52 protein-coding genes are annotated in these 54,001 nt (G+C 36.2%); 17 read left to right on the forward strand and 35 right to left on the reverse strand.

The window, feature by feature from the left end:
* Positions 1-206 precede the first annotated feature (206 nt).
* Together ACFFHF_RS16460 and ACFFHF_RS16465 are read right to left on the reverse strand one after the other, a co-directional pair.
* On the reverse strand, positions 207-719 hold the full coding sequence (locus ACFFHF_RS16460; protein ID WP_160548473.1) for a VanZ family protein: 513 nt from the start codon (positions 717-719) through the stop codon (positions 207-209).
* Between the two features lie 231 nt (positions 720-950).
* Complete coding sequence (locus ACFFHF_RS16465; protein ID WP_160548472.1) at positions 951-2,417, reverse strand: UDP-N-acetylmuramoyl-L-alanyl-D-glutamate--2,6-diaminopimelate ligase; 1,467 nt, start codon at positions 2,415-2,417, stop codon at positions 951-953.
* Positions 2,418-3,315: 898 nt separating this feature from the next.
* On the opposite strand from ACFFHF_RS16465, the gene ACFFHF_RS16470 reads away from it, so the two are divergent.
* Positions 3,316-3,981: a hypothetical protein gene (locus ACFFHF_RS16470; protein WP_160548471.1), complete on the forward strand. Its 666-nt coding sequence runs from the start codon at positions 3,316-3,318 to the stop codon at positions 3,979-3,981.
* Between the two features lie 78 nt (positions 3,982-4,059).
* On the opposite strand, the gene ACFFHF_RS16475 is transcribed toward ACFFHF_RS16470, so the two are convergent.
* From ACFFHF_RS16475 to ACFFHF_RS16485, 3 genes are all read right to left on the reverse strand, one after another.
* A complete protein-coding gene (locus tag ACFFHF_RS16475; RefSeq protein ID WP_160548470.1) occupies positions 4,060-4,392 on the reverse strand; it encodes a hypothetical protein in 333 nt (110 codons plus the stop codon).
* A gap of 616 nt (positions 4,393-5,008) precedes the next feature.
* Positions 5,009-5,119: a putative holin-like toxin gene (locus ACFFHF_RS16480; RefSeq protein WP_377058617.1), complete on the reverse strand. Its 111-nt coding sequence runs from the start codon at positions 5,117-5,119 to the stop codon at positions 5,009-5,011.
* Between the two features lie 460 nt (positions 5,120-5,579).
* Complete coding sequence (locus tag ACFFHF_RS16485; RefSeq protein WP_160548469.1) at positions 5,580-6,119, reverse strand: hypothetical protein; 540 nt, start codon at positions 6,117-6,119, stop codon at positions 5,580-5,582.
* Between the two features lie 499 nt (positions 6,120-6,618).
* On the opposite strand from ACFFHF_RS16485, the gene ACFFHF_RS16490 reads away from it, so the two are divergent.
* Complete coding sequence (locus ACFFHF_RS16490) at positions 6,619-6,951, forward strand: YolD-like family protein (RefSeq protein ID WP_160548468.1); 333 nt, start codon at positions 6,619-6,621, stop codon at positions 6,949-6,951.
* A 201-nt stretch (positions 6,952-7,152) separates the two neighbouring features.
* Here ACFFHF_RS16490 and ACFFHF_RS16495 read toward each other — a convergent pair whose 3' ends face one another.
* The 4 genes from ACFFHF_RS16495 to ACFFHF_RS16510 form a co-directional block, all read right to left on the reverse strand.
* Complete coding sequence (locus tag ACFFHF_RS16495) at positions 7,153-7,782, reverse strand: hypothetical protein (RefSeq protein ID WP_160548467.1); 630 nt, start codon at positions 7,780-7,782, stop codon at positions 7,153-7,155.
* A complete protein-coding gene (locus ACFFHF_RS16500; protein WP_160548466.1) occupies positions 7,763-8,239 on the reverse strand; it encodes a hypothetical protein in 477 nt (158 codons plus the stop codon). Before ACFFHF_RS16500 ends, ACFFHF_RS16495 begins: the two co-directional genes overlap by 20 nt.
* A 316-nt stretch (positions 8,240-8,555) precedes the next feature.
* Entirely contained in the window at positions 8,556-8,795 is a 240-nt protein-coding gene (locus tag ACFFHF_RS16505; protein WP_160548465.1) for a hypothetical protein, read from the reverse strand.
* Positions 8,796-9,363: 568 nt separating this feature from the next.
* The gene (locus ACFFHF_RS16510) at positions 9,364-10,506 is read right to left on the reverse strand and encodes a hypothetical protein (protein ID WP_160548464.1); all 1,143 of its coding nucleotides are present in this window, start codon (positions 10,504-10,506) and stop codon (positions 9,364-9,366) included.
* An 826-nt stretch (positions 10,507-11,332) separates the two neighbouring features.
* Between ACFFHF_RS16510 and ACFFHF_RS16515 the strand changes: the two genes are divergently transcribed.
* Positions 11,333-12,736, forward strand: coding sequence for a hypothetical protein (locus ACFFHF_RS16515; RefSeq protein ID WP_160548463.1), 1,404 nt, complete (start codon positions 11,333-11,335; stop codon positions 12,734-12,736).
* Between the two features lie 322 nt (positions 12,737-13,058).
* On the opposite strand, the gene ACFFHF_RS16520 is transcribed toward ACFFHF_RS16515, so the two are convergent.
* The 3 genes from ACFFHF_RS16520 to ACFFHF_RS16530 form a co-directional block, all read right to left on the reverse strand.
* Positions 13,059-14,159: a PDDEXK-like family protein gene (locus ACFFHF_RS16520; protein ID WP_377058618.1), complete on the reverse strand. Its 1,101-nt coding sequence runs from the start codon at positions 14,157-14,159 to the stop codon at positions 13,059-13,061.
* Positions 14,159-14,548 (reverse strand): YhjD family protein, encoded by a 390-nt coding sequence (locus ACFFHF_RS16525; RefSeq protein ID WP_160548462.1) that lies wholly within the window; start codon positions 14,546-14,548, stop codon positions 14,159-14,161. Before ACFFHF_RS16525 ends, ACFFHF_RS16520 begins: the two co-directional genes overlap by 1 nt.
* A gap of 258 nt (positions 14,549-14,806) precedes the next feature.
* Positions 14,807-15,559 carry an ATP-dependent DNA ligase gene (locus ACFFHF_RS16530; RefSeq protein ID WP_377058619.1) on the reverse strand — a complete coding sequence of 251 codons (753 nt, stop codon included), beginning with the start codon at positions 15,557-15,559 and terminating at the stop codon, positions 14,807-14,809.
* A 201-nt stretch (positions 15,560-15,760) separates the two neighbouring features.
* Between ACFFHF_RS16530 and ACFFHF_RS16535 the strand changes: the two genes are divergently transcribed.
* From ACFFHF_RS16535 to ACFFHF_RS16550, 4 genes are read left to right on the forward strand one after another with little or no spacing between them, the layout of a single operon-like run.
* The gene (locus ACFFHF_RS16535) at positions 15,761-17,014 is read left to right on the forward strand and encodes a site-specific integrase (protein WP_009336155.1); all 1,254 of its coding nucleotides are present in this window, start codon (positions 15,761-15,763) and stop codon (positions 17,012-17,014) included.
* 4 nt (positions 17,015-17,018) lie between these two features.
* Complete coding sequence (locus tag ACFFHF_RS16540) at positions 17,019-19,811, forward strand: helix-turn-helix domain-containing protein (RefSeq protein WP_377058620.1); 2,793 nt, start codon at positions 17,019-17,021, stop codon at positions 19,809-19,811.
* A 1-nt stretch (position 19,812) separates the two neighbouring features.
* Positions 19,813-21,438, forward strand: a complete 1,626-nt coding sequence (locus ACFFHF_RS16545; protein ID WP_377058641.1) for a site-specific integrase — start codon at positions 19,813-19,815, stop codon at positions 21,436-21,438.
* The gene (locus ACFFHF_RS16550; protein ID WP_009336149.1) at positions 21,431-22,126 is read left to right on the forward strand and encodes a hypothetical protein; all 696 of its coding nucleotides are present in this window, start codon (positions 21,431-21,433) and stop codon (positions 22,124-22,126) included. Before ACFFHF_RS16545 ends, ACFFHF_RS16550 begins: the two co-directional genes overlap by 8 nt.
* A gap of 87 nt (positions 22,127-22,213) precedes the next feature.
* On the opposite strand, the gene ACFFHF_RS16555 is transcribed toward ACFFHF_RS16550, so the two are convergent.
* On the reverse strand, positions 22,214-24,346 hold the full coding sequence (locus ACFFHF_RS16555) for a heavy metal translocating P-type ATPase (RefSeq protein ID WP_083805750.1): 2,133 nt from the start codon (positions 24,344-24,346) through the stop codon (positions 22,214-22,216).
* The gene (locus tag ACFFHF_RS16560) at positions 24,339-24,704 is read right to left on the reverse strand and encodes an ArsR/SmtB family transcription factor (RefSeq protein ID WP_009336146.1); all 366 of its coding nucleotides are present in this window, start codon (positions 24,702-24,704) and stop codon (positions 24,339-24,341) included. Before ACFFHF_RS16560 ends, ACFFHF_RS16555 begins: the two co-directional genes overlap by 8 nt.
* 163 nt (positions 24,705-24,867) lie before the next feature.
* On the opposite strand from ACFFHF_RS16560, the gene ACFFHF_RS16565 reads away from it, so the two are divergent.
* Positions 24,868-26,304, forward strand: coding sequence for a DDE-type integrase/transposase/recombinase (locus ACFFHF_RS16565; protein ID WP_061794429.1), 1,437 nt, complete (start codon positions 24,868-24,870; stop codon positions 26,302-26,304).
* A 362-nt stretch (positions 26,305-26,666) separates the two neighbouring features.
* Here ACFFHF_RS16565 and ACFFHF_RS16570 read toward each other — a convergent pair whose 3' ends face one another.
* Positions 26,667-27,284 (reverse strand): CadD family cadmium resistance transporter, encoded by a 618-nt coding sequence (locus tag ACFFHF_RS16570; RefSeq protein ID WP_009336144.1) that lies wholly within the window; start codon positions 27,282-27,284, stop codon positions 26,667-26,669.
* Positions 27,285-28,150: 866 nt separating this feature from the next.
* Here ACFFHF_RS16570 and ACFFHF_RS16575 point away from each other — a divergent pair.
* The 4 genes from ACFFHF_RS16575 to ACFFHF_RS16590 all read left to right on the forward strand — a co-directional run bounded on the left by ACFFHF_RS16575 (position 28,151) and on the right by ACFFHF_RS16590 (position 30,770).
* Positions 28,151-28,546, forward strand: a complete 396-nt coding sequence (locus ACFFHF_RS16575; protein ID WP_377058621.1) for a hypothetical protein — start codon at positions 28,151-28,153, stop codon at positions 28,544-28,546.
* A complete protein-coding gene (locus ACFFHF_RS16580; RefSeq protein ID WP_377058622.1) occupies positions 28,525-29,199 on the forward strand; it encodes a hypothetical protein in 675 nt (224 codons plus the stop codon). The genes ACFFHF_RS16575 and ACFFHF_RS16580 overlap by 22 nt, the downstream gene beginning before the upstream one ends.
* A gap of 13 nt (positions 29,200-29,212) precedes the next feature.
* Complete coding sequence (locus ACFFHF_RS16585; RefSeq protein ID WP_377058624.1) at positions 29,213-29,983, forward strand: hypothetical protein; 771 nt, start codon at positions 29,213-29,215, stop codon at positions 29,981-29,983.
* A gap of 193 nt (positions 29,984-30,176) precedes the next feature.
* Entirely contained in the window at positions 30,177-30,770 is a 594-nt protein-coding gene (locus tag ACFFHF_RS16590) for a restriction endonuclease (protein WP_160549139.1), read from the forward strand.
* Between the two features lie 801 nt (positions 30,771-31,571).
* On the opposite strand, the gene ACFFHF_RS24830 is transcribed toward ACFFHF_RS16590, so the two are convergent.
* The 20 genes from ACFFHF_RS24830 to ACFFHF_RS16690 all read right to left on the reverse strand — a co-directional run bounded on the left by ACFFHF_RS24830 (position 31,572) and on the right by ACFFHF_RS16690 (position 49,081).
* Entirely contained in the window at positions 31,572-31,682 is a 111-nt protein-coding gene (locus tag ACFFHF_RS24830) for a hypothetical protein (RefSeq protein ID WP_512700635.1), read from the reverse strand.
* Complete coding sequence (locus ACFFHF_RS16600; RefSeq protein ID WP_377058625.1) at positions 31,660-32,199, reverse strand: hypothetical protein; 540 nt, start codon at positions 32,197-32,199, stop codon at positions 31,660-31,662. Before ACFFHF_RS16600 ends, ACFFHF_RS24830 begins: the two co-directional genes overlap by 23 nt.
* A gap of 50 nt (positions 32,200-32,249) precedes the next feature.
* Complete coding sequence (locus ACFFHF_RS16605) at positions 32,250-34,277, reverse strand: peptidoglycan DD-metalloendopeptidase family protein (RefSeq protein ID WP_377058626.1); 2,028 nt, start codon at positions 34,275-34,277, stop codon at positions 32,250-32,252.
* A 4-nt stretch (positions 34,278-34,281) separates the two neighbouring features.
* Complete coding sequence (locus ACFFHF_RS16610) at positions 34,282-37,806, reverse strand: hypothetical protein (protein ID WP_377058627.1); 3,525 nt, start codon at positions 37,804-37,806, stop codon at positions 34,282-34,284.
* A gap of 29 nt (positions 37,807-37,835) precedes the next feature.
* A complete protein-coding gene (locus ACFFHF_RS16615) occupies positions 37,836-39,923 on the reverse strand; it encodes a VirB4 family type IV secretion system protein (RefSeq protein WP_377058628.1) in 2,088 nt (695 codons plus the stop codon).
* Positions 39,877-40,782 (reverse strand): hypothetical protein, encoded by a 906-nt coding sequence (locus tag ACFFHF_RS16620; RefSeq protein ID WP_377058629.1) that lies wholly within the window; start codon positions 40,780-40,782, stop codon positions 39,877-39,879. The genes ACFFHF_RS16615 and ACFFHF_RS16620 overlap by 47 nt, the downstream gene beginning before the upstream one ends.
* A gap of 4 nt (positions 40,783-40,786) precedes the next feature.
* Positions 40,787-41,125 carry a PrgI family mobile element protein gene (locus ACFFHF_RS16625; RefSeq protein WP_377058630.1) on the reverse strand — a complete coding sequence of 113 codons (339 nt, stop codon included), beginning with the start codon at positions 41,123-41,125 and terminating at the stop codon, positions 40,787-40,789.
* A 94-nt stretch (positions 41,126-41,219) separates the two neighbouring features.
* Positions 41,220-41,591: a hypothetical protein gene (locus ACFFHF_RS16630; RefSeq protein WP_377058631.1), complete on the reverse strand. Its 372-nt coding sequence runs from the start codon at positions 41,589-41,591 to the stop codon at positions 41,220-41,222.
* A gap of 217 nt (positions 41,592-41,808) precedes the next feature.
* A complete protein-coding gene (locus tag ACFFHF_RS16635; RefSeq protein ID WP_377058632.1) occupies positions 41,809-42,039 on the reverse strand; it encodes a hypothetical protein in 231 nt (76 codons plus the stop codon).
* Between the two features lie 53 nt (positions 42,040-42,092).
* Positions 42,093-42,326 (reverse strand): hypothetical protein, encoded by a 234-nt coding sequence (locus tag ACFFHF_RS16640; protein ID WP_377058633.1) that lies wholly within the window; start codon positions 42,324-42,326, stop codon positions 42,093-42,095.
* 112 nt (positions 42,327-42,438) lie between these two features.
* A complete protein-coding gene (locus ACFFHF_RS16645; protein WP_377058634.1) occupies positions 42,439-42,924 on the reverse strand; it encodes a hypothetical protein in 486 nt (161 codons plus the stop codon).
* A 168-nt stretch (positions 42,925-43,092) separates the two neighbouring features.
* On the reverse strand, positions 43,093-43,578 hold the full coding sequence (locus ACFFHF_RS16650) for a hypothetical protein (RefSeq protein ID WP_377058635.1): 486 nt from the start codon (positions 43,576-43,578) through the stop codon (positions 43,093-43,095).
* Between the two features lie 17 nt (positions 43,579-43,595).
* On the reverse strand, positions 43,596-44,153 hold the full coding sequence (locus ACFFHF_RS16655) for a DUF6036 family nucleotidyltransferase (RefSeq protein ID WP_377058636.1): 558 nt from the start codon (positions 44,151-44,153) through the stop codon (positions 43,596-43,598).
* Positions 44,154-44,219: 66 nt separating this feature from the next.
* Positions 44,220-44,423, reverse strand: coding sequence for a hypothetical protein (locus tag ACFFHF_RS16660; protein WP_377058637.1), 204 nt, complete (start codon positions 44,421-44,423; stop codon positions 44,220-44,222).
* A 67-nt stretch (positions 44,424-44,490) separates the two neighbouring features.
* Positions 44,491-44,826: a hypothetical protein gene (locus ACFFHF_RS16665; protein WP_377058638.1), complete on the reverse strand. Its 336-nt coding sequence runs from the start codon at positions 44,824-44,826 to the stop codon at positions 44,491-44,493.
* A 142-nt stretch (positions 44,827-44,968) separates the two neighbouring features.
* Positions 44,969-46,231, reverse strand: coding sequence for a DUF3854 domain-containing protein (locus tag ACFFHF_RS16670; protein WP_377058639.1), 1,263 nt, complete (start codon positions 46,229-46,231; stop codon positions 44,969-44,971).
* A 32-nt stretch (positions 46,232-46,263) separates the two neighbouring features.
* Positions 46,264-46,557 carry a DUF4258 domain-containing protein gene (locus tag ACFFHF_RS16675; RefSeq protein ID WP_340902116.1) on the reverse strand — a complete coding sequence of 98 codons (294 nt, stop codon included), beginning with the start codon at positions 46,555-46,557 and terminating at the stop codon, positions 46,264-46,266.
* 196 nt (positions 46,558-46,753) lie between these two features.
* Positions 46,754-48,286 (reverse strand): hypothetical protein, encoded by a 1,533-nt coding sequence (locus ACFFHF_RS16680; RefSeq protein ID WP_160549282.1) that lies wholly within the window; start codon positions 48,284-48,286, stop codon positions 46,754-46,756.
* Positions 48,258-48,503, reverse strand: a complete 246-nt coding sequence (locus tag ACFFHF_RS16685; RefSeq protein WP_160549281.1) for a helix-turn-helix domain-containing protein — start codon at positions 48,501-48,503, stop codon at positions 48,258-48,260. Before ACFFHF_RS16685 ends, ACFFHF_RS16680 begins: the two co-directional genes overlap by 29 nt.
* 164 nt (positions 48,504-48,667) lie before the next feature.
* The gene (locus tag ACFFHF_RS16690) at positions 48,668-49,081 is read right to left on the reverse strand and encodes a hypothetical protein (RefSeq protein WP_160549280.1); all 414 of its coding nucleotides are present in this window, start codon (positions 49,079-49,081) and stop codon (positions 48,668-48,670) included.
* 828 nt (positions 49,082-49,909) lie between these two features.
* Between ACFFHF_RS16690 and ACFFHF_RS16695 the strand changes: the two genes are divergently transcribed.
* From ACFFHF_RS16695 to ACFFHF_RS16715, 5 genes are all read left to right on the forward strand, one after another.
* Positions 49,910-50,953 carry a Rad52/Rad22 family DNA repair protein gene (locus tag ACFFHF_RS16695; protein ID WP_377058640.1) on the forward strand — a complete coding sequence of 348 codons (1,044 nt, stop codon included), beginning with the start codon at positions 49,910-49,912 and terminating at the stop codon, positions 50,951-50,953.
* Positions 50,954-51,046: 93 nt separating this feature from the next.
* Positions 51,047-52,174 (forward strand): DNA polymerase III subunit beta, encoded by a 1,128-nt coding sequence (dnaN, locus tag ACFFHF_RS16700; protein ID WP_160549278.1) that lies wholly within the window; start codon positions 51,047-51,049, stop codon positions 52,172-52,174.
* A 73-nt stretch (positions 52,175-52,247) separates the two neighbouring features.
* Positions 52,248-52,577 (forward strand): hypothetical protein, encoded by a 330-nt coding sequence (locus ACFFHF_RS16705; RefSeq protein ID WP_160549277.1) that lies wholly within the window; start codon positions 52,248-52,250, stop codon positions 52,575-52,577.
* Positions 52,578-52,584: 7 nt separating this feature from the next.
* Positions 52,585-53,112: a hypothetical protein gene (locus ACFFHF_RS16710; RefSeq protein WP_160549276.1), complete on the forward strand. Its 528-nt coding sequence runs from the start codon at positions 52,585-52,587 to the stop codon at positions 53,110-53,112.
* Positions 53,096-53,803: a hypothetical protein gene (locus ACFFHF_RS16715; RefSeq protein ID WP_160549275.1), complete on the forward strand. Its 708-nt coding sequence runs from the start codon at positions 53,096-53,098 to the stop codon at positions 53,801-53,803. Before ACFFHF_RS16710 ends, ACFFHF_RS16715 begins: the two co-directional genes overlap by 17 nt.
* Positions 53,804-54,001 lie beyond the last annotated feature (198 nt).

The following is a 54,001-nucleotide window of genomic DNA, read 5'->3' on the forward strand; positions in this document are numbered from 1 at the left end:
CAATGTGGAGTCCTCCTTGGTTACCTAAGTTAGGGGTCAATTCGTGCAGATTTGACACCCCGTATCATACCAAGAGGGCTCTTTTTTGTTCAAGTCCCCAAAAATCCTTCTAACAGGAATGCTCCTTATAACTTATTTCGCAATAAAAATAACCAAGCCGAGTTACACTAGTAAACTAATAAATTCAACCTCTTAAACCAATATTTCTACTTTATTTGAACCACTCGTTTAAAAACAGGGTAAATTAAAAAACCAATTAATACTCCTGTAAAGTTTAGAATCAAATCGTCAATGTCAAGGTTTCCACGGTGGGAGAAATATTGAAGGACTTCAATTATAGAGATAAAAATAAGAGGACTAAATATAATATTCAAAACGGAAAAATTATGCTTTTCTCTCCTAATCATTAAAAATAAACCAAAGGGAATGGTCAAACATACATTAGCTGCTAAATTATAAAATGAAATAAATGGGTTTACCTTGCCTGAAAAATAAAATTGAATGGTACTAAACGGTATTAAATTAAAATTTCCATAATATTGTTCAGTCGGTCGATTAAAAAGAAGCAGCCCCAGACTGGCTGAATAAACAATTAATAGTAGAAAAATAATATACAAGGATACAACCATCTTCTCGTTTCTAACAAAGCATACAATAAAGTATACAAGTAAAGTGATTCCGATCCAAATAACCAGGATAACGACTTCATGTAGATACATGAATAATTGCATCAAAAATGGCAGTGAAAGTAAAAACATACACTGTGAAAATATTAGCGAACGTAAGAATGATTTTCGTATATTCCCCACCCCATCTTATCTTCTTCATCCTTCCAAAACGAAAAGTGTATTAATATTCTTGTTAAGCCTATCAAGATAAACAAAGACAGCATGATTAGCTTTTTTAAATACATACTGTCTATCATTAGGCTTAAGGCCATCAGTCAAATTCTATCGCTCAATAAATTTAACTTTCTTTGTAAATAAATATTTAATTGTATCAGCATCAGTATCAGTAGGCAAAGAGAAATCCTCCTTATAGGATTCAGGCCCCTTCCCGGTTATAATAATGCAAGAATTTTTATCAGCATGTTCCCACGCATACTCAATAGCACTCGTCCTATCCGTTATTATACGTGCCTTTCCCTTTCCCCACTTAACGGCTAATTCGTTCAATTCTGTCTTCATTTTTTTAGCTGACACACCGTTTAAATCGTCAAAAGTCAAAATGATCTCATCACAGTAGAATGAGGATATATCCATCATTTGTTTTCTCTTCGAAACGTCTTTGTTTCCTCTGAATCCGAAAATATGAATTAATTTTTTATTTTCCCGTCTCTTAACTGTTTCCAAGAAGTTCTCCATCCCATCCGGTGTATGTGCATAATCAACTACAAAAGATATACCCGAATGATGTTGATAAACTTCATAGCGTCCAGGAACCCCTGGGAAAGTTTCGAGTGCTTCACAAATCAATTTCATACCGACTCCCTTTCGTAGAGCCAACAGGATGGCGGCCATTGCATTTTCTCTATTGTAGGCTCCCGGCATGGATAATTTAATGTTCCATATCTCATCTTTCCCTTTTTCTTGAATGATGAAATCGGAGTCTAGCTGTTCATTGAAAGTCAGTAACTGAAGATCATCCGTTGCCTGTTGTCCGAACGTGTAAACAGGTATCTCTCTACATCTGAGTCTTTCAATCATCTTTAAACCCCAGGGACAACGAGAATTTATGATTGCTGCTCCATTGGATCCCAAGCAATCAAACAGTTTAGATTTGGTTTCAAAATACTCGTTAAGGTCCTTATGATAATCCAAATGATCATGAGTCAGATTCGTAAAAAGACCAAACTCAAATTCAATACCCTCAACCCGTTTTTGATCAAGACCATGTGAGGAAACCTCCATAACTACACTTTCATCATTACTTAAACTTAATAACTTGTTTAACTCCAATGAACTGGGGGTCGTTGCGGTGGAAACTAACTCCTGCCCATTTATGTAATTGGAGACTGTACTGATCAAAGAACAAGACTTTTCTGCATATTGTAATATATATTTCACCATATAGGCCGTTGTGGTCTTGCCATTAGTCCCAGTTATTCCTATCATTCTGTGCTTTTTCGCTGGAAAGTTATAAAAGCTTGCTGCTAACCTTCCTAACGCTTCCCTGGAATCAGCCACGCGAAAATATGGTACCGGCAAAGATAAAAGGTCTTCTTCTCCAACGATTGCCGAAGCTCCCTTTGAAATGGCCTCACCAATATACTTGTGTCCATCATTGGTGAATCCCCTTATTGCTATATAAATATCTCCCTTTTGAACCAAACTTGATTGAAATTGAATACTATTGATTTCAATATCAGGTTTGATTTCAGTTTCAATTAAAGGGGACATAAGCTGGTTTAGCTTCATTTACAAACACCGACCTCCTAATTCAGTTAATTCTAAGTTGACTTGATAGATTACGTTTCTATATTATCGACCCAATTGAGATTTACTTTCTACCAATTCAGAAAGATATATCTTTGGTTCGTTCTGCTAATGTCAGTTCCCTTAACTTCCTAAAACGCTTTTAAGCACATAAGACCATTTTTACCCTGGTCGTAATCACCCTAAACTGCATAAATTCTGCAAATTTTCTATCTTTCAGGTTCATTTTTTCACACATTCAACTGTGCCTTTTTTTTCTCAAACATAATCAAAAAAGCAATACTTTCTTCTAACTCTTTTGGCTAGATACTAGGTAAAATATTTAATAAATACGGACCAATAATAAAGGTAACTAAATACTTTAGTTACCTTTAATTCTTTAGTGTTAGTATCAGATCCACTTTAACAATTAATCACACATGTATAGTAGAATAAAAATGTCGAGATTTTGTGCAAAAAATACTTTTTTTCAAGAATGTCTAAATTTCTATTTTCATTTGTCAAAATAATTACCCACTAGTTGTAATTGAATTAAATAGTATTCAACATTACCGGACTATACGAAATAAACTCTTTGGTGAATATGAAGGCGCTAGAAGGATCCGAAATATAAATAAACGGCAACATTTTTTGAAAAAACGGCTTGGCCGTAGTAGATAAATTGAATTCGTGGAGGATCAGAATAAAGCGTACAGAATATATCGTTTAAAAAAGTTTGAGGATGTGGGTTTACACCATGATAGTAATCTAATTGCAGTTTTAATAATAGTTCTTTATTTGGTGTTTGTTTCTTTTTGACGTATTGGGAATTTAAACGTGTTTTAAAAGGGCTTAAACAGTATTTTTATAAATTAAAGATTACATTGAATGGAGAAATAGAATGATATATTTCAGTACAAAAAGGCTATTTCTTATATTTTTTATAATTGGAATCGCAGCATTGCTATTATACATAAATACTATCGTTAATCCGAGTTACAACAATGACACTTATTCTCTCTTTGTTTCTATCGTCTGCTTGTCTATAGCAACCTACACCCTAACCGGTTTATTGGGCATTAATCGCAGAATCAAACAATTAGAAGATAAGATATGGCAAGAGGAGTTTAGAGAAGAGAACAAAGAAGAAATTGAAAGTATGGCCCGGAAAATTCGCTTTTCTGAAGCAAATAAAGTGAAACCTTCTCTGGAAGAAACAGAACTGAAGAAATTTTATCAGAGCATGAAAACAGCTGAAGCCAATTGGAAATGCAAAAGAAAAAATGAACATAACTTATTTGAACTTTATATGGCTAAGGAACATACTCTTAACGTGTACAAAAAGATCACAGATATATGGTCAATCTTTGTTTTGGGATATACCGCTTTTTACATACTTAATCTATCGATTACTGATATCCCCTTCTTAGTGTTTTATCTTATGGTGTTGGTTGTCTTTATTGCTCTAGCTATCATTGGTTTAAAGAAATCTAGACAGCTACAAGAGTTACGACAAGAACTATATCCTAAAGTGGTAACTGACCTTATTAAGATGGTTGAAGATTAGAATAGAAAAAAGCGGATATCTCATTATGGTGAGTACATCCGCTTTTTCTTTTTATTAGAAATTCTCCTTTAACTAGCCTCAAAGGATTGCTGAAGTTAATTTATCTAACGTTTCCCTTCCCTCCTCCGAATCAAGGAAAAATACTTTCAAATCATCTAAGGTGAAAAAAGTGGTCTCTACTTTAGATTCATAGTTTGGAACATCTAATATAGGTAAATGAAAAATAACAAATGAGCCCTCTTTTCCACTAGCATAAATCTGATAGTGGTGATCCTTTCCCTTTTGTAATGGAATTTCACTGTGCGTACACTTTACTACGTTTAATAATAAATAAGGATATATACTACAGTACTCTTTAAATACTTTTTGAAGTTCAACTGGTAACTCATCCATTGAAACTCGCTTCCCCATATTAATCCCCTCACTCTACTAATATATAACAGCATTATTGACTTTTTTCCCTTTACGTAAACAATGCTAGGAACATATCGGCTAATTGAGGTTCAGATTCGGACTAGAACGGCCAAAAAACAGATAATGCATGCTTTTCCCCTTCCCTTCTTCCTCTCTGGAAAGCATAGACATTCGCAGGACTAGCCTTATCCGAATCACTCATGTTTTCCACATGAGCAGCATGGAAACTATTCGTACCCTTATATCAATGATTTAATTAACAGGATCTTTGCTATATATTTTATTTGGAGTGTCCTTAGAGTTAACATCTGACTCTACATAGTTTGGAAACAGCCTATGGCAATTTTATTCTTCCATATTTAATTATTTTTAGCATTATAGGTGCCAAACATTCAAAAAGGAAATTAGAAGGGTTTTATAAGGGTTTATAAAGCAATTGATAAGTAATTTATAATTTTAGTATGAATGTGTTATAATGGATATAATAAAAAAAACATCAAAGGTGCTGGTAACACCTCTGATGTAAAACAATGAATTTGCCTTTCGGGGCAATCGGCTCAGGTATCATTGAGATAGACCTTCCTTTGAATTTCTCAGGTTCGAAAAGGAAGGTCTATTTGTCTTTTTTCACAAGTGTCACAATTGCTACGACTACTCCGACAAATGTTAACGTAAACATACCAAAGTTAATTGCCAAGGTTAATGCGTCTTGTATGGACACCATTTACTCACCCCCTTTCTCTTGTGGGGTGAGCAGACCTTCCCTCGAAAGCCTATTCAATTGTATTTCCTTCATTATAACATAGAATTTTTGAAGCGGTGTGTGGGCTAAATACCCATTAATTATCCTGTTTGGTTAGACATATCTATAAGAGAAAAGGATTCACTTTTATTCCTTAACCATTTTATTTTACTTCAATTTGAGTGGTTGTTTTAAAATTTTTGATACATGGCCAATAAACTCCCTTATAGGGTAGTCAATAAGCTTTTCAGGTTAAGAAAATGTAAAACCTCTTTCCTTTAACTTAATTAAAAATGGGTAATTCCCATTGCACCATTACTTATATTTCCTAGTTAGCTTAATACAGTCTCTTTCCAGGCTCTAGTACCAAATTAGGAATCCATCCCCTTTATTAAAAAAAGCTCCTTTTACTGCAAAGTCACAGTGAAAGAAGCTTTTCGTATTATTTTGTTGGTTTGAAAGGTGAGAAAAAGCTATAAATCCTTGAAATAATGCTCAAGTTCTCTTGCTCATTCTTTTTTACATTATCTTTTTTTGCTGCAATGACGCTACGTTGTGTATTTAACCTCTCTAGTTCAAGCTTTTCATTGGATGCCAATTCATTTAATTTTCGTGTTCTTTCCGCTTCTAATAGTTTGATTTCATATTGAAGTTGAGTTTGAAGAACAGCATCTTTCGTTGTTAAACCTTTATCCTTGACCATTTTAATTTTCCGTTCAAACTCTTCAGTAACAGCTTTAATATTACTGTTAGTCGCTACATCAATTCTTGACTCTTTTGTTTGTATTTCAAAAAGTTGCTTATTATAAGCGTTGATTTCACTCGTAGTAGATGCAGTTAAATTTTTTGAGTATGAAACACAATAAGTTTCAAAATTAGTAAATGCGTCCTTTAACGTTGGTGTTGCTGCACCTACAGCTGTTGGCAATAGGAGAGCTCCTGCAATAACCCCGGTCATAATTAGCTTATTTGTCTTTTTCATTCCTTTTCTCTCCTCGGATCGATATTGATTTAACAAGACCGTATGTAACAATCTGTTGACAATAGGCTACCAATAAAGAAAACTCGTTATTGTAAATTTTCACAATAGAAAAAGAAAAAATTTGTTTTTTCTCCATGTATTAGAAGGCATCTCTACTTTCTCATAGCAGATTCTTCTAAAAACTGGTAATCTCTTCAGAATATTAGTTCGACGAGGAAAAGTTTATGCAATTAAAACCATTTACTTTTAGATTTATAACTAATTTCCTTATATTTTTTATTATTGGTATCATAATTAATGCTATGTTTAAATCGTCATTGAACCTTCTAACTGCCTTCTCAGTTGCTCTAGGATTATCGTTCGGAGTTTCAGGGGGATTTAGCTTAATATTCCGTAGAAATAATAAGCTGAGTATTAAATAAATTTTATTACTGTTGTAAAAATCGAATTTTAGGCATTTCTAATAAGAACTAAAGTTCTTATTAGAGAGGTTGATTTTATGCTTAGGGATCGTGGATTAATGAAGTTTAGACCTGTAGCATTCATGCCTGAACAAATCTCAAGTATTAAGCAGATGAATAAAGAGCAAGACGATGTGAAGATGCCAGAACTGGATGAACAACATCTTGAAAACTTAGATCTACTCATATATGAGTGCATGGAATTCAGTTTAGAGGCAACCGTAACATACTATAAAAAGTCTCGATATGAGATAACAAAGGGTATGATTCACTATATGAACGAGGAAATCAAGTACATACGTGTAGTAAATTCCTTTAATCAATGGACACAGATTGAACTAAGAAACATTATTGATATTCAAATTAATTGAAGCAAACATGCAATAATCTAAACGATTTCTCATATACTTAATGTACAGCTATGAATTGCAACTAGACAGAAAAGCAAGCTCCTAATTAAAAGGAGCTTGCTTTTCTGTCTGGTTGGGACACTATAGAACATTTAAAAGAGACGTAGTATGTTTCTCATCTACCTTCTTTACGTCTCGTTCTAATACAATACTTGACTAGAACTATTTAAGATGAGTTAGTATAGATTTTTGCAATTTCAATGTGTTACCTTCCTTCTTAATCATTTCAATGAAATTAAGAAAGACTATAGCAATGACTTCCTCAACGGTTACACTTTCACCAGAACTCATATAAGGCTGTAAATCGTGTAATAGTACTTCCGCTCTAAGTAGCTCTGATTTTTTCATTCTAATTGTTATATAAGCCATTTTTGCGTCCTCAGAATGTGTTTCTTCTATACCCTCTTCCTCTACCGTTTCAAATTCAAATACGTACTTAGAAATAGGTTTCATAATCTGTTTCTCTTGAATCCTCTTCCGAAAGTAATTCTTTTTACCCAACATAATAAATTTAGCTATTTGCTCATTCTTAGCTCCCATTTTAATTTGTCTAAGAAAATCCTCGTATAAAAGATAAATCAAATGTGAAGCATCAAAGTGAAAGGGAACCTCAGATTCAAAATTATCCCGCAGATCGTCACAGAAGACTTCTCCTCTTAAATATTCATAGTAAGGTACCTTCACCTCAATAGTTGGTCTACTGTTAAATAGATAACTAAAGAACCCTCTCTCTTCGGTACTACCGGATAACCTCTCTTGTAACACATTTTTGCTACTGTAGGATTTTTTCAATCGTTCCCCCTCCTTCTAACCACTTGATTACTGAAAGCATGACCTGATACACGATCTTACGTTCCGATAGATTTTTACGAATGGCCAAACCATGAGGACCACCTATTTCTATATACTCCGTTTCAAGAAGGTTCGTGTGCATATAGACTTTTGTATCTTTGTAATCATGCTGCCAGGATAAAATATGTTCATTATTCAGTCCATATCGTAGCAATTCCGTATTAAATTTAGTCTGACTTAAAGGCTCTTTTCTTTGAGACTTATATATTCTTGCTGCTTCAGCTCGGTAGCTTTTCAGTTTCATTTGAATTACTGGAGAAACAGGAAACTTGCAGTTATGACATTTATCAGAACGTAGTGCTCTCTTTGAAAATTTTTTTTTTGACTGACTTGGTGTAGGAGGTTTCTTCTCATTTGCTATCTCGATATTATTGAACAACGGATTGATATAGTCCATTCTCTCCCCCACCTTTCACTATATTAGTAGTTAGCTTTAGGTCACTTTTCCACTTTTCCACTCTTACTAGATGTATATGGAGGGGTGGACAAGGTTTAGAACTATTTTTGTATATTTCTAGCCTGATGTGTTCATAATGGGACTAACTAATACGAGAGCGTTATGGGAGGGTGCAAGGATGAGTAAGAAACAGCGGGAAAAGGAAGTAAAAGCTCTAAAAGAATTGGAGAAACGAAGAAAGAAAGCCGGATTTAAAATAGTTGCTGTTAAAGTGAAATGATCCTTACTTAAAGTAAGGATCATTCTTTATGTGATTCTAATTTTTATTTATTTTGCCGTACTTCTTTAATACACTTGCTGAAATGGCAGAACCTAATATTAAAGGTAAGGCAGAACTATGTGTGTAGTATTCTCCGTTATACTCTTCCCTGTGATTCCACTGGAGTATTTCAATTTCGAACAAATTTCCAATAATGTACATAGGAACAGCAATAACCAAAGAAAGCAAAATAACCTTTATTAAATCTGTTACTCCGTTTTTTATCTTCCTCAGCAACTAAGGATCATTCCTTTCAAAATACCATTGAGATTAATTCTATTTATTTATCTCTAATTTTAACAAAGTTTTAAATATCTGATTAGATACCTGTATATAATAATGGAATTTTCCTTTAATTTTCATTTAACTGTATAAACCCAATAAATAAATAGTATAAATTTCAGGTTTTAGAATAGTAATAACAAAAGAAGATATAAAAATACAATAAAAAGAAATAGAGTGCATCAACCAATAAAGCTTTAGACCTTGGTGTTATTGGCTTCGTCCCTTCTTTGTTCCAATAAAGAATCGTAGTATTCATTTATATACAAATTTACAAACCAATCATTCACTTTTAAACAGACAACCAAACAAGATACTAACTTATTAAGATAAGGTTAAACCAACTATCTACATATCAACAAGTTACCAACCGAATAGAGATACAAAGAAAAAACCACCTTAAACCGCAATGGTCGAGGTGGTTTGTTTAATTTATGTAACATTTTCTCTCTCTCCAAAGAAAGGAAAGAATGGACTACACGGGAAATAGCCCTGTTAATCGTAAATTTTTTAACAGAGCTGATTACTTCGTTTTTTGTATAAAATTAGGATATTTACGATGTTCATTCGTATAATGGACGATTGCTTGATGTACTTCCTCCGCATAAGGATAAGGATTATCTAATATGTACTTAAATGATGATATTAAACTATTTCGTACAAATGCCCCAATAGAACGGACTTGATTTACTGGATCGTTCTCTTTTTTATCCTTGTAGTAATCAATAAATTGATCAAATGCAGAGTTAAATACATCAAATATCACTTTATTCCTTCTTGGAATGGATGCATGATAATACTTCATCACATCGATAACTTCCTGTTTAACAGAGGCAAGAATGTCTCGGATGTCCTTATTATTATGTTTAATGCCCTCAAGAACTAACTTGTGGGATACTTCTTTTCTAACAGCAGCTTCCACTTGTTTGGTATCATATGTATCTTCTAATTCCCCAATAATAGAAGGATTAATAGTCACTTTGAATTTTTCAATAAGAATCTGTACCGGGTTATTCTTTTTTCGAACAGTTAAACGGTCTTTACGTGGCTTACGCTCCGATATTCCTACTGGTTCAAAGATAAATAAACTTTCAACAATTTCAACCCATTGTCTAATTTTAAGGGCCGTCTTCTTCATTCTATCCTTAAGGAAACTCATTCTTCGAGTGATGCCTTCTTCCGCTCTATCTCTCTTTATATTAAACTCACGAGTAAAGGTATTGAAAAGATCCAGGAGCATAATGAGTCCGGAAGAATCTCTAGAAGATACCAACCTTTTTAATGTTGAACCTTCAGTAAGTTTGTAAGGGATACGGAAGTAATTTAATCCTTCTTCAGTAGTAGCTTGTCCATTGAATTCAGGAGTGTTCCATCTTGAATAACCAATAATTTCATAGTATGGTTGATTCTTAATGATTAATTCCTGTAAGAAACCATGTTGAAACAGAGCTTCCATCCCCCCGTATAACGTAGAGGAAGGAATCCCTGTCATTTTAGAAAATTTTGTTAAAGAAAAGGAATTTGCTTGTACTCGTCCATAATCATCGCACTCTAAATGAAACAAGATATATGTACATATAGCCGAAGCTGGGAGCGGATATGATTTTAATTTGGTTAGTCCATCTTGAAAGAACTTTTTCCCGTTAATGGTCTTAATTGTATTCATCGTATCCCCTCCCTTCGGTAAAATTGCTATAATTTCGACATATTGGTAACAAATACAAGTTGTATTTTAACAAACCAAATGATTCATAAGGGGAAAGAGATATATTGGAATACTATTTAAAGTCCTGATACGAAAGGGATTGAGAAAATTTTCATCTTTTTTAACTTCCTCCAAGTTGTCCTTAGTGATTCATAAGCGTAATTAAAAAGAGTGAAGATAATGTTGATTTATAGGGAAATATGGGAGATTGGGGATTTTTTATATCCTCTAAGTTGTCCCGAGTGATTCATAATACATCCTCTAAGTTGTCCTTTTTGAAAAAATGATTCATAAGAGAATGAAGATATTTTCTTTATGAATCACAACGAATAATGGATAAACCCTTGGTATATATGCGTTTAAGGAAACTAGTGGTTAAAAACCATGAGTTAATATCCTCTAAGTTGTCCTTTTTTATAAAGTGATTCATAATGAAAAATTAGAAAAAGTTTATGAATCACTCTAAATGTTAGTGAAACCTTGATATATAAGGATTTTGCTGTTGAATTTGTAGTATTGTTATTAGTTATATCCTCTAAGTTGTCCCGTTTTAAAAAGTGATTCATAAGAAAAATACTCTTGCCTTATGAATCACTTTGTCATGTTAAGAAACCGCTATTTATCAACGTTTCTAATGTAAACGTAATGCTTATATCCTCTAAGTTGTCCCAAATCCAAAAGTGATTCATAAAGAAATATAACGTGCTTAATCCTATATGTAAAAGCCATTACACATTGATTCAAGCATGATAGAATAAGAGAAATAGCTTGTTTGAGGTGAAATAGTATGGCAATCCGATCAAACAATAAAGTACTTATTGAAGATATTTTGTCTGAAGAATTCATTCTAGATAAAAATTACGTGTTCAATTATAGAATTCAAGAAGCAATCGCGAGAGATAACTTTCAGGAGTCGGAAGTATATCCCTACCCACAGTCAAAAATTGAAAATCCGGAAGAGGGAATGGTTAGTCTCGTTGAAAAGCGAAAACTTACTCCTTTTATTAAAAAGGAAGAGAGTAAGAGTATTGAGTGGAATTTATTAATGAGTAAGACCATTATGGACCTTGATGAATACACCGGGGACGTTTTCGACGTGGTACGTGTACTATGGACAGAGCAGAAGCAGAAGGACAGCTCAGGAATGATTTCCCTAACGGTTGATGATATCTTGCAATTTAGACAAGAAACACCTCATAAACACCTTGCTGATGGCACACCTGTTTACCATAAGCAAAAAAGAATTAAAGCGATGCAAGAGTTAACAAAGCTCTTTAGCCTGACTTTAAGTTTAGGTAGAAAAGTTGAGGACGTAGAGGTAGATCCCAAGACAGGCGTTGTCTTAAACATCTCAGAAACAGAAGAAGTCAAAAGTCTCTTCTATATCGGGGATTACAAGATGTATTACGAAAATGATGAACCATTGGGCTTTGAACAGGTCTATGTACGACCAGGTAATATCTTGATGGAGAATCTTTTGTTAGAAGAAGAAGATACAGATACAAGCAATATGCGGTTAATGTCGCAGCAGGCCCTTAAATACCACTTTAAACATCAGGTATATCATAAGAGACTGACAAGATACTTGAACTTAGCTTGGGACTTAAACAAGAAACTAAAGCAGATATCATTGTATTCTTATCCGATAAGCGGTGAAAAAGGATTACTGAGCGTAATGGGACTAGAAATTACGGATAATCGTAAGAAAAAGCCTAGTGTCTTTCTAGAAGAGTTTACTCGTATCCTTGAGGATTTGAGAGAAGATGGGGTTATCGGTTCGTGGAGATATGGAACACCTGATGGAGAGTTGGATGCTGAACAACTAAATAAAAGAGGTTGGTTGTTTGACTACTTCTTGAAGCAGCGTGTGATCATTACCCCGCCTAAAAATATTGCACCATTCTTCAAAGTAGAGGAAGAGGAAGTACAGGCCCTACAAAGTTACCTATCGGTTGCAAGTGAAGTGGAATCTGTTATCAAAGGCGATATCCCTTTGACTCCTAGAATCCTAGCTAACGTGAAGGATAAGCTCGACTTAAGTGACCGGCAGTTGGCTAAAGTATCTAAGGTTAGTCAGCCAACTATATCCAGATTAATGACAGATGAAACAACCTTTATGAAACTTAGAAAAAATACAAAAGAGAGACTGCTTGAGTGGTTATCCTCTGTTCTACCAGTGCTTGAAAAATGAGAAAAAGTAGTATAGGTACCTTCTTTTTGACAGTACCCATACTACTTTTTATTTTGTTATTAAAGACTAAGCTCCTACCGAATAGGTGGTGCGTTTTTAGGGGACAGGTTCCGCCACGTGGTGCGTTTTTCTATTACCAACCATCTTTTCCTTTATACTGGTTAGCTTTTTCACGATTATCTTCAGCTTGTTTTTTAGCCCAATCTGCTTTTTTTGTATTTCCCCTTTGAGGAATATCGGTCAGCTTCCTGCTCAAAACGGTTTGCTCTGTGATTAAACATATCTTCTTTGCTTTTAAAGAATCCCACTACTCTACTCCCCCCTATTCATTAATCATATCATCAATTAGTGGTGTAATTTGGTTCATGATTGTCGCTATCTGATTAATTACTTCCTCAAACCTCTCATTTTCATTCAGAATGATTCTTAAAAATGAGTTGCTAGTAGTTCTTGGAGTTAGTATGTTATAACACGTTAACTTCTTTATTTCTTCATGGAACTTTTCTCTTCTTTTTGCTCTTAACTTGTCGTACTCAGAGTATCCCTTAACATTAATGTATCTATCTTTTGGTTTGTATGGATTCGGTTCGTAATGTAGGTGGAAATCTTTGACGTTACTATAGTCCAACAAGTTAACTGCTAACTCGAAGTGAATATTAGCTGATGTAGGAAGTAAAATATTGCCATCAAATTTGTCTTGTTTCCACCCTGTTTTACTGAAGAGAAAAACTGCGGTACTACGTCCTGACCCACCAGCTTCCCCAAATGTCATGGTTAGATGACTTAATTTAGTTGTTCGTTGGAGTATGTTGATCCAAATTAATTTTTTCTGTAATCCATTGAGTTTCTCAGTGGTTTTTGCAATGTAATCAGTTGGCTTACAGTTGAGAACGGGTTGGTAAAAATCATTAAGTAATTTACTGTAATCTCTTAGTAATAGTTCCGCTACAGGATGATTTACATAATTGCTCCAGTCTACATCTAAGAAAGCTCGGTAGTCTTGCTTTTGGAACTCTTTATTTGAAGCGGGAGTGTAAGGGTCTAGAGTTAGGAATAAGAACTTAAATGGTACATCATTCTTTAGGTTCAACTCTTTAATTAGAGCATTCTTCCCTTGTTCAGACGCATACCGGTTCGTTTGCTCTACACCTTCTAATGCTCCTAACTTATTCTCGATGACAATAATCATGTTCGTTTCTTCTAAACCGTTCTTTTTCTCGATGATAAGATCAGGAGTACCTATCCCCTTCCCTAATCCAACACGAGTACGTGCTTTTACTTTTTCATTATCTAACAAATATGTATCACAGATGGTCTTCATAAACCAATCTGCAAAAGCTATCTCTTCATTAATAAGGTTTGCTAAAAAGTCCGTTATTACATCCTCACGATAGAACGAACCTAGTAGTGTAAAGGTATTCACTATTTCTCACTCTTTCTTATGTCCTCATAATCAATTTCATAATAGGTTGATAGTAGCTTTTCAGTATGCATCTTTAGAGCTGGTTTAAAGCAGTTAAAACGGCTTTCATATCCTCGAATTAAATATCGGTAAGAAACGAAATCTTCGTTTTGGTTCTCCATGGCAAAAACCTTTATCCCTTTTCGGCCCATATCCTTTCTTACTTGTGTTAAATCCTTTTGGATACGTTGACGTATCTTTTCCATGAAGTGTACGTGCTGCTTCTTCAGTTTTAACTTAGAATTATTAATACTTTCAATGTCACGATCCAGGGCGGTAATGAGCAAGTTTAGAATGATGGATTGAAAGGCCAATTCTTTATCCTCTTCAGGTAACATTTCTTTATCCATTTTGCTTATGTCCCTCCCCTTCTAAAGCATTATCTATAACAAATTTGGTGCCAATCCATCTAAAAGTTGAAAATAAACGCATACATGCTCCTTAAATATAACAAAAATGGTGTTAAAAAGTATGATTAAGGACAGAATAAAAAAACATCAAAAGTGTTTATAGCACTCTTGATGAATGGTTGTTTTGTTGTATTCATCTTTAAGGACCAAACGTAGACCTTCCTCTAATTAATGAGGGAGGTCTATGTGTTTTGCCATTTATTCGCCCCATTCCACGAATGATGGTATACGCAACAGACCTTTTGAAGTCAAATTACGATACTTCACTTTTATCTTCATTTTAGGGTCTAAATAGACCATCTTATCATTTTCTTCAACGATAAAATCTCGGTATTGACGATAAAACTCTTTTCGATTTGGAGTAGGCATGAACTCCATCATACCAGCATACTTCCTATTGTCCTCAAATAAGAGAAGTAAACCAAATTGGTCTTTTCGCAACCCACCGATTAACACGTTATCATACTGATAATTGATTACTTTCTTCCAATCATCACTTCTCTTATCTATGTGATAGGTAGAATTTTCTCTCTTAGAGACAATCCCTTCCAATCCCATTTCTTTTACTAGATTAAAGTAAGCTACACCATTTCCTTTTGTCCACTGGACTTTGGTAAGTAGCGGAGTATCGTAAGGTATAACCTTTTCCAACAATTCTTTACGTTGTAGCAAGGATAGGCCTGTGACCTTTTCCCCTTTATAGTACAGAATATCAAATACGGTAAAGGAGATTTCATGTGGAGATTTCTTACTTCTAAACCTCTCCATAACTTTCTCGAAATTCGGCTTACCATCATCATCTGTTACAATGATTTCCCCATCTAAGACGGTTCCATCTTCTATATCAAGTAATAGGAGCTCAGGGAAATTTCCCGTGATCTCGTTATTATGACGAGTATATATTCTTACTTTTCCTTCAAATTTAGTCCAGATACAGCGAAAACCATCCATTTTTAAATATCTCTATTTAATTGCACAATAATATTTTGTACAAAAGTATGTGGTTAATAGCTTATTAGAACAACACTTTTTAGCAATTGCACAAATAATCGTTGTACAAAAGTACGCACAATGATATTATAGAAAATGCTGCATATCTACATTTCTTACCTTACGGTATTGTTGCACATAAATATAAATGCTGGAGGACACATGGGCAATTTAAATGCATCTACAATAATGCCCCTTCAAAACTATAAATTTATCATGGTCTCCGTTTGGATTGATTGGGGAAAATTAAGTGATGGGAAAATAATAAAAAAGCAGTTTGCGGTAATTGCGTTAAAAAATCTTATTACTGATACCCACATTATTCATCCTGTAACAGAGTTCATTTTACGTTATTGGCAGACAAGAAAGTTCAATACACAAAAAAAGCATGCTTTAAACACTGTTAAATTCCTCAATCACTTACTAATAAACAGACGGAGGATGGACATTCGATCACTGTCCGAGGTGCAATTAGCAGACGGAACTAACTATCTTAATACGCTGACATCGGGTGGACAGTCCAGGGAAGCAGTAAAAGATAGCGAAAGGACACTCACCTATTTTTATCTTTGGTTAGTCGATAAGGAAATCGTAAGGGATCTTGATAAAAGCATGTTTGTGAAAAAGGAAACCCTTCAAGGATTCAGCTATTACGAGTCCCCTTTTCAGGTGATTTACCCAGACCATCGAGCGCCAAAAGTTGAACATTCTTTTCCTCTTAAATACATCCCCCTTTTATTAGAAATTGCAATCATTGAAGCAAGACCTATTGCACTTGGAGTTTATCTACAGTTATTCGGCGGGCTTCGAGTGGGAGAAGTGGTCAATTTAAAACGGACCCAAGTGAAGAGGCGAGTTGCCAATGGAGATTTTCTTTTTGAGGTAACAGATCAAAATTTTCGTTCGGATCTTAAGGATAGTGCGGGTAGCAATTATGTAAAACGCACTAGAAACCAAAGAATTTTTCAGATTAGAGATTGGGGAGAGTCCTTATTTAATGATCATCTTCAATTGTTCAAACCCGTGGATAATTCGAACGCACTTTTTATTAATAGGGATGGAAAAGCTATGTCTGGGCGTAGTTATCGTCAATATTTCGATAAGGTAAAGAAAAGCTTTCTCAATTACCTAAAAGTATACGGTGACATCGAGGATAAATTACTTGCTCACCATTTGAGCACGATGAGTTGGTCTACCCATATAGGAAGGGGAACCTTTACAAATATGTTAGCAGAGGCGGCTGAGAACCCTTACGATATCGCATTTCCGCGTGGAGATAAAAGCCTCATTTCTTCCCTAACCTATATGTCACGGACAGAGCGCATTCGAAAAAAATTAGAACAAAAATTTAATACGCTGCACGAAGCTTATATCCCAAAACTGATTGAACAGCGCAAACAACAAATGGAGGATTAAAGCCTTGCAAAACAGATCGGAATATCTTACACAATCAGAACTCGCAAGAGTTTTTAATGTCTCCCATAGCACCATTAATAGATGGATATCCGAAGGAAAAATACCTTCAATCGTTAATATTGAAGATAAATCTTTCATTCCAAAGGAAGCCATTCCATTGATAAAGGTAAACATTGGATATATAAATACCGATGAGTACATGGGACTTCAGGAATTTCTTGAGTTGTTCAATATCAGTAATGAAACTTATCTAAATTGGATTAAACGAGGTTGGATTAAGGGCGGCGTACAATATGGAGGCAAAGCCTATATCCCACTAAATTCCTTAGACCAAATAAAAAAATCTAGTGGTTATGTGAACGAAGCGGATTGTTTAACTCTTAAACAATTGAGTGACATACTTAATGTCAGTCCGGAGAAGATATTCAGATTCATTAAAAGTGGCTTGCTTGTGGATTTCAATCTATACAAGGATAAATATCTTTTCAGATTGGATTCTATTAAAGATATTAAACAAAGCATCGGTTTTTTCGACGGTTTCAATCCCAATGATTACTTGAGGATAAACCAAGCAAAGGAAAAATTGGGACTCGATTTCAATTTTTCCTACTGGAAACGGAAAATACCTTACACTCTGCATTTAGGTACCCCTTATATCCATACGAAGGATTTAAACCTTGTATTTGACCTTGTAAAAGGCAAAAAGAAAATTGAAATCATTAAGCCTGAGCTTGAGGGTTTTTTGAATACCACAAAGGCTGCGGAATTGTTACATATGGCTAAAAGCACGGTATCCCAACAAATAAATAGCGGCAAGATTAAGGGCGCTATTAAGGTTCGCTCCAAGTGGATGATTCCGATACAGTCAATCGAGGATTATAAGGAACAACGTCGTATTTCTTTGAGTGAGAAAAGAAATGCAGTTGCTAAACCAGCCAATACATTACAACTTAAAATGATAGCCGAAAAGACTGGTGTGTCATTGCAAACGCTGAGGATTAAGGTCAGAAATAAGCAGCTATTTCCAAATGCCCAAAAGGTTAAAGGAGTTTATTATATACCAATTGAAGAGGCAAATCACTTTATTGAGACCACTCCCCATCAGCGATACAAAAAAAAGGTGGACATTTATACGAGTAAAGATGCTTTAGAAGAAATTTTAGAGTTTATGAATACCTTTTGTTTGCCTTTTCATTTAAGGAAAACCCAAGATTTATATGCCGAGTTCTGTAAGATTAAATTGGGCAAATTGAGGGGTATTCCAAATCATATTCGTACCTTTTTCAATTATTACAGGTCTGTGTTCGAGATTTTACGCACTCTTGATAAAAATCTATATCAGCTGGATGTTAGTGATATAGATGAACTTCTAGCTAAGCGTTTGAAGAACGAACATTCCAAACGAATTTTCGTATCGTTTTATAACTATTGTTATTCGAGTTTAAACCTTCCAGTCCCAAAAAAGTATGTTGTCTCCAAAGCGAAAAATAATACTCAAAAGGAAAAGGAAATTTACACTCCTGAAGCTTTTTTTTCCTTCTACATATATGTGAAAGAAATTGCGTTGCATTTGCCAAATGCCATAAATAATCAACATTATGCAAACATGTGGGCATTTACTATAATGCACCTTACAAACGCATGGAGAGCTTCTGACATTGTATTTAATACACCTCATATTGAATTGTCATCGATACAGGTTGATTCTTTTGACTGGTTCAATACTAATGCTTTAACAATAACGCAGTGTCAGAAGGTCATTAATCAGCTGTATTTGCATTTTCGCTCAATTAGAACGAGCAAAACCAATGCGTTTGTTTCATTTTTAGTAGAGCCCGCACTGGTTGTAGCTTTATCTACCGCAATGATTGTTTCAGAATTACATAGGCAAAAATCATCCCAATCATTTCTTCTTGACTCATTTTTCCATGGGAGAAAAAATAAATCGGTGGCTACCTCTGGAAAGGCTCGGCATCAAGAATTTTTTAAATTTGATACATCCCTCGAACCCTTTAAAAGCTTAAAGTTTAATAACAGTACCATGACGTACCTGTTTTATAGCATAACTGATGAGGATGGGCAAGATTCTGATATAGCGCTGGAGCTTACTCAAAGGGTAAGGTCTCATAATAGGGCGGAAACTACGAGCATTTATGTACAAGCTACAAACGATGATGGAAGCCTGAACCAAGTATCCACCAACTTATTCAGGCGAGGGCATTTCGGTTGGCTCTATAATTTTTTAATACTATTGGCTACTGAAAATGATGATGTCCCCCGAACCATGGAGGAAAAAACAGAGGCAATTTCAACACTGCGAATTGAATTAGGCAGTCCATCGGACACCGAAAGGTGGGCTCAATTTCTTTTACAGATTAGGCAAAAACGAAATTCGGTTATGTCCCGATTGGCGAAAATGAGCAAGGAATCTCTGATAGAACTACTTGTAAAAATTTTTAAAGGGGAAATGCCTTCAAAGACCGAACACGCTCAAGGTTTAACTGCCCCTTCATGTGAATATCCGAGATTGAACTCGTGTTATTCATGCCCAAACATCATCCCTAAAAATTATTTGTTCATTGAACTAAGTGGAGAATTTGACCGGTTGATAAAATCAATCGAAACCACTGAGCATGATGTTGTTCGAAAGAAGGAATCGTATTTTCTTATGAATTTATTAACCCTACTTGATGAAGGCATCAACTTTTTCGGGGAGGATTATATTGAAGCGTATATTAGAATCCAACATGTACGCGATAATCTTAGCAAACTATCCGACAAAATTAATATTGAATAAGGTGGACAACTTGGAATTAAAACTGTCTCAGGAACTGTTCGGAAACGCAATGGTAAGTGTTGTGGAACAAATTCAATTCGATGAAACTGAAAATGAACGATTTTTGATCACATTTTCAGCATTAAAAGAAAATGGGTTTATTGTTGCGGACTCTTTCCTCGATCACGTGTGGATTATGCCGTGTAAGATAAAGGCTAACGATTTTCGGCTAGAGTTTGATATCGAAATATACAGAGACTTAAATCAAGCTGTCAAAGCCTTTATCACCTTACGGAGATCCGCCGGGGTAAGTCCACATAAGTGTTACGACGAAGTGCAATTGCTTAAGAAGACGATAAGGGTTACCAACGGGTTGAAAAGGACAGATGAGCTTAAACACATGATGTCAACTATGGCAGCGCCGAGGGCTTATTCCCTTTCAAATTTGTTGAAGACCTTCATCAGTTTCTTTCCCTGTGAACATGGTGAGGAGATACTGGCAATCTGTAATACTGTCGCTTTCGCAAAATATGGGAGCAGAGACTTGCCCCACTTTCATGATGTCTTAGTATTCAATGATATCGTAAATGATTTTTTTCAGACAAAACCGGTCGAGCAGACCCTGAAATTTATGCCAATTATGATTTGGTGGCTTATTACCAATATCTTGCCTCAGCGACCTACGGAGCTACTTTTAATGAATAGGGACTGTCTGGAACATAAGTCTGATGGCTCCTTGTGGCTTAAAGTGCCGAGAATCAAGAACGAAAATGATTCTCCAGAAAAAATGATCAAATACGATTCAATCCAAATAGATCGTAAAGCGTACCAACTTTTCTCTTTATACAAAATAAAGCTCGCTGAATTAGGCATTGAAGATCACTACCTTTTTCCAAGGGATTTTTATCAAATGTTCAGGAAAAGACCAAAACGACAGGCATTTAATAGAATGACTCTATATAATTTCGACGTTTTATTGGAGGAGTTCTATAAAGAGGTCGTTGAGGGACTATATTCGGAAACAAGCCTTGAGAGAATCAAACCTGGAGATACCAGGCACTTTGCGATAATTAATATGTTTTTACAAGGTTTCAATATGCTTTCCATCGCTAGAATGGCAGGTCATGATGTGATTGCCACTCAGGAGAATTATTACTCACATGCAGAACATTTTTCTCAATCATATGTCTATATACTCGCTCAAAATATACTTGAACGAAAGCTCTCCGAAACTATGCCGCATGGATTTATTGGCTGGAGGCGTGGTGCATATGATAGAGGAAAGATTTACGATAACCAAGACACCTTAAATATGTTAAAGGTAGATTTTGGATATTGTAAGGAAAAAAGCGACATCTTCCCTACCACATGTGTAGAGGATTGCAGGTCATGCAGCAACTATGTTTTTAAACCGGACATTGATCAATACGAACAAGGGATTGAATGGCTCCAGGACTATTCCGCCGCGCGTGAACAGCGTATGAATGAGGTCCTTTTAATAATGAAGGAGCAGTGCAGTTCGTCGCTCCTATCGACTCACCCTCGCTCTGAAGAATTATTGAAGACAAATTCAATGAAGCTAATAAGCTGCATGAATCAAAAAGCAATGATTGATTCAAAATTGATGGAGGAAGGCAGATATGACTAAGGCGCAAGAAGGACGGGCTGCGACAAAAGGCAGACCGTCCAACTATAGTGACGAGCAGCTCAAAGAATTGGCGTTAGAGATAAAAAATAAATTCAAAGGAAAAAAACTGACCTATCTTTTCTTGGAAAAGGAAACCGGAATCGGAAGAAATACATGGAGCAGACGCATTTCTGAAACGATCGAGGAATTAAATAAACCTATTGCACGGTCAATCGGATTGTCCGATAGTGATGATGTTTACTTCCCAAACATTGAACAAATCTTTGAAATCTACAAAAACGATAAGAACAAAATAATCAATGAACTTCTTTTCATCGAAACAGCATTCTATGACCTCTACAATGAAGCTATAAATCTGAAAGAGGAACTCAATCGAAGAAAAGTTCACAGCGAGGAGTTAAGAAAGAAAAACGATGATATACGGCTATTGCGGGAACAGGTAAAACATTACGAGCAACTTTACAATCAGCTAATGGTTTCAAGTGCATTCCCTCACCTGCAATCCCAGAACCAGATTAAGGATAATTTGATTCGGTTTGATAAGAAAAACAAGAAACATTTAACTCTTGAAAACTTAGAAACCTTGTTTGAAACGGAGGAAGGACTTGATTACGAGGGTACTGATAACAACCACAACCTGTCAAACATGGAAAACAGGTTTAGCAATATATTCAAAAAGGACCGTTAGGTCCTTTTCACTGTTTTTTTATTGAATAAGGCAATTTTAAACAAAATAACCAGGGAAACCCCTGGCTAAAAAGAGAGATTAAATAATTTATTCTTTTACTCTTAGTAATCTTAAACTATTTAAAGTAACCAGCAGAGTAGCCCCCATATCAGCAAATATCGCAATAAATAGGGTTAACCATCCAGGTATGACCAATAATAATGCAACAGCTTTAATCGCTAACGAGAAGGTAATGTTTTGCTTGATAATTGCCAATGCCTTACGGCTCAATTTAATGGTATATGGCAACTTGCTTAAGTCGTCGGACATTAGAGCAATATCAGCCGTTTCTAAAGCCGTGTCGGTTCCTGCACCACCCATCGCTACACCAACAGTTGAAGCAGCAAGAGCTGGAGCATCATTCACACCATCTCCGACCATTGCTACACTTTGTTGCTTTGAACGAAGTTCCTTAATGAAATACAGCTTATCTTCTGGAAGCAAGTCAGCTTTAATGTTAGAAACGCCAACTTGTTTTCCGATGGCTTCGGCAGTTCGTTTGTTGTCACCTGTAAGCATAACGGTTTCTATTCCCATATTGTTTAACTTGCCGATAACTGCTTTGGATGATTCCCTCATTTCATCGGCTACGGCGATGAATAAAAGTATCTCTTTTTCTGTCCCTAACACCATCACCGTTTTACCTTGCATTTGCATTTCAGCAATTTTTTCTTTCCTGTCACTCGAAATGCTTCCGTGCAATTCTTCAAACAAATTTGGACTTCCCACATAATACATTTCATTATTCACTTTGGCTTTAACGCCTTTACCCGTAATTGATTGGAAATCCTCGACAGATACATCATTGAATTTCAGTCCATTTTCTTCTGCTTTTCGCATTATTGCTGAAGCAAGAGGATGCTGCGATCCTTTTTCAATGGCTGCTGTGATTAGCAACAACTCATTCTGATCTCCACCAAAAGTTTGAATGTCCGTCACAGCAGGAACACCTTTTGTTAATGTTCCTGTTTTATCAAAAGCAATGGCTCTAAGGGCTCCTGACTCTTCTAGATGAATACCGCCTTTAATTAACACGCCATTTTTTGCTGCATTTCCAATGGCAGTAACGACAGCAACGGGAGTTGAAACAACCAAGGCACAAGGGCAACCAACAACGAGGACCGCAAGTCCCTGGTAAACCCACTCACTCCAAATCCCTCCGAAAAAGAGTGGGGGAATGATTGCGATGAACAGTGCCAAAACGATGATCAAAGGCGTGTAATATTTCGCAAATTTATCAACGAACGTTTGAGAGGGTGCCCGTTCTGCTTGGGCTTCTTCGACTAAATGGATTATTTTCGAGATCGTTGTATCTTCAACCCGTTTTGTTACTTTAACTTCAAGTAATCCTTCTTCATTTAACGTTCCTGCAAACACTTCATCATCAATGGTTTTTGCTACTGGGACACTTTCACCTGTAATGGCAGCCTGATTTAGTGTTGAAGTCCCTTTAATGACTACTCCATCCATCGCAAGTTTTTGACCAGGTTTCACAATCATAATGTCTCCGACTTGAATATCCTCAACGTGGACCATCATTTCTTCATTTCCACGACGAATTAATGCTTCTTTCGGGGCAATATCCATTAACGATTCAATGGATTGACGAGCTTTATCCATTGAATAACGCTCTAGGGCTTCACTGATGGCAAACAGAATCACAACCGTTGCCCCTTCACCCCATTCACCAATCAACGCAGCTCCTATAATGGCAATGGTCATTAGCGTATTCATATCAAATTTTAATCGGCTTAAATTTTTGAGACCTTTAATAAACAGCGAATATCCACCGATTAAAATGGACGCTGCATAGCCAATTGTCGGAAGGATGTGATTTTCCCCGTATTGCTCACCTAAAAACCAACTAATCACAAGCAATATAGCCGAAATATAGACCTTGATGTTCTCTTTTTGCTTCCAGAACAGTTCTCGCTCTACCTTTTTTTCATTTTCATCTCGTAATTTCAGGTTCTCAAAAGCACCTGCCTTTTCAAGTGCTTCTATGGTCGTATTGCCCGTAACCGTAATTTTGGAAGCACCAAAGTTAACTTTTGCATCTGAAACACCATCCAGGTGTTTCACGTTCGTTTCGAACGTTTTAGCACAGTCAGCTCAGGTGAATCCTTGAACACGGTATGTTTTCGATTCTTGTTCATTGACTATTACTTTTTGATCAGACATTAACCTGTCCCTCCTGTTTATGGGCTAATGCGAACATCATTATCTGCTTGATATGTTCATCATCTAACGAATAAAATGCGAGTTTACCCTCTTTTCGAAACTTCACGACACCTTGTTTATGAAGTGTTCTCAAATGATGGGAGGCATTGGCGACGGTAACACCTACGATATTCGCAATATCACATACACAAAGCTCTTCATCCTGGCAGAGAGCGTAGGTGATTTTTGCCCTATTTTCATCAGCAATCGCTTTTAACATTTGAGCAACACTAGAAATGTCTACTGCTTTTAAATCTCCTTGTATTCGATTCACTTTTTCTTCGTCATAACAATAGATTTCGCAAGTATCCTTTTTCATATTCCCACCTCGGTTCATTCAAACGTATTGTCAAAACTTTTATAAGAAATAGGTTATAAAATCCTATGATAGAGGGCTTTTTAAGCAAAAAAATTGCCACCCCCTGAATTCTGGAGATAATTGAGGTTACCACACACTCAATTCCCAGAAAGGAAGTGACAAGTTGTACCCTCAAATTATAACCTATTTATTAACTTTAATTAAGTACCAAGATCAAATAATCCGGACTCTTCTTACGCTGCTTATTGGCAAGAACATGTTTGATAAGTCGAAAGAACAGCCAGTGAATCAGCCTTATCGAAAGCTCCAGGTGGATGAACTTCCTGTTATCGAGACTTTTCAAAAGCTGGATTATAAAACCCTAATGAAAGAGTACTCCGAAGAAAAAGGTAAGACACTAAAGCCTGTCAGACGTCATGCCAATTCCAAAACATCCGTACCATCCAACATTTTCTGCCCAAAGTGTGGTGCTCCAGCAGATTACCTTTATGCCAATAATGGAGGAAACGGACAGTACCAATGTAAGGTGTGTGCGTGTCTGTTCAATCAGAAAAACCAGTATGCCAAGGAAGCCATCCTGAAATGCCCGCATTGCTTGAAGACCCTTGAAAAAGTGAAGGAACGGAAAGACTTTGATATCTACAAGTGCAAGAATAATGCGTGTTCCTTCTACCAGCGGAACCTAAATGGACTTTCGTCCAAAGATAGAAAACGATTCAAGAAGAACCCCCAGGATTTCAAGATGCGATACCTATTTCGCCAATTTCACATTGAGTACAAGCCACTTTCCAAGGAGTCACCCAAGAAGCCAAAAGTGGATTTATCTAGACTGTATGTGTCGCCCCACACCCTGGGACTCATCCTGACTTACCATGTGAATTATGGACTGTCCGCCCGAAAGACAGCTGCCTTAATGAAGGATGTTCATGGTGTGGATATCTCCCACCAAAGCATCCTGAATTATGAGAACAGTGTGGCCTTGCTTCTCAAGCCGTATGTGGACCATTATCCTTATGAGCTTTCCGACCAGTTCTGCGGCGATGAGACGTATATCCGGGTGGGTGGCCGCTGGCGCTATCTGTTCTTCTTCTTCGATGCGGTGAAAAAGATCATTCTGGCCTATCCCGTATCCCGGAATCGGGATACACAAGCAGCGATTCTGGCCATTGATGAAGTCTTGACGAAGTTCAAGGAAGTCCCGGAGGACTTGACCATCGTAGTTGATGGTAATCCGATTTATCTACTGGCCCAGCAATTCTTCGCCCAACATGGAATATCATTCGACATCAAGCAAGTCATCGGCCTTACGAACGAAGATCCAGTATCGGCTGAATACCGGCCGTTGAAACAGATCATCGAACGGCTGAACAGGACCTTCAAAGGCAACTATCGTCAAACGTACGGTTTTGGATCCGAACAAGGTTCCGTCTCCTATGTGACACTGTTTGTGGCTTATTTTAACTTTTTACGGCCACACTCAGCGCTGGAAGGGAAGGTCCCGGTCCTTCAACCAGAGTTGCTTCAACTGCCTAACATGCCTGCCAGATGGACCAAACTGATTGGTTTAGCCCAGGATTGGATCGAAGACCAGACAGCCTAGCTTTTGTTTAGCAGAGCCCCTTAACCAGCAGGCGGCGAAGCGTACTCTTGACAAACCGAACTTGCCAATGGTTTAAAATTGGAAAAACCAAGGGCTTATTTGGTATGCCTTCTTTTGTCCTCTTCGCCCTTAATGAACACATCACAAACCATTGGCGTGTTTGTCAAGAGCGACTGCGGCAGCACTTTCTCAAGTTCCGTGAAGAAATCCATCCCTTGGAATTGATTTTTCATAGAACTTTTGACACTACCCATTCAAATATCCGCTTGAATAAAGTATACCCCTTCTGCACCGTTTCATTCAAGTTTTTATTTGAATGTTTTTCTTAATGCTTCTGTCTTTTTACCTAAGTCAGCTGGTTGTTAAAACAGGAATGTGAATAAGGCATCAAATGTTTTGTTTTCAAACAAAATATAAATTCCTAATCCTATGAAGACAATTGGAACAATCCAACGTTGATACTTCTCAATTTTTTCGGATACAAAATCCAAGTTGGCTAAACGATAACCGACATAGAGTAAAATTCCAATCATAATCAAAAAGACAATAATAGAAACTATGATTTCAGTCACGTTTAATGTTGTGAAATACGGTACATATATGGAAAAATCATCTGCACTGGAAGATAATACAATGAAAGTGACCGTCACAAATAATTGATTAAACCTACCTGAGGAAAATAGCGATAAAATGCTGCCTTCATCTTCATCCTCGTCGCCCTTAACCCATATCTTTATACCTAAGTAAAGTGGTAAAAGCCCAAGTAGTCCTATAACCCATTTTTGGGAAATTAGGTTAGTAACACCAAAAGCTACTAAAAGACTTGCTCCTATAACAATTATCGTTCCAATATACTTTCCTATCCAAATATGTTTTTCCTGTCCTTTTTTGATTTGTGAAAATAATAGAATTAAAATGACAAGGTAATCAATACCAGTTGCTACATAAATAGCTGCGGCTGTAAGTATAGTTGTTATCATTTTTCAACCTCCACTTCCCGGTGTGTCAGCACAAATTGAACATTTATGCAAACACTAAAAATATCTACTGTCTGAAATCCTGTTGTAATCGATTGACCTTTTCTTCGTCATTCAATAGATCTCGTAAGTATCTTTATTCATATTCCCACCTCTTTCTCATTCAAACTTTTACTTGAATATAGTATACCTCTTATTCATTTCCTCATTCAAGTATTTACTTGAATGAAAATAAAAAAGAATTGGGGGAATCCCAATTCTCGCAATGAGTGTTTTTGTTACAAACCTGACACGTCAGTTTTAGGTGAATAATCTTGCCCATTGATTAGACAGAAGAAGCTGCCATTGCAGCACATTTATATATTTAGTATTGGGCTCTCTTTTTTTGTGCGAATGTCTAATTACAATGCCGATAAATACATAAAAATTTTTTCTCATTGTAAGTATCTAAGTGGATGGATAATGTACAAAAATATCCACTCATCCGCTATTTATGTACAGGAAGTTAATTATGTACAAACAACAAATCATAAAGAAACACATGGTGCATAAGAATTAGGATAAGATTTTTGTTAATGTGCACACCCATTTATAGAGATACCTTTAGTTCAGTAATAGTGGAGTTATCATCAAATGGAGCTTCGCTTTTTCCTAAAAGCATTGGAGAAATAAACAATTTTATTCACCCACCTCTAAGCTATTTTATCAAGAATGGTCAAAGGTTTCATTGGGAGTTAGAGGAAGTTACAGTGTGCCTTAATTAAGCTAAACCCTTGATAACAAAGGGTTTTTAAGAAAAAATACACACTTGATTGTGGTTTGTTTTATGGTATAATTATTACAAGAGGCAATAAAAGGGAGGGAATTATGTGAATACACTACTTAGCGCGGCAAATGCTGCCATTCAATATAACAGAGGAAGACAAACAGGATTAGCAGGACTTGCAGGTATTGGGATTGCAATACTCATCGCATGTTTTTGGGAATACCTTTTACCAATCTTTGATTTTATGGGAATCGTTGATTTTTTAGATAGACAAGGACTTATTTTTGAAGGTGAGGGTGGTCTTACAGCTTTTATTCTGTTTACCATTGCTGTTAGAGCATGTATCGTATTTACAGTGGTTGGCACAATACTAATCGTATTTGGACTTCTACTATCTAGAATATTTTCTTCAGAATGGGCGGTTAAGATATTTGTTATTCCGCCGTTAATGTTATTGATGATTCCAGTGGTTATTTTTTGGATGAAAGGGATGTTATAACAACTCCAAGAGCGGTTAAAAATCAATTAAAGACTTTGCGTAAGGATAGAGAAAAAGAACTTCAAAAGCCGATTGTAGAGGTGATTAAAGAGTCATATGAGATTTTGCCAACAGATCGAGCTTTAACAAGGCTAGATAGACTACCTACTCTAGGAGATTCAAACTTCCTATTAGCTATAACAAAGAAAAACGATATATATGTGGTTGTTCCCAGAGTAAAGGGAATGTTTAGTGGACACCATTTGTCCGATGAATGGCCAGCTGAAAAATTATCTATTGAAAGAACGATTAATATTACAAAAGATATGAAATTGGAATCTAGTTTAAAAATTGAACGAATGATACCTCCGTTTGCCCGAAGTGACTATCGTTTAGATAAATTAAATAAGGACGACGTTAAACATTATATTGTTGCAAATGACGAAGTGTTTTCAAATGTGTATTCTGAGTTAGCATCTAGCCAAGGCTTTATAAACTATGTAAATGATGAAGTAAATGGCTATTTTGAGAGAAAAGAGAATTTACAGAAACAGGTGACTAATGCTTCAACCACCGAGGAATTTAATCAAAAAGTAGAATTGCTAAAAGAAATGAATGCCTATAACGAAGATATTGTTAGATTAATGTGGGAATCGGCAAAGCAAGAACAATAAAGGAGTCTATTTAATGGACAATATCACTGAAACAGAAAATCGTGAGGTTATTGCACTGTTAGAACCCTTCAAAGAGAAAATAACAAGTGCAAATGCCTGGGATGCTTTTGTGAAGGAACACGATGAAAAGCTTCCTAGTGCGAGAGTATTGATTTATAAATTTGGTTCATGGAACAATGTAAAAAAGGAATTAGGCATTAAAAATAAAAGAGAAAAATACTCGGAACCCTACTCAAAAGAGGAATTAAAAGAGATTGCTCTAAAGCATAAAGGACATATGTTAAGTAAAAGAATATGGGATGAATATGCAACTTTACATGACCTCCCTTCCGCTCAAACATTTATTAATGCGTTTGAAAAATGGAGTGAGATAAAAGGATTTGTAGGTATTCAAACAGAGTTGAAAAAGCCTAGCACATATACAAAGGGCCAATTAAAAGAAATACTTAAAAAGCATGGGAAGAATTATGAGAGTAGATACCAGTGGGACGTTTATGCCAAAGAGAATAAGCTTCCAAAATATCAAACCCTAAGAAAACATTTTACCTATGATGAAATATTGAAGATCGTAAAAAAACCAAAATCATTAAAAGGAACGTTGGTTACAAAAGAGGATTTAATTGAAGTTGCCTTAGAGCATAAAGACGTATTTTTTACCTCTATGGCTAAATGGGATGTATATGCAGAGGAGAAGAAATTACCAAAAAGTAATACTTTCCATAAAAAATTTGGAACATGGAAAAAAGCAAAGATTGCTGTGACTAAAGCACAATTAACTAAATGATACGAGAGCATGCTAACTATAGATAAAGAAGGAGTATTTATGATTAATATAATAGGTCTTTGCTTCATGGTTGTTGCAGTTGTTTTTATGGTTGCATTTAACGATGTAAAGAGGAATTAGAGATAGTTTGAATTAACGACATAAAAAGCAAAGCTATTCACTAACTAGTATTGGGGATATTAAATTGGCTAGAATGACCAAGAAGCAAATGAGGCAACAAGAGGAAGGGATAAAAGCTTTGCTACTCTTAGTTGGTGGAGCTTCCTACTGGTATACCAAATCCATAGAAACAACGATTGTTATTGTAGGAGTCCTTATAGCTCTAATTATTGTCTATACGATTATACAGGCAATCCAAAGGAAAGAAAGACTTAGAAAGTCTGGAATTGAGATTATAGATAAAATGGACGGTATTCACTTTGAACACTATCTAAAAGAATTATTCCTTACACAAGGATATAAAGTAAATGTAACAAAAGCATCCGGAGACTATGGTGCTGATTTAATTTTAAAAAATGATAATGATAAAATTGTAGTTCAAGCGAAGCGATATTCTAAAAACGTTGGTATTAAAGCTGTACAAGAAATCAGTGGAGCAAAAACATACTATGATGGAACTGAAGCGTGGGTTGTAACCAATAGCTATTTTACAAAAGCAGCCAAAGAATTAGCCTCAAAATTGGGTGTGAAACTCTTTGATCGGGACGAATTAATTGCTCTTATTCTTAAAATGAATCCAAACGCAACATCTATACATAACACTCCTGTTAAAAAGGCCCAAGGGTGAGATTTTCGTTGTAATAGAGGTGGTGATAAACATGTTGTTTAATCCTGTAGTAATTAGATCCTTATGTTATGCGGGTTTAATTTCAAGTGTTCTAGCAATCTTAGTGTGTTATATATTCCAGGAATATGAGCCGGTTATGGCAAAAGGGTTTAGTTTACTAATATGGAGTTGTGTTTATTACTTACATAAAAAGCGTGGTACTTGGTGAAAGGCTACATTACAAAAAAACAGCACCCTAGAGTTTTCTAGTTGGTGCTGTTTTTTATTTGGTCAATCATGTCCCATACCGAGTTTGTTATGACATACATTTGATGAACTTCTTCATCATGAATATCCTCTACGGTCATTAACTCTAAATTAATATCTGCCTTTTGATTATCTTTGTAGGTTATAGATAAAGTAATAGTGTTGGTTTCTTGATCCATAAATCCTTTATTAACCTTGTAGTCCAGAGCTTTTATTGTTCCATTACGGGAAATTTTTTTTATGATATCTTCCGTTACAGCAAACTTGTCAGGATTATCAATTTTAAATAAATCCTTAGAAATTGAATCTGGATAAAAGCTTGAGAGGAATATATCTATATCATTTTTCAGTAATCCTGTAATAAAGTACTTAACTACTTCTTCTTTAGGGTCAGAATCATGGCTTTCTTCCTCTTCATGGGTAGGATTAAAGAAGCCAATTTCCGCTTCACCACCATTCTTTTCAATAAATTCCGTGGTTTCTTGTACATAACTATTATTTTTTTCTATTTCCGCTAATACCTCATTTTGTGTTTCTTCTAAATCTAAGCTATGTTTACCTAAAGTTGGGCTGATAAATATATAGAGAGAAATACCAACTATAAACAGACCACCAACAAGGCTCCAGACAAGTTTGGAACTCATTATTGAGTTGCTCCTTCAGCAGCTTCTAGGTCTTGTCGTAATATTTTCCATTGGTTTGCGATATTCGCTTGGCTTGTCTTAATTTCGACATACTCACTTCTTAAATAATCTTTATCAATCTCGGTATCTGTTTTATTAGCCATATCAACCGCATTAAGTAGTAATTGGTGGGAACGATTAATCAATACAATTAAGTTCTGATGTGCTTCAAATAGTTCTGGATCCGCATCAACCGCTTCAACTTCTGTTACTAGCTTGTTAGACTGTTCAATTGTCCCTTTGATTGCTGTTGCGAATTGCTCTCTACTGTAAGTTTGAGTATAAAGGCCATCTACTGAATCATTAAATGTTTTGAGAATCGTAGTCATTTCCTTGATAAATCCTTGTAGAGATTTATCGTATTCCTCTAAATATGATTTATTTTCTTCAGTTACCTCTAAATCAGCTGTAGCAGGCTTTTCTTTTGAAGAACAAGCTCCAAGAACCAATACAGATAAAATGAGTGTTAATGAGAAAACTAGCTTTATTTTCATTTTCATTCCCTAAATCCTCCGAATTGTAAGGGGGAACCGTCCCCCCGTTTTTTAGATTAGAATGGTACTACAAGCGCTGGATTTATCGCATTTATCTTGTTTTTGGTCCAAGCACCTTTATGGACTTCAAAGTGTAAGTGAACCCCTTGAGAGTCGCCAGTATTCCCCATAAGACCTAAGAATTGACCTTGTTTTACCGTTTGCCCTGTACTAACTGCTCGATTTTGCATGTGTGCATAAACCGTCTCATATGCTTGTCCACCGATATTATGTTGAATGTAAACGACATTACCATAGGAACTAGAATATTGAGACAGCCTAACTACTCCATCAGCAGCCGCAACTACAGGAGAATCTAATGCTCCCGGAACTGGAGGAGCAATGTCGGCTCCGTAGTGCATTCCACCACTTCGATTTCCGAATCCAGATGTATTACGACCAATTGCGGGTTTCATGAATGAACCCGGTTGTAGTTGAGGGATTTTTGCCCCGTTTGCTTCGTAAGTCGCTGCATTCTTAAAGGCTTCTGCATTAGTTAGGACCTTATTTACATACCATTCAGCATGGTTATAATGCCAAACTGCTCCGCGAGGGTCGTTAGCATATCCGTTTTTTGATAGATAATGTGCTGCGGTATGAACGCTATCTTCAACATTCCATGGATCAGCTTTGCCGTCACCATTTCCGTCAACTCCATATCCCCGACCTTGTGCGATAACTGTTAAACTTGTAATATCTACACTTGGAGATACCCTTCCACCACCGATATTGTAAGACCAGCCGACCCACGTTGCTGGCATGAATTGCATGTGGCCAACAGCACCAGCAGATGAAAGCATTGTAGGATGAGTACTAAATCCAGTTTCTACAAAATGTATAGCCGCCAAAGTATACCAGTGAACTCCGTATTTCTTTTCGGCTGAGAGGTAATAAGGCATGAATTGCGGTGGCACTCCTCCTCCTGGGGTAATGGTACCATCGAAACCTATAAATCCTCCTCCATATGAACCTCCACCTCTTGCGGAAAGCCATTGGGTATATTCAATAGTTCCTCCCATAAAGAGATAGTTAGCTTCAACTAATTTCTTATCATTTAGTTCCAAACTATATGAATTTAGAACATTATCAAAAGTGCCGTAGTCTGTACGTTGAGTTTTTTCAGAAGTGAAATATTGGTGTCTAGTTTTTGTAGTAGTCTTTACTTCTATCTTTCTCTCAGTATCAACAGTTACGTATTTAGTATTTAATTTCGTTACATATACCGTTTCAGTTTTACAAGTTTCTTTATATTTAGGGGGATCTTCCGATATAATTTTCCGCTCACATACTTCCTTTTGAACAGGAACCTGGATTTCTTCCACGACTTTTTTGGTTGTTTGTTCTATGACTGTTTTATATGTAGTTTTAGTACTACTTTTCCAATCAGAAACATGTGCTGTGTAACTAAAAGAAGTTGAACCATTCCAATAATCTACGTGCTCGAGTTTATCTACATTATTGTTTTCCCTTTTAACATCGCCAGTCGTACATTTTCCATCTTCACATACGGTTACTTGTGTTTCTTTCCACTCATTGTAACTACCATACTCAAATTCAGGAGCTAGGGCTTCAGCCATCTTTTTAATGGCTTCTTTTACATCCTCATTTTTTGAGAAGGTGTCTATCTGAACAACAGCTGCGATAAGTTTTTCGGGAACCCTGTAAGGCTTTTCAATAGGATTGCCCATATCTACAGTTGCATTTGCCCGCTCGACAATGTAGCTATGAAGTTTCTGATCTTCACCTGTCAGTCCTTCACCGGTTCCAAAGAGAAATGACCAAGCGAGCGAAACAACAAGTAGACCAATTATTACAGCCAGGGCAATCCCGAGTACGGGAAGCCCGACTGCACCAGCGATCCAAGCAAGTAATTTACCTAAAAGAACAGCAAACTTTTTAACAGCTAACTTTATTAGTTTAGCAGCGATTTTGCCACCTTTTTTAGCTAGCTTTTTTACAGCTTTTCTTCCCTGGCTTTTAGCTTGACCTTCTGCGAATTGCCTTAACTGAGATTTTTCATTTTGTTCTCTTTCAGGAGGCAACATGCTATCACCCCTTTAAAGATTCAGTGAAGGACTTATTTCTAAACTTTTCATTTAGTTGTCTAGTCATATTACGTTTGTTAGGTTTTGTACGAGGTAGAAGATTATTAACGTTATAGATATCATCTACTTCCGTTGTGCTAGTATATGATTCATTTTGAGTCACAACCAAGCGTTTCGTACTAGCAATGGTTTCACAAGGACGTTGTACAACCTCATTTACTGTTAGACGTGCATCACCACGTCCATAAGGAGAAATACGATATTCTTGTCCATCCTTTTTACCAACTAAATAGCTTCGGTTGCGATCTACTACCATTCGAATATCTGACATTTCAGCAACCGCTTGCTGTTGAGTATATTGACCGTTATCTACCAATTGGTTGTAACTTTGAACTTCTTGAACCACTCTAGGATTCTTAGGAGTATTACGGTTAGCAATTATTCTATTAGGATTTACATTAATTGAACGGTTAAGTGTAAGTCTGCCACCGCCACTATCCTCTTTATAAACATTAGAAGCGGAAGTGAACTGTCCATCTTGAATACTTAAATCTTGAAAAATGGTTTCCCCTTTTGCTAATGAAGAATCCCCAGAAGCGATACGTGAAACAGTTTGGATATTTCCTGTTTTATCTCTAACTTGAATGACTGATTGACCTCTAGTTGTCACCATACGGATTGCGCCGGACGCAATTTGCTCTTGTCCTTTAGGACCGACCATTTGCACCATTTGTTGGATTTCAGATATCTCTTTCACTTGGTCATTTACTAGGTTGTCATAAGGCGTTCTTGAAGTTGCCCCCATTTTATAACCTCGAACTCCACCAGCAACACCACTAAGATAAGCATTTGCATTTCTAAAGTTGGCTTGCTTTTCAACCACATTCTCAGGCACATGAGCCTTATAGTGACTTACAAAAGATTTCCCCATTGCACCAACTGTTTTTACTCCCGTTGTCATAATACTTTCTGATGTACCTCTGTTACTCCAAGCTTCCTTAACACCTAGAACCGATCCGATCGCACCAGCAGCAAATTTCGTATCACTTACAAATTGCGTGGCAGGTGTAATTCCTGAAAACTCACCAACAAATGCAGTAGTTCCAGCACCGAGGCCACTTAATCCTTTTACTACTTTGTTCCCGTTTAAAACTTTGTGGTCTAGTGGGATATGTCTTGGTAAACCTCCATCACTAGGAGCTTTTGTCATCAGACTACTAAACTGTTTTGCAAATGTTTCTGGAGCACCTTGCGTATCCCATTGTTGAAGCGCCTGAGTTTCGTTGATTCCATGTGATCTAGCATTTTGTAAATATGAAGCTTTTAAGCTTTGAGTTTTCATTCCAGCTAAATGTGATGCAACAAAGTCAGTATTTACCGACTTACCAGAATACAATGAGGCATTTTGTACTCCACTTGTTGCCCCTTTTACAGCTAATAAACCTTCTCTAGCTCCTTTACCAATAACTGATCCTACTTGATTACCAACCTCATTAATAAATTCTTCTTTATTAACCAGTAATGATTCAGAGGCAGGACCAAGTTTGTTACTTGGCATAGAGGAAACTGTTTTAGATATAGAAATTTTCTTTTCTTGTACAGCTTTATCCCATGCTGAGTTTCTATTGGCAGTATGAGTTTGTATATCTTTATCTGTAGCGTTAGGTGGTAAAGGATTCGAAGTGTCATAATCTTTCATAAACCCTTCTTTGTTATCCCTTGCCCAATCATTTGTAAGACTATTTACCGTTGAAGCTAAATCTTTAGCTTTTGCACTTGAAGCACCAAGACCTACTTTTCCAATTGCATTTGTGGCAATAGCTCCTATTGCATTCTTTTTCTCTTGAACAGCCTTATCCCATGCCATGTTTTTGTTTTGATTGTGCTTTTGGATATCAGCATCGGTCGCATTCATAGGTAATGGATTGGAAGCATCATAATCTTTCATGAACGCATCTTTATTATTTTTCGCCCAATCATTCGTTAAGTTATTAACGGTTGAATCCATTAAATCAGAAGCCTTAGCTACTTTTCCGCTTGTTGACTTCATTTCTCCAACAGTGTTACGGGCATCTTTTAAGAATTCGGATTTCTTACCAGCTACTTCCTTATCCCACATTTTGTTAAGGGCATGGTCGTCAGCATCTGGGAATCGTTCCTTTAAGCCTTTCATGAAGCTTTCTTTATTATCTGTAGCCCAAGCATTTGCTTCATTATCTGCAAGTGTATTGGCTAGTTTTTCATCAGCTAACTTTTCACCATTCATAACACCTTTAAATTTATCTGCAAAGGCACTACCACCCGCTTTTAAACGATTAGCCACTCCTTCAATTCCAGCCATACCTGAACGTCCGGCTAGGCCACCAACAATTCCACCGCCAGCAAACCCAATTTGACCTAAAGCAGCGGAACCCATTGGACCCATTGGTGAACCAGCCACTGCACCTGCCATCCCAAATACAGCCTTCCCCATTTTAGAGGTAACTTCTCCGGACTTTAACATTCTTTCTGCACGAGCAGTAGAACCAGTATCTGTTCCAGCTCCAGCCAAGACCCCTTTCGGATTATCGCTTTCTTCTTTTGAGTCTGCCCCTTTACCAGTTGCTTTTTCTATTCCTTGCCCTAATCCTTTTCTTACTGCTTGAGAGAATGAATCCCCGTTTAAAGCACCTTTAGCAGAGGCATACATACCCATAATTGCGGAACCGCCCATCATTGCTGCAGCTCTGCTCAGGTTATTGTTCATTTGACCGCCTAAACCAATTAATGAACGAATACTTTCTGTTATCGGTATGAAAATGATATATAGAATCACACTGCTAAGACCAAAATCATCTTTTGCTACTGCGGTTACCACCCAATATGTAAAAGCATGGATAGACTGCACTAGAACGGTACCAGTAAACTCTTTAAATACTCCTACTGTAATTGCTTTCGTTTGTGGAATTAAATAGAGAGCAACCGCTACAGGTGATACGATCATCAATAGCATGATGGTTAATGACCTCATCATATAGAAGAAATTTGCCCATATCCAAAGCCCTAATAGAACAAGTCCTATAAGTATTCCACCAATTGGTCCTTTATCTAAAAAGGTATCAACCTTTCCTAACGTATCACCGTCTATCATCTCTTTGGCACTTGCAAATCCATTTATAAACATCGAATTGACAGCGAAGATCAATTCAAATATAGTGCTAAGATTAAAGAATAATAGAGCTACAATTATAAAATCTTTGAAATATTCCAAAACGCTTGTGCGGTTGGACGGATTAATTCCTGATGAAGAGATCCTCATTCCCGCTATAATAATAGAAATAAGGATGATTCCAACTGCAAGTGATTGCATAATAGCCATCCCTTGTGCAACAACACCAAACTGATTCTCGTCGAATATTCCATAATATTTGTCATTGTTTTCGTAAATTAACGTATGAAGAGAATCGAGGTCCCCTTTAAAGGGGGCATAAATCCATCCCCACATCTTTTCAAATAAAATTTTAAAGAGTTCTAATATTTTATCTTGCATGACTTCACCCCTCTTTCTCTAAGAAATTATTATCTTTGTTCTAACTGCTTTCTACGTTGCATTTGTTCTTCATAAACCGCTTGGTTAGATTCAATGAAGAATAACTCTTCCTTACTTGGGTTGGTTTGTAACCATACAGAACTTTTACCCATACGGAGGATTCCTTCACCTTTATCTGGATTACCGAACAGGATATTGAGTTCACCCGCTGAAAGATCGAAGTTCTCTTGAATAGCCTTTAAGTCAATTTTGTTTTGTTGTAAGAATAGATAAGCATGTGTGTTTTGTAAGATACCACGAGCTTTAGAATTAGTTACAAAGCGTACAAAGTCCTGAGAGGCTAAGCGTAAGCCTGCATTTCTTTTACGTGCTCTACGAGCCATCTTTTCTAGGAAACTAACAGTCTGGTCAGAGTCGATTAGCGTCCAGGCTTCATCGGCATAAACAAACTTCTTCTTCGTAGCATTATCAAGGTTCTTAACGAAATGCTCCCACAGATAGTTAAGTATTACGTGGTAGGCGATAGGGCGTAAGAATCCTTCCTCCATTTGGCTAATATTAAAGTTTACTAGTCTTGCATCATGAAGGGATTGGTTAACCCCTTTCCCCAGGTAGGTTTGTCCATCAAAAATTGGCTTCGAACCTGTACGTAGGAATGGTTTGATTGCTGCAAGTAGACGTAATGCTTTATCCTCTTTTTCATAGTGTTCTTTCAAATAGTCGTAAACGTCACTAATTGTTGGTTCTGGTTTTCTCACTCTAGATTGAATGAGCTGATTATCTACCTTAACTACTTCATTACTAAATAGTGAATCAGGATGTGAGGTTAGTTTTAACTTGTGAGTAAAGATGTATTGAATCGCTTCTTCTAGATAGTTTCTTTCAAATACATCGAGTCCACGATCTTCTGAATTTTTTCCACGGGCGATGATATCAAAGAAATCAAGAATGTCGTTCATTTTCTCTCTTAGTGGAACAAAACGAACATATTTCTTTCCTTCTTTCTCAACAATTTCACGTTCATCCGTATCTTCCAATAACTCTAATTCCTCGTCCTGTTCATCTAAAGGAATGTCGGTAAAGTTAATAGCAAGCGGGTTTATACAAATATCTTCTTCTTCCGAAATATTAAGATTAATACCTCCTAATCTCTTAGTTATTCGGACGAACTCACCCTCTGGATCTATTAATCTAGAATATATATTTGCTCCTGTAAGTTCCCTTGCAATTAAGAGCTTAAGAGTAACAGACTTACCACTACCTGAAACCCCAACAACGAACATGTTGTAGTTTTGTGGTCGATACTCTTCATTTCCAAAACTGGTAATGAACTCTAACTGACCAGTAATTTTGTTAATACCTAGAGGAATTCCCCCCATGTACTTACCACTACCACTAATGAAAGGAGAAAACGTTGATAAAGCTCTACGATCCATGTTACGGAGAGAATCCGGTAACTCATTCTTCCCAAAAGGAAGTACACTACGATAACCTTTCTTGATCCGTCCCCATGCTGTTGCTAAAGAGAAAAAGCTACTGCTCATTTCATCTTCAAGTGCTTCGCTATATCTATTAAGCTCTTTTTCACTTTGTGCATATAAAACACCCATCGTACTAACGTTGTACATATCGTTTTCACTAAACTGAATTTCACTCATTAACAAATCAGTGTCTCTAATTTTTGATTCCAAATCGTTAATCTGGTCAATATTTCCTCTTTTTGTTTGGAATGTTAAGTTAGATTGCAACATGGTAATCTGACGTTGTAACGTTCGAATTGCATCGGTTTTTCCAACTTTGTGAATGTCAACTAGAATATCTACTTCTCCACTAGATGTAATCTTGTATAACCAGTTGGTTTGCATTTTACGAGGGTAGCCGTCTCTTGGTATGTAGAATGGGCGAAAGTATGTTTTTGTCCCTAACGACTGTTTAATAATCCCGTGATCCTCACTGTTAATCTTCAAACCTTCAGGAGAAATAATGTCCCACATTGAAGGTTTGGTATCCATTTGATAATCTGGTGTGTCTTCAATTTCTGTTTGTTTCTTCTTTTTATTTTTTGTTTCTTTAGATGGCTTGCTTTTCACTTGTTTCTTCTTTTTCGGTTCTTTCATATTCTTCGATTGCCTCCTTAACAGCTTCTATTCTTTCGTCGGTTTGGTCAGCAGTTATATACATGGCATTCTTTTCAGCTTCGATCATATCTTTGAATCGTTGCTTTACTGCTTTTTTTCTATTAAATGTGTGATACAACAACTCGTAAATTCCTTCAGTTGGAAGTAAAGAAACTTCTATCTCAGATTTTCTTAATTGATTCTTTGCCGCGTTATATCTTCTCATTAGCTCCGAGAAAGTTTTCTCTACAATCTTTTCATCCAATTCTTCTTTCGAATCAGCATTGACGTCAGCTGCATTTACCTTGTGAGTGAAAATTAAGTATCGCTTGGTTTCATACCTTGGTGTTTGTGTCTGCCATTCTATTAAGTCATTAATCATGGATTGCCCAAAACTCAGGGCTGCTTCATTTAAATCCTCAGAGTTCTTCATGCTTTCTGTCATATGTTTAATAGGTTCAGAGATATCGATGTATCGAGATTGTAATAAGCAACTGATCGGATAGTTAATGGACGCTAGGTAACTTTCAAATTCTTTATCAATTGCTTCTTGTTCGTCTTGGCTTTTCAAAAAGTAGTTAACTGGTTCAACCTCTGTGATTAGTGTAAAGGAGTTATCATGATAACGAATCATATGATTGGATATGTCTTTTACATTTTCAAATAGTTCTTCAAATAGTTGGGGCTCTTGTTCGATTTGAACTTCATGTTTTCTCTTTTTCTTTTTCTTCCCGGTTTGGGTTATTGTATTATCCGTTACTACTTTTTCTTTCCATGGTAGAATGGGTTCTTTCAACATCATCTTCCAAAACACATAGAAGATTATTGCTACAACCCCCATAATTAATAGGTCTCTCATCTTTTTATTTCACCATCCAGTCTTTAGGTTTACTTCCTTTTCTCCAAATCCCAATCTGTCCTTTATAACCAATTTTAATCATTACGTACTGGTCAAAATTCAAATGAAGTTTTTGTTTCTTCCAAAATGCGAAGATAAAAACTGCAATTAGTACAGGGAGTGCTGAAATGATTGAAGCAACACCACCGATAATAAAATTGGGGAATAATTTGAAGACCATAGGGACATATGCGTATAGGAGGGCTCCTCCTGCAACGATGTAAATCAGTTGCCTTTTAGAGATGAAGCCTAAAATGGTTTTTTGCTCGGAGGACATGTCAATTGGTACTGTTTCTTTTCTCACGGTTACACCTACTTTTAATAAAATGTACCCCTCTAAAATTGAGGACTTAGAGGGGTAGAGATTAAAATTATTCGTTTATTTTATGAATATTTTCTTAAGAACCGAATCCAGCAAACCAACCAGCTATAGTTGTTGCTTTAACGATTATGAAGATTCCTAGTCCAGCCATTAGGATACCAACAAACCCTTGAGTACGCGCTTGAGGATTTCCACCTTGTGCTGCTGAAAGTTTCATACCTGCGAAGATTAAGCATCCGATTACCCAGAAACCACCAACCGCTGTTACGAAGTAAACGATGTTAGCAAGATCCGTATAAATCTTACTGTTCTTTAAATCCCCTTGTGGTGTAATTCCTGATTTTTTCCAAGCCGCTGCCGCTTCCTCTGGTGAGAAAAGTATTAATGCAAATGCAAATATTGCGGTCATCGTTAGGAAAGGTAAGAACTTTTTCAAAGTCTTTTTCAATTCCTGTCACCTCCTATAGATGTATAAAGAGCAACAAAAAAAGCCCCGAAGAAACTATCAGAAAAGAATGCAAAAATGCACCTTTCTCATAGGTCTTCGGGGCTCTCCCGTTACTATTTATGTAATATAGGTATATCTTAATTTAAATACTTTACATGGTCAATACTTTTATCACACTTTTATTTCCTTATTTTTAGAAATTTAAGGGTAAATATTCTTACATAGCATTTTCTAACAATAGTCTATTTGCTACGCCACCTATATACATCTCAACCGCTTTTTTATCATCTTTAAAGCCGTGTTCTTCAATTTTATCGATAATGTTCTGTCCTGTTCCTCGATCCTCAATAACTCCTAGGAATCTATTGAGTGTAAAACTACGGCCCATTGGTGGTGTAATAATAGCATCTCTTTCTAATCCGCAAGCTTCTAGGTATTTATCTAACATTTAACTCCCTCCTAATAAATCTATTTTATAGAGGAAATGAATGGTTTATACATCTACATCGCATTTATTAATACATACCTTTCACCAATACCGGATAAGTAGGTCTCCAATAGTTTTTTATCATTTCTAAAAGGCAATATTTCTAATGTACTAATTAACGTTTGTGCTTTCCCTTTGTTTTCTACGGTTGTTACCAGTCTTTCAATAGAAAAGGTACGTCCTGTCATAGGGGAAGTTAATACAGTGTTTTTATCTATACCGCGCGTCTCTAAATACCTTTTTAGCATGCTCTCACTCTCCGAAACTATTTTTATACCTTTAGTATTGTCAGTTTTATAGAATTTATACTTGGGATTAATGTTCTAAGAAAAAATAAAAAAGCCTGCACTAGGCAAGGCTCTACTCAAACTTTTTAAGAACATCTTCTTCTACATTTAATTGGAATACATGACTGCAAGACAAGCATTTAGCTTTAATAAAACCGTTTTTCCTCTGTTCAGCTATTTCTTCATTACGTAATACGTTAGAATGGAGATGATTACACTTTGGACAATTATACTTAAGCTTTAAGATTCCATCATTCTTTTTGAAAAACTCCAAATAGATTGTTGCTATTAAAACTCCAATTCCGGCATAAATATTTATAAAAAATACGATAATAGTAATAGCAATGGAAATGATAAATAATACTTTGCTTTTGTGATAAATTAGATTATTTCCGTTCACAACAAGTGTATTCCTTGATTCTAATTCAGCAAATATTTTTTTCTTTTCCTCTGGAGATAATGAGTCCAATCGTTTTCTCTCGGCTTCTTCCTCAATTTGTCTTAAACGTTCTTTCTCTTCCTCGTAAATCTTATACTTTTCCTCTTTTGTGAGCTCCATTAAACCCACCCCTTTTTAACTAATCTTACCATAATACAAACTAGATATAGATAAGTCAAAATCTTAAAGACGATATTTTAACAACCGGAGTATATTCAATAAATACAAATAAAAAAGAGACACGCTCAAAAGCATGCCTCATAGTATTAAGATTGTTCTATACATTTTTTAATGTAAATTTTCTTTTGAAACAAATAATTTGTTAAAGTTAACATTCATTAGTCTATCTTCAACTGACTTTCGTCTTTCTTCAGATAGTGAATCAGATAACTTTACCCCTCTAACCAAACTTTGAAGAAGCTTGGCCATTTCCTCCGATGTATCATTTCTGTTTACTAACACGTATGTTTTCCCACCTGGAAAGTACGTTTCTTTTAATTGCTTAGCCAGTAAAGAAGCTTCCGAGTTAGAGTTTTCTAACTTAACTAGTGCTTTCTTTAACTGAGTTTGCAAAGAAGATACATCCTTATTTTCTTGGGTTAACTCCATCCATTTGTCACGTTCATAAAACAAAGCATAAAGAGGAGTAACATTTCTTACTCTTCGATCGAATTTAGATTGGCTGAGTAATTTCTCAAGTGTTGGTTCTACCATTCCCGACAAGAAGGTAGTTTGCTTATAGACAGCTTCTTTTACTTTATCTGTTAGAGACATGGTAGTAACCTCCTTTATTAATTAACCTTTTTGGCTTTAAATTCTTCCCTAGATAGTAGAATGTCGTCTAGATCATTATATCTATGTTCGAATAATGAATACGATTTTAATTCTAACCACATATCCCTTAATTCATCTATATTTACTTGATCTAACAAGTCCGAACGTATTAAATCAATTGCATCCTTTGCTCCCCTAGTAGAGAAGAGTTTCGATATAATTAAATCATACGCGCTAGCCACAAAAACTTCAATATGTTGAAAGTCTATATCTAAACGTTCCATTCTCTGAATGAAATCCTCTTTTGGAGGCATTTCTAGAATACGTTGGATATTTGTATTGATATCTAACTCATTTAGCATTACTTCAATCTCAGCATACCCTTTCTCTTCTAACATGTATACATCGATATCGCTCGTTGGTCTGAAAGGAGTACGTAATAGGAAAGCAGCTCCTCCAAATATCACAAAACGAACCTTATCCCTAAGAGATATTAATCCAATATTGTCATCAAGTATCAATAAGCGTCTAATAATGTCCTCTTGACTTTCGATTACCACGTAGTTTTTATTCATATTTGATCTCCTCTTCTTAATCCTAATATATTTATTGAAAGGCTTGATTTACAGGCCTTTGCTTTCTTACCCTGCATAACAACCGCCATTAGAGATAACTATCCCTTTTTCATCAAAATTATTTTCATCGTTGTGATAGACCAAATCCTTGTGTGCTTGCACATGAGTAGTCACTTGGATAGCTCCTTCGAATTCAAACTCTCTTGAATCTATGATGATTTGCTCTCTAGCGGTATGTTTTGCTGATTTTGATAACTCTGAATATCTCAATAATTTTCCTCCTTTGTTTTATAAGCAAAAGAGACTTTGGATTGTCCCAAAGTCCCTTGATACTTAGCTATTTCATTACACCATCAACATGGTTCATTGCCTCTTCAGCTGTAGAGAAAACTAAACGTTCCTCACCATCTTCCTCTAGGGGTACATATTCGCCATCGAAAAAAGGATAAAAAACGCCTATAACCCAACCATCTCCATCGGGATTTTCCAACACATGGTACTTGGGTACTTTATCACCTAAATAAACAATTGTGAGATGATAACTAAAATAACTATCATCACTTTGCACCCAAGTTGCATCTAAAACACAAGTAGTACAAAACCAATTACCTAATGTATCTAACTCCATATCGATGTTTTCACCACATACTGAACAAACGGGTATGATATTCATTCAAATTCCTCCTAAATAGCCTTAATAAAGAAAAAAAGCCCTTTACCACAAAGCAGCGTAAAAGACTTTAATTTCCCCAATGTATTTACTTATTTAAAAAAAGAAAGCCTACCTCTAAGCAAGACTTTCTAATTTCACATTTTTAGAACATTTTCTTCATATGCGGTATTTTATCCCCGGCCAGAAGAAAGTCATCTATTCCTTTCCCTTCATTCTCATTCCATAAGATTAAGTTACCTTTGAAACCTTGAAGCTTTAATTCCTTGGCACATTCCATTAAATGTTTCTTAACTTGTGGATTTGAAACAGCGTCAGCATCGAAACATAGGTTTACTTGCTCTACTCCCATTTCTTTTAATACAGGAATAGCCAAGCGCCACGCTCCAACACCCGGTAGTGCTAAGAAGGTATCTCCAATATCTTCGATTTCAAGCGGATCATATAGCTTTTCAATACAATCGGCTGCTATGTCACACTTTAAAGGACCTTCAGATAACCAAGCGGTACGAGTCTTAAGTAATTCTCCCTCTTTCCAGTTCTTTAGCTTTTTGGTCGGAACAGCAACATGGATCGGTGCAGGATTTCCTGAACCTGTTCCATGAGGCTTATTAGCTGATGAAAGCCAAAAGTATCTGTTCCCTTTGACTACACGAACCCAACCTTTCATTTCACCATTATGATAGATGGTTGTCCATTTCTTACCTAGTTCAATAAACTGTTCTGAAATGATTTCTCCTTCGAAAAGTACCTGCACCTTATTTGGTTGCTCAAGTATACGTGCTTTTAATCCAGGACCATTTAATTTCACTTCAACGACATTAGGAGGGTTATCAATACGGTATTGAAACCCTACAATTTCATTGAAATGGTTACGAAATGGAATTAAAATCCCTTTAGTACCTGCAATGGTCCAGTATTTTTCGTCCTTCAGATAAAAGCCGGGAACACCTTTGAAGTGATCTATTTCTAATCCTTCTTGAAGTATACGAGCAATTTCCCACGGTCTTTCTGGAAAACTACGATACTGTCTTACATTGACTTGCATATCTGATAATTGTCTTTCGGAAGATACTAAATGTTTATAGTGCCCTTCTTCTAACTCTAGACAATCCAACAAAGAACGAAATACACAATTAAGTACATTGTTCGTTTGTTTGGAATGTCCTATATTGATTGGTTCTACCTCATTTTTATCAATCTTTTTCCTTTTTTCGCCCTTAAGATAATGTAAATAGCTCGGTAAAGCAGAGTTCTTTGAGAAGTAAGTGTTACTTTCTATACGGATGCAAGCAACCGCTGAACCATCTACATTCACCATGCAACCACCGGTTTTACCACATATCACACACGGAGTGCGATAGTATTCATACCAGTCATCAACTCTTGTTTTTCTAAATAGTTTCATAAATACCTCAGCCCTTATTAAAGTTTTCTAGTTTAAATACAGTCCTTGAAACGGAAATGATCAATAGGCGGCATGACCGTTACTAATTTGTAGGAGAGAGAAGATTCCTTTGCTACGACAATAACAATCGGATTGTTATCTTTGTCTCTACCTGCTATGACCACTTTGTTTACTCCTTGTCGTTCTACTATTTCACCTGTGAAGATCGCAGAAACAATGTCCCCTTTGGAATACCCACGTTTGTGTAAACGTTCTTTGGTGTGATTTCCAATACTAATCGTACCTTTGCCTGTCATTAAGACTTTTTTTAGCTCTTTCAAGTTCATTCCATTCACCTCCAGTGGATTAAATAAAAAAAGCGACCCCTGGGAAGAAGTAAAATGAGAGCACCTCAAAGAAAGCTCTGTTTACCCCGACCCAAAGATCGCTAGTTTAATAGTAACCGCTAACCCAAGCAAAAAAAGTGGGTTGCAAAAAATTAAAAAAGAAAAAAATAGATTACTATCATTCTAGCACCATCATTTAGTTTGAATCAATACTACCCATTAACTTTCTTTTTACCTTTAACCAGAAGCTAGCTTTGTACTTCACTTCTAATTCTTCTCCAATTAACTCTTTAGCTAGTTGATGAAAGGCAGGTTCCATTTTCCTAAATGCTACTAAATTATCAATCAGGGGCTTTTTTTCGTGTTTATTGGACAGAACTAAATCCCACATAGAGGGAAGAACACCAATGAGCGGTAAGTTGAATTTTTCAGCAACATCTTTAGGACGGCTTTTGGTCGGATGTGAACGGCTATGGATGAGCTTTATAGGTAATTGATATTTACCAATAAGTGTGTTGGTAATGAAATCGCTCCACTCCAGCTGTCTGTCAAAATCATCGTCTACAAAGACCCATAATTCGTCTAAATGGGGAAGAGAATCAAGTGTTGCTGCATCCATTTTTCCTGTAGGAAGATCAACCATAACAAATTTGGTGCGTTTAACAGCTAGAAAGAAATTGTTTGTAAACTCTTTATTTCTTTTATAGGTTAAATCCTTCACTCCTAAGGGGAACCATCTAACCCCTCGATACATCCATAATGAGCGATTGTTTGGTTCTGTTGTTGTATGAAAGTTTTCTATGAATGACACCCAGTTATCAGGCTTTGAACCAAATCTTTCTAGGATTTTTAAATGGTGCTGATTCTCTTTAGGGACTTCTACTACTGCCACCGGAGCATCATATTGTTGAAGATATATAGCGAAATCAAAAAGAAAAGTGGTAACACCAGCTGATAAAGGAGCCCATAGGCCGACTGTTTTTTTATTTTTAAATGTGACAAGATCCATCGCTTCGCCCATTTTAAGAGCCTTTTCAATCTGGGATGGACTTTTTACTTTAGTTTCTGTAGGGCCTTCTACTTTGGGGACGAACGTTTCTTGCTTATTCTTTGTTATATCTTTATTGGACTGAACTTCTTCTTTTGATAATTCATCTTTATTATTCTCATTATCAACTTCTATATTGGATTCTTTTATTAAATGGTCATCACTGTTAGTGGTGGTAACAACTGACTGTATTTCTTCTGAAGTATTCTCTATCGCTGAATGTGTATTAGCTGTCTCGTCCGCTTCATTTTTTTCCTGTTTTGGATCCTCGTTCTTTTCCGATTCTTCTTTATCCACATCTTCTTTTTCTTGAGAGGCTTCTTTTTGATTACTAGGAAGGGAACCTTGTTTATCAAATTGAAGGCCAGAGAAGAGAGAAAGTCTAAATTCAACCACTAGATCATCGACACTTTTACACGTAAAGATATTAGGATTATTTACTTTTAATTGCCCTGATGAATCCAATAAGTACAATTTCCCCTTTAATTCGATATCATCTAATTTCTTCATATCTACGTAGCTACTGGTTGTTATAAATATAGAAAATGGGGATTGTAGCGTACTCATCACTTCATTTTTGGATTCCAGGTAGTTGAATTCCATACCAGGAAAGTTTTTTGTTATGACCCTATTTACTTCTTCCTTTTCTCTTTCAGAAATTGCTAAAAATATCTTTTTCATACATTTCTTTCTCCCGCTTCAAAAAATCATTGATTCGAGCTCTAAATTTATTGGTTATAAGGGTTTTCCCTCTCTCTACTTGACCTATGTAACTCGAACTTACTCCAACGGCTTGTGCAAATTGATATTGGGATAGGTTTAGTCGTTTTCGGAGGATGATTAACCTTTCTACATCATCTTCTATTTCAATTTCATTTAGTTTATCTACGGTTATCATAGGGGACTCCTTTCCGTGTAAATAAATAAAAAAAGACCGCTCAATTCCCCCCTTAAATAAAAGGAGGAATTGAGCGGTCATCGCTTTAGTTAATTAAATTATATAAGTATTATAGCATACCCTAAATAAAATTAAAGAGATAATTAAGGGAATACTATACCCAGTTACTTTGAAGCCTTTGTTTTAAAAGAGGATTCTTCCGAACAAGTTTTAATAAAATCAAGTAACTTTTTAGAAGATAAGTTTGCTAAGTCCTTCTCATAAATTGAGATCTCAATAGCATCGTAATGAGGTATAGGTTTCTCAGACTTTTTTATAAAGAATCCAGTCGTCTTACGTCCTTTAGATTTAACTGGTATATCTATAAATTCTAATAGTGTCTCTTCTGTATACCTACCGGGTACCGTATCTAAAACAATCCGTATTTTATCCTCGGTTACATCTACCTGTCCCCATTTTAGATCCCACTTGTTTTTGGGAGTAAACCCCCATTTCTTTTTCTCTGTTGTGGTAATATAGCAACCTTCAACTGATTGGATGGTCGATTTTATTAATCCAGATAAATGTATAGTTTCCAAGCAACATACCCACCTTTTTATCTAATGCATTTATAAATCATTCTTCAAAAATGCAAAAAAACCTTTATTTTTTGTACCATTATCTCATGTTTTTGTTAAAATTTAACTAAAAGTCTAAGGGGAATAGTATGTCCATAATTATTGAGATTGATAGAATTACTTCAGGTAAAAAGAATGTCATTTCTCTGTACCGAAACAATAAACAGATAAACATATCACCATTACTAGTAAAGTCCTCTTCAGAATCCTCAAATTACAATTACAGTCATCATTTTGACAAAGAAGACCTTATAACACTCAATAAGACTTTCCCTTCGTTTACGCAAAGGAAGATGACAGTAATATTAATGAGTGGACAGATAATATGCGAATAGCATTTCAAACCATTATTGAGAGTGGAGAATTTGGTGAGTATTTTAGCTCTCAAGGTGAAGAAAACGTAAAATTTATTTGGATTGGTAAATGAGCAACCTCTTGAAAGTAGTTGGATAGAACTGACTACTTCTTTTTATTCCCTCCATTGTATCTAAATTCTGCAGAGATAGGACCCAAGCAAAACTTCCTTCCCTTCTATTGTCTATTTGTAGAAACGAATGTATAATATCGGCATAACCTTTTTTTATTTTTTTGATTTTTTTGCAATCCTTTTATCGGATTAGCGGATTCTATTAAACTATTAGCAGCCTTTGGGTTGATGGAATACAAGAATAGGCATTTCTATGCTTATTTAAGTAGAACTATCAAACTCAAAGGCTTTTTTGCGTTTATTTAGCAAAGAAATCAATGAGGTGGACGAGGTTATCTAAAAAACTTTAAGGGGCTGTTTTTATGTTGAAGAAAGATTGTACGATGGAAGAAGTTATGGAGCATTTACAAGCGCCATTTCCTTCTACAGACATTGAGTGGAGAGTTAGTCGTAGCGGAATTTCTAACGGGAAACAGTGGGCAATGGTTTTAGCTTATGTTGATTCACGTGCCATTCAGAACCGTTTAGATGAAGTATTTGGACCCGCTGGCTGGCAAAATAAGTTCACTGATTTTAGAGAGGGTGTACTTTGTACGATCTCTTGTTATATTGATGGTGAATGGGTAAGCAAAACAGATGGTGCTGAACCAACTAAGTTTGAAAGTTTCAAAGGAGGACTTAGTGGGGCCATCAAACGTGCAGGAGCACTTTGGGGAATCGGAAGATATTTATACAATCTTACGGAAACCTTTGTTGATGTTTCACCTACTAAACTAACTGGTGGTACCTACATTAAAGACGATAAGTCAAAGGTACAAGGTTATTGGGTGCCTCCTAAACTTCCAGATTGGGCTTTACCAGAGAATGAAAGAGGAAAAGGCAGTCAGCCTTCTCGTTCTTCTCAGAATCAAAACTACGGTAATTCCCAAGCTCAGAAGCATCAAACAGGCAACCAATCTTCCAATCAAACCAAACAAAACCAGACGCAACCAAATAAAAAGCAGTCTGATGGATTTAACCGAAACAAGGTTTTAAATGATATTGATATGTTCTTGAAGAATACAGGTTTAATTAACAAACAAGATTGGATCATTCCATTGTTTAAACGTGTTAATCCTAATATTCAACAGAACAGCCTTTCAGAAGTCGGTAAACAAGCAACGGATCAAGAATTAATGGTTTATTACAATGTATTAAAGCCTGTTAATGATTTAACGCTGCTTGCTAACCACTTTAAAGTTTCAATGGAGGATGTACTTAAGAAATATGTACAAATGTTAGTTCCTACCGTAAAGATTGAGAATTTATTTTCTTGCTTTACTTATGTAACCATCGACATCGTGAAGGAAGTATCTGAAATGGTGAAAGAGGATTTACAGACAGGAGCATTACAAAGAATCGCTTAATAGCGGAGGTAGCACAAAGGAGAGCATTATTCTTCTTTGTGCTTTTTTATTTTATAAAACAAATAACTATACACATATTTGGAGGAATGAATCATGCAATTAAAAATCAACCCTACTGTACTTAGTGAAGCAATCAAGAAAGTAGAAAAGGTGGTTAAACCTAAACATGCTACACCTATCCTGCAAGGAATCTATATGGAAGCGACGAAGGAAGAACTTATTTTTGTTGGTTCTGACGCAAACGAAACGTTTCGATACTTAGTTCCAGTTGACGGTGAAAATGTAGATGTTATTCAACCTGGTAAGACGGTATTATCCAAGCAAATTACAGATGTGCTTAAGAAGTTAAAAAAGGAAATCACCATGATTTTAAATGGACAAATCCTTGCTATCACTTCTGCTCGTTCTAATTTTGATATGAATACCTTTGATCCAGAGGAGTACCCAAAGCTTCCTAGCTACGAGATTGACCAACCTACGTTTTCTTTGAAAGGTACCGAATTTCATAGTATCGCTAAGAAGACGATGTTTGCTGCTTCGGAGTCAGAAACACGTCCTATTCTTACAGGTGTTTGTTTAGATATGAGCTCAGATTGTATGAACTTTGTCTCTACAGACTCACATCGGTTAGGAAAAGTTAAGACGACGTCTACTTCTGATAAAGAATTAAAAGTAGTCATACCTGCCAAGTCACTAGATAATTTGATCAAAACGTTCGACCTTTCAGTAGATGTTCATGTTTATTGTGAGTCGGATAGCCAGATTATTTTTAGAAATGGCCCATTGGTCTTTTATTGTCGTTTGTTGGAGGGGAATTATCCTGATACATCTCGCCTCATTCCTAGTGAGTTTAAATCAGAAATGAAAATAAACCGCAAAGTATTCTTGGAAGAGTTAGAGATTATTAAGGGAGTATCCTTATCTACGGATAACGGGAAAGGAGGAGTAGTTAAACTTCATGTAAATGGAGCTGCTACTATATCTTCCTATACCGCTCAAACAGGTAAAGGACAGTCAGTTGTTGAGTACGATAGCATTGAAGGAGAAGAGACAGAATACGATATCTCTTTCTCAGCTAAGTACTTAATTGATGCCCTAAAAGCGATTGATGATGATTTTGTCTATTTTAAGTATCAAGGGAATATGCGACCTTTCGTGGTAGCACCTTGTGAATCGACTGTAGATGAATTGCAATTGATCTTACCTGTAAGAACGTACTAAGGTAGAAAAACAAATATAACAAGTAAAGTGAGCGTTGCTATTTAGCACGCTCCTTTTCATTGGGAGGAATACGATGAGTACTTTTAATTTTGACCACTTTAACCGTGTTGTCGAAGAGAAAAAAGTTGAAGTGTTACATCAAAGAAGAGAGCAAAATTATATCTATATGGCCATTCAACAGAAATTGCCTATTAACGATATTGATTGGAGCGCCTTTGAGAGACCACATATTACAGATGTAATTGAGGAATTAGAAGAAGCCATTACAGATGAAAATGATGATGGTGAGATTAGTTTAGACCCCAATCACCCCTATACCCAAATGCTTATGCTTTCTAGCAAAATAAGTGGTTTAGAAGATGTTCATAAAGTAAGAGCGACATCTCCTTTTCCGTTTTTATAGGGGGTACATGATGGAGAACAGGGATGAACTATATCAGCTTCAGTATTCATTAAATACCTTAATGCTATTGAAAGTAGCATACGATGCGGGCATAAACATGGATGTCTTTTCAGATTACGCAATCGAGAATAGTTTAGATGATTACAATGATTTATCTATTTTTCTACGAGCAATCGATGAATTAGTGGATATCTTTGAAATTTACTCTAGCTACGACAAAAACGATGAGGAAGACATTAAATATTGGTGTAATGAGGCGGGTTACGATAATCGGTTGTACAGTACGACTAATGTTATCGTCCTAATGGATGATCGAATCAATCCGTTTGAACCAAGAGGTTTTGGTGGAGGATATAACGTCAATCAGTGGTACATGGGTTATGGAGAAATTGTCCATTTTGATAGGGGTATTCTTATCGTCTATGACGAAGAGGATGGTGCTGTTGATTGGGCGGACCCCCTTTGTATCATTTTTGAGGATATATTAGCAAAGAACCAGCTAGAGGAGAGTGAAAGTTATGAAATGGCAGTTTGAATTATCAGATTGTCCAACGAACACACATTATCCTATCGTGGCTTATCAAGTAAACGATAGTGGAGTTAAAAAAGGTCCGTTTCATATGGGTATTGAGGATTTCATCAAAGCTCTTAAATCACAACCTGAAAATTTATTAGATGCTGATGGAGCAAAAAGTGATGAAGTAAGTACCCCTGCCCTTCCAAGAGGAACTATTAGGTATTCAGCAAATGAATCTCGTTCCAAACAAAGGCTAACCATGGAGATTCCCCAGAAACAATGGGATATCCGTTATGGGAATGATATGAACGAATTCTTTACGATTGGTTTCCCACGAATGATTGTTCAATATCTAGTGACCACACATAGAGAAACACAAATCATTAGGGAAATGAGGATCTATGCTGCTCTTAATGATGGAAAGCCTATAACAGATGATACACAACTATATATATTCCCTTATCCAAACGTCGGGAAAAGTAACAGTATCGTTTGTTGGGGCCAAAACCAACGTTTAGAAATCCAGTCATTAGTTGAACTTGAGCATTCATTCCGTTGGTTTGTATCCGCTCCATTCAATGAAGATCACGGGGTTAGGACGACATTTGGAATTAGCAATTTTAGAAAACTCATAGATAAGATTGAGGACAAGCCTTTTGAGGATGAATGGCTTTTACCACTAAATAAAACTTATGGAGACTTATTTTAAAAATAAAAAATGATACTTAGAGGAGAGATTTTATTATGTCAAAGGTAAACTTAAAGCAAACGGATATGTTTTCAAGTGCGACACGTTCCTAACTGAAAAGGTTAGGCACTAACTATTACGTTAGTAGAACTATTATTCCAAGAAGTCAAATGAGTAGGTAACGCTACGAAGGGCTTCCTCTAATACTCCGACATGCAA

The sequence above is a fragment of the Robertmurraya beringensis genome, assembly GCF_042433785.1.
GTDB classification, from domain to species: Bacteria; Bacillota; Bacilli; order Bacillales; family Cytobacillaceae; genus Robertmurraya_A; species Robertmurraya_A beringensis.

Bases quoted from the DNA above. Each gene is read 5' to 3' on its own strand.
- ACFFHF_RS16460 (WP_160548473.1), bottom strand. From the start codon at position 719: ATGTATCTACATGAAGTCGTTATCCTGGTTATTTGGATCGGAATCACT.
- ACFFHF_RS16675 (WP_340902116.1), bottom strand. From the start codon at position 46,557: ATGAACTTGAAAGAGCTAAAAAAAGTCTTAATGACAGGCAAAGGTACG.
- ACFFHF_RS16525 (WP_160548462.1), bottom strand. From the start codon at position 14,548: ATGGATAAAGAAATGTTACCTGAAGAGGATAAAGAATTGGCCTTTCAA.
- ACFFHF_RS16645 (WP_377058634.1), bottom strand. From the start codon at position 42,924: ATGGAGCTCACAAAAGAGGAAAAGTATAAGATTTACGAGGAAGAGAAA.
- ACFFHF_RS16620 (WP_377058629.1), bottom strand. From the start codon at position 40,782: ATGAGAGACCTATTAATTATGGGGGTTGTAGCAATAATCTTCTATGTG.
- ACFFHF_RS16550 (WP_009336149.1), top strand. From the start codon at position 21,431: ATGACTAAGGCGCAAGAAGGACGGGCTGCGACAAAAGGCAGACCGTCC.
- ACFFHF_RS16515 (WP_160548463.1), top strand. From the start codon at position 11,333: ATGGCAATCCGATCAAACAATAAAGTACTTATTGAAGATATTTTGTCT.
- ACFFHF_RS16665 (WP_377058638.1), bottom strand. From the start codon at position 44,826: ATGAATATCATACCCGTTTGTTCAGTATGTGGTGAAAACATCGATATG.
- ACFFHF_RS16635 (WP_377058632.1), bottom strand. From the start codon at position 42,039: ATGTTAGATAAATACCTAGAAGCTTGCGGATTAGAAAGAGATGCTATT.
- ACFFHF_RS16705 (WP_160549277.1), top strand. From the start codon at position 52,248: ATGAGTACTTTTAATTTTGACCACTTTAACCGTGTTGTCGAAGAGAAA.
- ACFFHF_RS16470 (WP_160548471.1), top strand. From the start codon at position 3,316: ATGATATATTTCAGTACAAAAAGGCTATTTCTTATATTTTTTATAATT.
- ACFFHF_RS16560 (WP_009336146.1), bottom strand. From the start codon at position 24,704: ATGAAAAAGGATACTTGCGAAATCTATTGTTATGACGAAGAAAAAGTG.
- ACFFHF_RS16615 (WP_377058628.1), bottom strand. From the start codon at position 39,923: ATGAAAGAACCGAAAAAGAAGAAACAAGTGAAAAGCAAGCCATCTAAA.
- ACFFHF_RS16670 (WP_377058639.1), bottom strand. From the start codon at position 46,231: ATGAAACTATTTAGAAAAACAAGAGTTGATGACTGGTATGAATACTAT.
- ACFFHF_RS16530 (WP_377058619.1), bottom strand. From the start codon at position 15,559: ATGGATGGTTTTCGCTGTATCTGGACTAAATTTGAAGGAAAAGTAAGA.
- ACFFHF_RS16680 (WP_160549282.1), bottom strand. From the start codon at position 48,286: ATGAAAAAGATATTTTTAGCAATTTCTGAAAGAGAAAAGGAAGAAGTA.
- ACFFHF_RS16585 (WP_377058624.1), top strand. From the start codon at position 29,213: ATGGACAATATCACTGAAACAGAAAATCGTGAGGTTATTGCACTGTTA.
- ACFFHF_RS16480 (WP_377058617.1), bottom strand. From the start codon at position 5,119: ATGGTGTCCATACAAGACGCATTAACCTTGGCAATTAACTTTGGTATG.
- ACFFHF_RS16490 (WP_160548468.1), top strand. From the start codon at position 6,619: ATGCTTAGGGATCGTGGATTAATGAAGTTTAGACCTGTAGCATTCATG.
- ACFFHF_RS16710 (WP_160549276.1), top strand. From the start codon at position 52,585: ATGATGGAGAACAGGGATGAACTATATCAGCTTCAGTATTCATTAAAT.
- ACFFHF_RS16500 (WP_160548466.1), bottom strand. From the start codon at position 8,239: ATGGACTATATCAATCCGTTGTTCAATAATATCGAGATAGCAAATGAG.
- ACFFHF_RS16570 (WP_009336144.1), bottom strand. From the start codon at position 27,284: ATGATAACAACTATACTTACAGCCGCAGCTATTTATGTAGCAACTGGT.
- ACFFHF_RS16650 (WP_377058635.1), bottom strand. From the start codon at position 43,578: ATGTCTCTAACAGATAAAGTAAAAGAAGCTGTCTATAAGCAAACTACC.
- ACFFHF_RS16605 (WP_377058626.1), bottom strand. From the start codon at position 34,277: ATGTTGCCTCCTGAAAGAGAACAAAATGAAAAATCTCAGTTAAGGCAA.
- ACFFHF_RS16465 (WP_160548472.1), bottom strand. From the start codon at position 2,417: ATGAAGCTAAACCAGCTTATGTCCCCTTTAATTGAAACTGAAATCAAA.
- ACFFHF_RS16510 (WP_160548464.1), bottom strand. From the start codon at position 10,506: ATGAATACAATTAAGACCATTAACGGGAAAAAGTTCTTTCAAGATGGA.
- ACFFHF_RS16610 (WP_377058627.1), bottom strand. From the start codon at position 37,806: ATGCAAGATAAAATATTAGAACTCTTTAAAATTTTATTTGAAAAGATG.
- ACFFHF_RS16475 (WP_160548470.1), bottom strand. From the start codon at position 4,392: ATGGGGAAGCGAGTTTCAATGGATGAGTTACCAGTTGAACTTCAAAAA.
- dnaN (WP_160549278.1), top strand. From the start codon at position 51,047: ATGCAATTAAAAATCAACCCTACTGTACTTAGTGAAGCAATCAAGAAA.
- ACFFHF_RS16695 (WP_377058640.1), top strand. From the start codon at position 49,910: ATGTTGAAGAAAGATTGTACGATGGAAGAAGTTATGGAGCATTTACAA.
- ACFFHF_RS16640 (WP_377058633.1), bottom strand. From the start codon at position 42,326: ATGCTAAAAAGGTATTTAGAGACGCGCGGTATAGATAAAAACACTGTA.
- ACFFHF_RS16535 (WP_009336155.1), top strand. From the start codon at position 15,761: ATGGGCAATTTAAATGCATCTACAATAATGCCCCTTCAAAACTATAAA.
- ACFFHF_RS16655 (WP_377058636.1), bottom strand. From the start codon at position 44,153: ATGAATAAAAACTACGTGGTAATCGAAAGTCAAGAGGACATTATTAGA.
- ACFFHF_RS16590 (WP_160549139.1), top strand. From the start codon at position 30,177: ATGACCAAGAAGCAAATGAGGCAACAAGAGGAAGGGATAAAAGCTTTG.
- ACFFHF_RS16600 (WP_377058625.1), bottom strand. From the start codon at position 32,199: ATGAAAATGAAAATAAAGCTAGTTTTCTCATTAACACTCATTTTATCT.
- ACFFHF_RS16485 (WP_160548469.1), bottom strand. From the start codon at position 6,119: ATGAAAAAGACAAATAAGCTAATTATGACCGGGGTTATTGCAGGAGCT.
- ACFFHF_RS16715 (WP_160549275.1), top strand. From the start codon at position 53,096: ATGAAATGGCAGTTTGAATTATCAGATTGTCCAACGAACACACATTAT.
- ACFFHF_RS16685 (WP_160549281.1), bottom strand. From the start codon at position 48,503: ATGATAACCGTAGATAAACTAAATGAAATTGAAATAGAAGATGATGTA.